The sequence below is a fragment of the uncultured Deefgea sp. genome, from assembly GCF_947072475.1.
Taxonomy (GTDB): domain Bacteria; phylum Pseudomonadota; class Gammaproteobacteria; order Burkholderiales; family Chitinibacteraceae; genus Deefgea.
The window spans coordinates 1-57,671 of sequence record NZ_CAMTIA010000003.1; the positions used below are offsets into that span (position 1 = coordinate 1).

A 57,671-nucleotide genomic window follows, 5' to 3' on the forward strand; every position below is an offset into this window, starting at 1 on the left:
GCTGTTTTTGTTGGTGTCGCTAAGATATACCCTGAATAAACAGACTAAAATCGGCCATCGACCCAAAGTGGAAGGTGTATTCCGACGAAGCAGAGTAGGTAAGATTAGCGCAGCGTAATCGTACGCATGATGCTGTTCCCTCCGATTTCGCTACGCTCTATCGGAGCTACGCTGCTGCGGATGTCCGCCGAGTTAAATCTGCCGTAGGGCGACAATGAGCGCAGCGAATTGCGCCGCATTAGCCGTAAATAAACATCGCAACGGCGCGATTCGCGTAGCTTTCAGCACCCTACAGTATTGCGCCGTACGTGGTGAGGCACGAAGCCCAACAATCGCGGTAAACGTTGGGCTGCATTTCATTTAGCCCAACCTACGCACTACTCAGTTACGCACTTGAAACGAATTTCTGTTTTTGGAAAATTGCCAAATATGTATGGTGGCTTCGCATCGATTGTTTCAATAACTTCGACGGCCTTTCCTGTCTTCTGGCATTGATTAAATGCCTCCTTCATTGCCGTAGCTTTGAGGGTTCCCATTCCAGTAAATCCCGTTGCTGCTTGGCGGGATACCATGTAAGTGTTACTTCCCATCTGTACGATTCCAGAGTTTGAGGCACATCCGGCGAGGGCTGCAATGACAAGTAGAAAAATCGGTTTCATAGCTTCTCTTTCATATATTGGTGGGGAGATTTGAGAGTTTTAACGATTACGCTAAGGGGCCGCGGAACGCGGTCCCAGCGAACGAAGTGAGAGCTTTGTTAGCCATTAACTCCGTTGCTCCCTCTTGCTGGCTGGCATACGTGATACTGCCGTACGAAGCGTGGGTTTGAAGCCATGATTTCCTCGCACAATTGGCTCGCCAGCTTTGCTTTTCACAATAAACGTTTCTTTGATTATATTTTTGTAACCATCGTTGACTTCGTAATCGAACGACAAGCTATCTGATTTGTGTGCCCATTGCTGAGATCCAAGAGAAAGGAAGCTATATTTCTCTCCACCGATGGTCAAGACGTGCGAGTGTAGAGCTTTTGTATTTCCGCCGCGGCTCGGTGGACGGGAATTTTCTTTAAGAAATTTCTCATATTTCTCGAACTGGACATTTTCTATTTTTCCGTCAGACATCCTTTCTCCTATGGTTAGCTATTAAGTGCGTAGATACTGTTATTCCAAGTCAAGTACGTAGGTTAGGCTAAATGAAATGCAGCCCAACGTTTACCGCGATTGTTGGGCTTAGCAAGCTCAGCGCCAAGCTTCAAAGGCCTTCCGTTCAAGGCCGACAACGGCCACTGATAGCCAGTTTAACTTGCCCACCAAAATCACACGACTTAGCTGTATGTATCGTTGCATTAACCATCGTTTGTCGTAATGAGCGGAAAAAAAATAGAAGTCATTGCCTAATGACAATGACTTCGTTAATGGCAAGGGTGTAGCTTCATCGCTCAGCCCAATATCCACCTTGATATTGGGTGAGCGTGAACGCATTATGCTGCGGTGATTATTTTGCTTTCGCGTGGTACGAGGTAGACGGTTTCGGCGACTTGCCAAGCGCCTTCGAGTTGTCGCTCGCGGGTGAGCTCGACTTCAACCACTTCCTTATCGGCCACTTCAACTTCGAGTCGTACCGTCGCACCGAGTAAGCGAATATGGGTGATGGTGCCTTCAATCGCATGCAGGCTGGCAACACGGCTCAAATCAATTTCGTGCGGACGCACATACACGGTGGCGTGCTCGCCCGGCTCGGCGGCAAATTGACCGCTGCCTACCTTGGCCCACCCCTCGTGAACGCGGGAATGAAATAAATTCACATCGCCCAAAAATTGATACACAAACGGGCTGGCTGGCGTGTCGTAAACTTGGCTTGGCGTACCAATTTGCTCAATTTTTCCTTGATTCATCACCACCACGCGATCGGCTACTTCTAGCGCTTCTTCTTGATCGTGGGTTACAAACACCGAGGTGACATTGATTTCATCGTGCAGGCGGCGCAACCAACGGCGTAGCTCTTTACGCACCTTGGTATCGAGCGCGCCAAATGGCTCATCGAGCAGCAAGACTTTAGGTTCAACCGCCAAAGCCCGCGCTAATGCAATGCGCTGTCTTTGCCCGCCAGAGAGTTGCGCAGGATAACGATCAGCCAACCAATCGAGTTGCACCAGATTGAGTAATTCATGCACTTTGCGTTTGATTTCCGCATCACTCGGTCGAGTCGATTTCGGGCGAACGCGTAGGCCAAATGCCACGTTTTCAAATACCGTCATATGGCGAAACAGGGCATAGTGCTGAAAGACAAAGCCCACTTGGCGTTCACGCACATGCCTATCGGTAGTATCTTCACCGTGAAATAAAATTTGCCCAGAGTCTGGCGTTTCTAGCCCAGCAATCACCCGCAGCAAAGACGTTTTGCCGCAACCAGATGGGCCAAGTAGTGCAATTAATTCTCCGGATTCAACATTCAAGCTCAAGTCATTGAGCGCTTTAAAGTCGCCAAATGTTTTAACGATATTGCGAATTTCGATGCTCATGGTTTATTCCTCGTGCCACCGTATCAGGGTGAGATGTTAAGACCACAAATACGGTGACTGATCTATGCGGTTCTGATCGATTGCTGCGTCGCCGTGCCGCCGTTTTCAATTGGGTTCAATTGAGCTCAATTGGGCGACACGGTGCTGCATTTAGGCTTGCGTTGCCGAACGACGATCGGCGATTGCTTGCTGCTCGGTACGCCACTCGATATAGCTTTTGATTGCCAGAGTCAGTAGCGCCAACAAAGCCAGAATCGACGCGCAAGCAAAAGCACCGACAAAATTGTATTCGTTGTACAAAATCTCAACGTGCAAGGGCACCGTATTGGTCATGCCGCGAATATGCCCCGACACCACCGACACTGCGCCAAACTCCCCCATCGCTCGGGCATTGGCCAAAATCACGCCGTACAGCAAACCCCATTTAATATTGGGTAAAGTGACATACCAAAACGTTTGCCAACCTGTTGCACCGAGCACCAATGCCGCTTGTTCTTCATCTGAGCCTTGCGCCTGCATCAGTGGAATCAACTCACGCGCCACAAACGGAAACGTCACAAACACCGTTGCCAACACGATGCCGGGAACGGCAAAAATAACCTTAATATTGTGTTCGGCCAGCCACTCGCCCCACCAGCCCTGCGCGCCAAACAGCAGCACATAAATCAAACCTGCCACCACTGGCGACACCGCAAACGGCAAGTCAATTAAGGTAATCAATAGGCTTTTACCTTTAAATTCAAACTTGGCAATCGCCCAAGCCGCAGCCACGCCAAAGGTTAAATTTAACGGCAGCGCAATTGCCGCCACAATCAAGGTGAGTTGAATCGCCGCCAGCGCATCGCTTTCAACCAAGGCCGCTTGATACAAGCCCCAGCCTTGATGCAAAGCCTCAAAAAACACCGAAAACAAGGGGATAATCAGCATGAAACTGATCAATACCAAGGCCAAACCGGTCAGCGTATAACGCACCCACGGCGCTTCAGTGGTCACTACTTTGTGTGCAATCTGTGTTGCCATTTTATTCTCCTAGCGACGATGCCGCGTCATCCACCACTGCAAGCCATTAATCATGAGTAATAATGCAAATGAAACCACCAGCATCACCACCGCAATCGCCGACGCGCCCAAATAATCGTATTGCTCTAATTTAGAGATAATCATCAAAGGCGTGATTTCGGATTTAAACGGCATATTGCCAGCAATAAAAATCACCGAACCAAACTCACCAATTGCGCGGGCAAAAGCCAGCGTAAAACCAGTCAGCAGCGCCGGAAAAATCGTTGGTAAAATCACTCTGTAAAAAATCTGCCAGCGGGTCGCCCCTAGGCTGGATGCCGCTTCTTCCAGCTCTTTTTCCATGTCCTCTAACACCGGCTGCACCGTGCGCACCACAAACGGCAAGGTGATAAAGGTCAGCGCCAAGACAATACCGGCCGGGGTAAACGCAATTTTGATGCCGAGCCGATCTAAAGGCGCACCCAACAAACCATTGGGCGCATACAGCGTGGCCAAAGCAATCCCTGCCACGGCCGTTGGCAAAGCAAATGGCAAATCCACCAAGGCGTCGATAAAGCGTTTACCGGGAAAAGAATAACGCACCAACACCCACGCAATCAGCAAGCCGACAAATAGATTAATCAGCGCCGCGATCAATGAAGCGCCAAAAGTCACCTTATAACTGGCCACCACCCGAGGCTCGGTCACAATCGCCCAAAACGACGCCCAATCCAAACCCATTGATTTACTAATCAAAGCGGCCAATGGCAGCAAGACAATCAACGATAAATACAGCACGCTATACCCGAGCGCTAAATTAAACCCGGGTAAAACGCTACTTTGTTTCCATTTCATAGCGATTCCTTATGGCAATGTGCAGATGAGGTGCTGATGGTCAGCTTCGCGGCATTCCCTCTCCCTTGATGGGAGAGGGCGTAGGGTGAGGGTGATACTACGGCGTATATTTTAAGCTCAACACCCCCATCCCAACCTTCCCCCGTCGAGGGGGAAGGGGCTGCAGTCGATCTGCTCAAGCGCTTGTGATGTAAGCATCAACATCAAATCTGAATATCACCTGCTTATGGGTATATCTATCTGATCAATGACTAGCAAAGGCTAGACCGATATACCCAAGTTTTCCATCGACCTGCATTAACGTTTTTTGGCGATTTCTGCCGAGATTTGGTCGTAAATGGCACCGTCGTCAAAGAATTTTTTCTGCGCGGCTTTCATGCCACCAAACTCAGCGACACCAAATAATTTAATCGGTGGAAACTGCTTGGCATATTTGGCAGCCACGGCGGCATTGCGCGGGCGTAGATAGTTTTGCGCTGCAACTTCTTGCCCTTCTGGGCTCCACAGATAGCGCAAATATTCATCCGCCACTTTGCGCGTTCCGCGTTTATCGACCACTTTATCTACCACTGCGACCGGCAAATCAGCGTCAATCGACACCGATGGGTACACCACTTCAAAATTGCCTCGGCCAAACTCACGCGCAATCATTTCGGCTTCGTTTTCAAACGTCACCAATACATCGCCCATCTGGCGCTGCATAAACGTCGTCGTTGCTGCGCGCCCACCGGCATCAAGCAACGGCACATTGGCAAAGACCGCGCGAGTAAATTCACGCGCTTTAGCTTCGTTGCCGCCATTTTGCTTCAGTGCTGCGCCCCACGCGGCCAAAAAGGTGTAGCGACCATTGCCACTGGTTTTTGGATTGGGCACCACCACTTGCACATTCGGTTTAATTAAATCCGCCCAATCTTTAATGCCTTTAGGATTGCCTTTACGCACAATTAAAACTTGCATACTGGAAAAAGGCGCAGCTTCATCAGCGTATTTCTTTTCCCAACCCAGATTAATTTGGCGGCCTTTTTCAACAATGGCATCAATATCGGTGCTTTGATTCATCGTAACCACGTCGGCTTCTAAGCCATCAATGACTGAGCGCGCTTGTTTACTTGAACCACCGTGCGATTGCTGAATGCTTAATTTATCTTTGTATTTCGCTTCGTAATATTTTTGAAAAACCGGGTTATAGTCTTTATAAAAATCACGCATCACGTCATACGACACATTTAATAAAGTGGTATCGGCCCAGCTGAATGCGCTAAAACCACTGAGCGAAATCGCCAATACGATTTGTTTAAATTTGGACATGATGCGCTTCCTTAATTTGAATACGGGCGACTGTAACAACTCGGCAATAGCGCGACAAAGAATATAAATCTATTTCTATATTCTATTTATTTTAATTTAATTTTAATTTGAATAAAAACAACGACTTGTTCAATATTGCGCGTTTCACTCCGCCGCAATGGCTGGCTTATTACATCGCCAAAACACTACACCTCGACTGCAAATCAGTTGATTCATTGCGCAAGGCCTACGTGAACATGCCGTGGTGACTAGCACAAAACTGACAACAAACAAAAGCAATCCGTCTTACTCGTGAAACACATTGTCATTATTCTGCTGGTTTTCACGTCAAACGAGCCGATGAATCATGCTATCCACCGTTAATCAATTCAGTATCATCTACTGCAAAACGGCGGCGGGTGAGCATGAAATTGCAACGCGCCAGCACGGATTATTCAGTAAACAAAGACAGGCCTTGATTCTCATCGACGGCAAAAAAAACCATGCGCAACTCAGCCAATTACTCGCAACGACGGAGCTGGATCGATTAATTAGCGAATTACTCAAATTAGGTTTAATTGGCCAAGTCAGCGCCACCCCTTTATTGATTCAGCCAATCCCCGTGCCTGATGATGTCATTTGCATCGCCGCCAATCCCCCTCAACCGGTAGTAATGGCTTTAGATATCGAGCGCTTAAATGCGATTAAGCAATTGATGATTGATAGCTCAAAAATATTATTGGGTATTTTCGCCAATACTTTGATCGAAAAAATTAATGCTATAGAAGATGCAGGGCAACTGAGCCCTGCGATTGCGCAGTGGAATTTAAGCCTGCGTGAATCAAAAAATGGCCAAATGCAGGCCGAACAATACTTAAAAGCCATTAAAACTCTGATGAAATAGCCTAATGAGCAGCACGGCGATATACTAAGAATCTATCTTTTTTTACTAGGTTCGCTCTAATGCTTGCTCGATTTAGCTCATCATTATTTGCCGCAATGACCGCACTTAGTTTTACTGTGGTGCCACCGGCAATGGCCGACCAAGGCGAAAAACAAGCCATTTTATGGAAAGTTGAAAAAGCCAATACACCACCGTCATGGATATTAGCCACCATCCAAACTACCGATGGTCAAACTGCCGAATTTACCCCATCCACCATGGCGGCACTCGGTGGTGCTAAATATATTGGTACTGAATTTCATAACGACATTAATTCAGTGGTCGATATGGCGCGCGCCATGCTCGATGAAAAACCCAGCCTAGCGCAAACTTTAGGCGCTGCTGATTATGCTAAATTATTACCGCTGATTGAAAGCCGTGGTTATCCGGCCACCGTAACGGCTAAATTAAAACCGTGGGCAGCGATTATGATGTTGCTCTCGCCCCGCCCAGCTAAAGATTTAATTCCAATGGATGATCGTTTACTCAAGTTTTCAATGGAAAATGGCCGTAAATACTTTGGCATTGAAAGTGTTGAGCAGCAATTAGCCCCTTACCAAGCGATCCCTGCGGCAAAGCAATTGCCATTACTCAAAGCGCTGATTAAAAACGAAGCCAAATTAGAAAAAAATTATCAGCAAATTATTGCGGCTTATTTAAAGCCAGATTTAAATCAAATCCAAAAACTATTGCAAATCGAAGCATTAGCGCTACCCGAGGCAGATCGTGCTTGGTATCGCCAATGGCGCACCGATACCTTCAATCAGCGTAATAAAATCATTGTTGAGCGTTTAAAAGTACCGTTTGAAAAAGGCGATTCTTTTGTCGGCATTAGCGCGGTTCAATTGCCGGGCAAAGACGGTTTAATCGCCAAATTACGCACCGCAGGTTATAGCGTGAGCGCTTTTTCGGCAGCGAAATAAATCCTATGCAGATGAAAACTTTACCCGGCACGGATTTAACCGTGTCGAGCCTATGTTTAGGCACGATGACGTTTGGTGAGCAAAATACCGAAAGCCAGGCGCATGCCCAGCTGGATTTTGCGTGCTCGCACGGGATTAATTTTATTGATACCGCCGAAATGTATCCGGTGCCGGCCAACGCCCAAACCCAAGGCTTAACTGAGTCGTATGTGGGCAGCTGGCTTAAACAGCAGCGCCGCGATCAGTTGATTGTTGCCACCAAAGTATCAGGCCCCAATCGCGGGATGGAATGGATACGCGGCGGCCCGCAACTCACTAGGGGGCATATCCTTGCAGCCTGTGATGCTAGCTTGCTGCGGCTCAATACCGACTATATCGACCTGTATCAATTGCACTGGCCAGCGCGGCATGTGCCGATGTTTGGGCAAAGCTATTACGAGCCCAGCCAAGAATATGCCGATGCACCTGAATTGCACGCGCAATTAGCCGCGCTCAAAGAATTGGTCGATCAGGGCAAGGTTCGTTATGTCGGCGTTTCTAATGAAACGCCATGGGGCGTGATGGCCTTCACGCGCCTAGCCGAGCAATATCAATTGCCACGGATTGCGACGATTCAGAATGTTTACAATCTAATCAACCGCACGTATGACTATGGTTTGGCTGAGGTTTGCCATCGTGAACAAGTGAGTTTGTTGGCGTATAGCCCACTGGCTTTTGGTTTACTCAGTGGCAAATATCTGCACGACGCTAAGGCTGATGGCCGCATGACGCGCTTTGCCAATTTTGGTCAGCGCTATTTAAAGCCACAAGTGCCCGCCGCGATTGCCGCCTTTACCGCTTTGGCCGAGCGCCATCAAATTAGTCCCGCGCAGATGGCCTTGGCTTGGCTGCAAAGCCGTTGGTATGTGGCCAGCACCATTATTGGTGCCACCACGCTGGCGCAGCTCGCTGAAAATATTGCCAGCAGTGAGCTCATATTAAGCGATAGCTTGCTGGCCGAAATTGAAGCCATTCATCGCCAATCACCGAGCCCGGCGCAGTAATTTTTTTAAACCGTTATCAACGGCATTAGGCATAAAAAAACCCGCAATCTACATTGCGGGTTTTTTGTTTTACTGCGCTTAACGATGGCGTTTAAATGCCAAGCCTTCGGCATCAAACAACATGCTGTGTTGCTCTGGGAACACAATGCGTACGGTATCGCCAAACTTCAAACCGGTCATATTGGCGGGTAATTTCATGCAAATGATTTCATTCACCCCTGGGATTTCTACATAAGCCAATACGGTGTCGCCCAAATGTTCAACCAAATCCACTTTAGCGGGGATTGCACCAGCAACGCTTTCGTCGACCAATTGGATGTGCTCAGGACGAATCCCCAAAGTCACTTTATCGCCCACTTTGGCGCTACCTGGATTGACTGCTGCGCGGGCGGTAATGCCTTTTGGCAAGCGAACTACGGCGGCATTTTGCTCAACGCCAACCAATTGCGCTTCAAACAAGTTCATTTTTGGTGAACCCAAGAAACTAGCAACGAATAAGTTCGATGGGTTTTCATACATTTCAAGCGGGCTACCCACTTGCTGGATGATACCGGCATTAAACACCACAATACGATCCGCCAAAGTCATCGCTTCCACTTGATCATGCGTTACATACAGCATGGTGGTTTTGAGTTCTTGGTGCAGTTTTGACAATTCAACACGCATATTCAAACGCAGTGAAGCATCCAAGTTCGACAATGGCTCATCCAACAAGAATACTTTTGGATTACGCACAATTGCGCGACCAATTGCTACCCGCTGACGCTGACCACCAGACAAAGCTTTCGGTTTACGTTCTAGCAAATGCGACATTTGCAAAATGTCAGCGGCTTTTTTAACGCGTTGATCAATTTCTGGTTTCGGTGTGCCAGCCAATTTCAAAGCAAAAGCCATATTGTCATACACGCTCATGTGCGGATACAAAGCGTAAGACTGGAACACCATCGCGATACCGCGTTTTGAGGCGTGCAAGTCATTGGACAAGGTGTCGCCAATATAAAGCTCACCAGCGGTGATGTCTTCCAAACCCGCAATCATGCGCATCAAGGTCGATTTACCGCAGCCTGATGGACCAACAAACACGACGAACTCGCCGTCTTTAATCTCTAAATCAACACCTTTGATCACACAAACGTCTTTGGTGTAGTTCTTTTTAATATTTTTAAGGGTAATGCTAGCCATTTTTAATATTCCTTAATTCTGAATTGGGTATTTTGTAAAGCGCCAATACAAGAGCATCTTATTTAACCGCGCCATCCATACCAGAGATAAAGTAGCGCTGAGTAAAGGAGAAGAAAATCAATACTGGAATAACAGTCAATACAATGGCCGCCATCAGTGTGTTTTGTGAGCCTGACAATGGGCCGGTCAAATCGTTAAAGACCCCGACGGCCAAAGGCTGCATTTCTTTCGAGCGCATGATAATCGATGGCCACAAGAAGTCATTCCACGCATTCACCAAAGTAAAGATACTCAAAGCGGCAATCGAAGGCGTTGTCACTGGCAACATGATGCGCCATAAGATTTGCATTTCAGTCGCGCCGTCAACACGGGCAGCATCAATCAAATCTTGTGGCACGGCTTCAAACGCTTGCTTCATCAAGAAAATACCAAAAGCGCCGGCTAGACTTGGGGCAATCGCCGCAAAGTAGCTATTAATGCCGACAAAACGACGCCAAGTTTCTGCATCACTGCCGAGCATGGCTTGCAATGAATTAGCCCAACGACCTAACGTTGTTACCGTGATGTAGTTCGGCACCAAGCTGGCTTCTGATGGCAACATCATCGTCGCGATAATGGCGATAAAGATGAAATTACGCCCAAAGAACCTCATCCGTGACAATGGATACGCCGCTAAGACCGAAATCAACACCGTTCCCAACACCGACGCCGTCGACATAATCATCGAGTTTTTAAAGTAGGTCGAGAATGGAATCTCAACAAAAACCCGCTCAAACCAGCTGAATGTCGCGCCGATATTGTAATTACCTTCACCATCGGCAATATGCGGGATAAAACCTTGCGGGAAGAAATAGGCGGTTGAGCCATCGGTCGACAAACCAAACGACAAAGCCCAAAGCAGCGGAAAAGTCGTAAACAAGGCAAATAAAATCAAGCTGGCGTACTGACTGCCCATGACCAGAGCACGAGTCAGTGTTTTACTTTTAAACATAACAATTCTCCTCGATATTCTTATTGTTTTTCGCCAAAGAAGCGAAATTGAGCCATGGCCAGAAGCATACAAAAGAATGTTACGACTAGACCCGCTGCAGCAGAAACACCAAAGTTGTATTGTTTAAACGCTTGATCGTAAACATAAAACAGCGCGGTATACGTGTCAGCCTTACCACCGGTTAACACCACCACTTCTTGGAACACTTTCAATGCACCAATCGTTGACAACATGGTACATAGCAAAATCGTTGGTTTAACCATCGGTACGGTGATCTTCCAGAAACGATCCCAAACGGTAGCGCCATCCAAAATCGCCGCTTCTTCTACTTCAGCTGGGATTGCTTGCAAACCGGCGAGATACAGCACCATGTAATAGCCGATCCCTTTCCAGAAGGTAAAGACCATAATTGAATACATGGCATATTTTGGATCGCCAAGCCAATCGATTTCTACCATTTTGGTTTCTGGCATTAAATGCAAGAAATGACCCACACTAGAAAGAATGGCGTTCAGCATACCGGCATAATTAAATACAAATGACCACACCACACCGGCAATGGAAATTGCAGTAATTACAGGAATGTAGTAAACCGCACGAAAGAAAGTCATGCCAACTAATTTATTATTGACTAACTTAGCAATCAATAAAGATGCCAATTGAATTACTGGCACTACAATCAAAAATAATAATGAATTTTTAACTGCGGAATGAAATAGTGGTTCTTCCCAAATATATTTAAAATTCTCAAAGTTATTCCACTCTGTTGCACCACCTGCAATTTCGTAGGTATGAAAAGCCAAATAGGTGTTAAAACCCACCGGCCAAAAAACAAATACACCCATAAAAATCAAGGCAGGTGCCAAGAAGAAATAGGCTAACAAATTGGAGTTTTTCACGTTTCGACTCTTCAGTGCGTTACAGACAAGATAGATAATAACTCAATCCACACATTTTGTGACTTGATATTAACCAAACCCATGTGATATTCAGAGCAGAGATTATAACTTAAGCAATGCTATTTTTGCACATTTGCAGTGTGTTTTTTAAACAAGTCAATTGTAACTAGAAAATCTAAAGTACAAACCACAAAAAATAGACGTCGCAACAACAATCCTATTTTTGATAATTGCGCAACATTTTGCTGCACGTTTATTTACTCCATTAGTAAAGACTAATTAAGCGCTGCAATTGCATTTTTGCAGCGCACAAAAAAGCGGTAATGCATAATGCATTACCGCTTTTTTTAATTAACTAAATATTATTTAGCGAATTGAACGTTCCAAGCAGCAACAGCTTCATCCAAAGCTTGCTTAACTGGGATACGACCTTGGATCGCAGCATCGATCTTGTCGTTCATTACTTTACCCAAAGCAGCTTCGTCAGCACCAGCTGGCAAATCTTTCAACATGAAGTGGCGAGTTTTGCTAATTACAGAACCACCCATTTTGAATGCTTTTTTACCTGGATCTTTGTCATCGTTCATTGCAACGTCTTTAGCAACGATTGCATTGGCGTTTTTAGTCGATGCAAAAGTGTAAGACGCTTTAGAGAACATGGCTTGTGCTTCTTCGCCAGTGATGAACTGAGCTACTTTAGCAACAGAAGCCAAGTCTTTCTGACCTTTTGGCACAACGTACATCGTAGTCCAGCCACCGAATGCAAACTTGCCATTGTCACCCAATGGGAAAGTCGTTACATCCGCTGCAGCGTAGGCTGCTGGGTTGGCATCTTTAATTTTCTTAACTGCATGGCCGCCTTCAGCGAACATGGCGAAGCTACCGTTAGCAAAGCCAGCGATTTGCTTGTCAAAGTCAAGGTTCACATCTTTAACGATGGTGCCTTCTTTGTATGCATCAGCAAATTTTTGAACTAAAGCCACGTGTTTTGGGCCGTTAAATACCGCTTTGCCACCAGAAACGATAGGCAAACCTTCAAACATGAACCAGCCTTGGAAACCGTCTTGAAGCTTAGAAGCCCAGCCTGGTTTGCCAGTTTTTGCTTTGATTTGTTTCGATGCGTTAAATACATCATCCAAAGACTTGAATTCTGGTTTCACGCCAGCTTTAGCCAACATGTCTTTGTTGTAAACCATCACGGCAGTCACTTGGTACGATGGGAAACCGTAGATTTGACCGTCAACAGTGGCATTAGCCAAAGCTGCATCAGTGTATTGACCTTTGAATGGAGCAATGATTTTAGTCACTGGAGTCAATAGCTTAGGCGCCATTTCGTTCATCCAGTCAGTCGGAACCAATGCCAAGCCTGGTACGTTACCTTCAGCAACCGCAGCAACGATCGCTGGCTTCATTGCGCCCCAACCAAGGTCTTTCCAAGTTAAGTCGATTTCTTTTTGTGAACTGTTGAATTTAGCCACAAGGTCTTTGTGGTATGCATCGTAAGTTGGAGCCAAAGAGTGAGACCAGAACTCAACTTTAGTCGCAGCTTGAGCTGATACAACAGAGGCAGCAAACAGGGCAGCACCAACAAGAACGGAACGTTTAAAGTTCATAACAACTCCTAACATTTAACATTGAATACGAGCAACACAAGGTCGCAGGAAAAAGGCGCAAATCAACAACAACGTAAACCAGAACAAATTTCAGAGTAATCCCACGCCAAGCCGAACTAATGAATTTCTTTTCACAGATTGCAATCTACTGAATGCGATCCATACTTTTAATTTCATCAAACCGCCTTGATCACTCGGTAGCTAACATTTTTTTCGTAAGCCACTGGGTTCACACTACGGAATCTAGATTACCGTAATTCACCAGATGAGAGAACCTTGTCACCAAGTGCCCCCTAGCGCTGGCGCTGACGCTGTCGCCTGAGCTCTCGCTACCCGCCCAATATCCGAGATCAACTCAATAAGAAAAATCTGTAGGCAAAAGCCCTAATGCTTTTTAAAAACTACATTTAAGCGATTTGCATTTTAAAAAAAAGCACTACAAAACAAGGAAATATCGCGTAAGCAAAGCCTAAAAAATGTAGGAAATCCCTTATGTTTTTGGCATTTTTATACAAAAAAATACATTCTTACTGACAAATAGATCGCAAAATTAGCAAATCCTGTTCAATTTTTGCGCGCAAATTACACTGCATGGGTAAAGTTACCAATGTGTTTTTTTGTATCATCCTTGCAACACCCTGCAATAAAAATGGCGTATCGACTTTCGCCGTACGCCATAAAAAACCCGAAACCACTGCTTTTTAGCGATATAACTCCACGACAAAATCGTAATAATCGCTACGAAACCACGAATGCGTGAGTTCAATCGCCGTGCCATCTTCTAAATAACCCACTCGCGTGAGATGCAACATCGCCGTACCGGCTGGCACACCAGTCAGTTGCGCCATTTCTTCTGATGCATTGACTGCGCCAATATTTTGAATCGCCCGCACGACGGTCAAATTGGCGTCTCGCATGTATTCATATAAAGACTCACCGATTTTTTCTGGTTCCGGCACGTAGTGATAGGGCAAAGCGGTGTATTCCACCGCCATCACCACCTCATTGGCAAAACGTAAGCGCTCCAAATGCACTACCCGGCTATTGGGCGTGAGATTTAGCCTTAGCAATTCTTCTGATCCAGCTAAAGCCAGCTCACGCTTGAGCCATTTGGACGATGGCCGAAAGCCACGCTGTTTGAGCATTTCAGATAAATTAGTCAGCCGTGTGAGTGGCTGCTCTAATTTTGGCGTGATATAGGTGCCAGAACCTTGGCGACGAATAATCAAACCTTGCTCAAGTAATAAATCGAGCGCTTTACGGGCGGTGACGCGTGAAATGCCCAGTACATCGCAAAAGGTGCGCTCTGATGGCAGGGGATCATCCGCTTTCCAAAATCCAGCATGAATCGCGGCGGCAAGCTTATGCCCAAACTGCAAATACAATGGTGTAGCACTATCACTATCGGGCTTGAGCACCAAAAGCTTGTTCTGATTTTGCATCCCCTACTCCTGAATTACTTAAATTCACGCGCAATTAAGATTAAAGCACCGGCGCACGAATCTTTTTGCGCGCGTGATGTGCTAGCTAAAAACTCACTCGGCATATACGGGCGCAATGCCTCGGATAAACCACCACCACAAATCGCAATCGGTAAGTCAGGTGCGCTGGCACGTAAAGCGAGAGCGATATGTTCAATTTCGCGGCCGGCATCCAATACAAATGCTTTAGCAACGTCATCGCTATCGGCAAATTCCAGCACGATTGGCGACAAAGATGCGCATTCGCTTTGCTTCATGGTGCCCATCCAGGCGAATACTTGTTCACGCGTATCACCGGTAATCGACAACAGTTTTTGGCCGAATGCCGTCATCGGGCGACGACCATCCATTAGTCGTTGCACATGGTTAATGGCTTTTAAACCCAAATAAGCGCCAGAACCTTCGTCTGAAGTTGGAAAACCCCAGCCGCCGACTTCTAAACGGGTACCATCGCTCAGCCAAGCTTCACCAATCGAGCCGGTTCCAATCGCAATAATGCCGCCATGCTGGCCATTATGTGCCCCCAATAGCGTTGAAAAACCATCGGTTTCAATCACCACTTTGGCAAAGCCGGGGTTTTGACTGGCAAACGCGTCGGCCCATGCTTTAACGGTAACCCCTGACAAACCAAAACCAACCGCGCATTGCGCAAAATCCGGCTCATTCACGCCGATGGCTTTAAAGCCGTCCAAAATCGCCTGTGTAATATTTTGCCAAGCTTTTTCTATGCCCTGCCCTAGCGCAGAAGGGCCCGCTTGAGCGCGCACTTTTTCCACACCATCCAAACCTGCGATACAAATTCGTGTTCCGGTACCACCGCCATCCACGCCGATTAAGTATTGAATAGAGCTCATTTTTTTTATCCTATATGCGTTGAAATAACGAAGCCGCCCTCCCCAAAAGAGCGAATTAGCTTAGAACTTGCAGACCACTTGATATTATTTTCAATTAAACCCGTTCAGCACATCAATTAAATTGCGCTTTTAAGATTACATTTAATTTACAGCACGCCGAAATAAGCATACCAATTTAGTGAGACCCGCCTAACTTGTCAATTACACCAGACAAGAAAAACGCCCAATCACTCGGGCGTTTGTTTACAAACAAATCAGTTAGCCAGTAAAAATTTAAGCGTTACGACTATCGACTGATCAGCAGATTGATCTGCAAGGCGTTATTTAAGCAGACTCACGGCGCTGTCTTTCACGTGCAAACCGCATTCTTTATGTTCTGGATTTTCCCACCACCAGCGTCCAGCGCGAACATCTTCACCCATTGCAATCGGCCGGGTACAGGGCGCACAGCCAATGGAAGGCACGTGCTGATCGTGTAGCGCGTTATAGGGAATTTGATTGTCGCGAATAAAAGCCCAAACTTCTTTTTCAGTCCATTCGAGCAAAGGATTAAATTTCTCCAATCCATTACCTGCATCAAACTCTTGCTGGGCTAAATCGGTACGTGTTGGTGATTGCTCGCGGCGTAAACCGGTAATCCAGGCTTTTTTGCCTTGCAAAGCGCGTTGCAACGGCTCAATTTTACGAATATGGCAGCAGGACTTTCTTAATTCAACTGAGTTATAAAATGCATTGATGCCATTGCTATTGACGTATTGCTCAACCGCCGCCGTTTGCGGGAAATACACCGTAATGGGATGCGATGGATATTGCTCGGCGACTTTTTGCATCAAGGTATACGTTTCGCTAGGTAAACGGCCGGTATCGAGACTAAAGATACTCACAGCGATTTTTTGTTTAGCTAATAAATGCGTAATTACCATATCTTCTGCGCCAAAAGAATTGGCAAATGTCGCTGGACTATATTGCGCTGCAATCCGTTCTAATAGCGCGATGGTCTCAGCTAATTTTTGCGAAAAATCCATAATAAACCCCAAAATTAAAATATCAGTTTGTAGCCAATGAATACCAGCATGCTGGCCAAGCAAGGCCGCAACACACGATCAGAAATAACGCCAGATAAATGACTGCCAAAATAAATACCCGGCAAAGAGCCCATTAATAAATACGCTAATAAACTCCAATCTATATTGCCCATGCTGGCGTGCCCTAGACCTGCGACTAAAGTCAGCGGTACCGCGTGCGCGATTTCGGTGCCGACTAAGCGCTTGGTGGTCATCAAGGGATACAATAAAAATAACGCCACCGTGCCTAATGCCCCAGCGCCAATCGAGGTTAACGTCACAATCACCCCGAGTAAAACGCCGGTGAGTACCGTGAAGGCATTTAAACGCCTAACGCTTATTTTAAAGCGATCACCGGCATGCTGGCTGGCAAAAGCGATGATTTGCTGTTTAAACACAATTGCCACTGCGGTAAACAATAAGGCCACGCCCAAACCATGCTTAATCAGCGCATTTAAGGTTTGAGTATCGGTATGTAGATAATGCAGCACCAGCAGGGTCAAAGCTGCTGCGGGCACACTACCTAAAGATAAATAGCCGGTAATTGACCAATCAATATTGTTATTTTTTTGATGCACATATACACCACCGGCCTTGGTAATGGATGCGTAGAGTAAGTCGGTGCCGACTGCGGCGGCCGGCGGAATCCCAAACCAGAGCAAGATCGGCGTCATTAAAGAGCCACCGCCAACACCAGTCATGCCCACAATAAAACCGACGACTAAGCCTGCAATCACAAAGCCTAAAATTCCAACGTCCATCTTACATCCTCAGGCCAACTGGCTTTGCTGTTTTGGTCAGCCTTGCATCATAGCAATTATACTTATAACACCTTAGACAAATATGTTAGGATTTTAGAACTAAAAATTCTCAGTCAACTCTTTCACGAGACCACGCTATGAAATTACAACAACTCCGTTATTTGGTCGAAGTCGCGAAGCAAGGGCTCAATGTTTCAGAAGCGGCGGAGAAACTACATACCTCGCAACCGGGGATTTCCAAGCAAATCCGTTTACTTGAAGACGAGCTTGGCGTGCAGATTTTTATTCGCAACGGCAAACGCGTGGTCGATATCACCGCACCGGGGCGTGAAATTTTGCGGATTGCTGAGCGTATTTTGATGCAATCGCGCAATCTAAAACGCATTGGCGAAGAATTTGTAAACGTTGAAGGTGGCAGCTTAATTATTGCCACCACGCACACCCAAGCGCGTTATGTGCTGCCCAAGACTATTCAAGCCTTTATGCAGCGCTACCCCAAAGTGCGCCTCTCACTCAAGCAAGGTAATCCAACGCAAATCTCAGAAATGGTGGTCGATGGCAGTGCCGATATCGCGATTGCCACCGAAGGCATCGATCATTATCCAGAGCTGGCTACGCTCGATTGCTATTCGTGGAATCGGATTGTGGTCGTGCCCAATGACCATCCTTTAGCGACACTGCAGCGACTGATCACGCTGGAGGACATTGCCGCTTGGCCTTTAATCACGTATGACTTTGCTTTTGCGGGGCGCTCCAAAATTAACCGCGCATTTGAGTTAAAGCACCTGATTCCAAATATTGTGCTGACCGCGATTGATTCGGATGTGATTAAAACCTATGTGGCTTTAGGCTTGGGTATCGGCATATTGGCCAGCATGGCGTATGAGCCCGAGCGCGATACCCAGCTTACATCGATCGATGTGAGCCATTTATTTGAGCCCTCCACCACCCATATTGGCGTGCGCAAAGACGCTTATTTACGCGGTTATGGCTACGATTTCATCGAGCTGTTTGCCCCGCACCTGAACCGCCAAGTGGTGCAAGCGGCATTGCTGTGTGAGGCCGAAGAGAATTAAACGACAAAGATGCTCATCGTGGATTGGTCGTTCAATCCACGAGTCTTTTTGCCAGCGCTCACACCGATACCGGCAAATATTGCGCCACGATCTGCTGCAGTTTAACTAAATTGAGTGGCTTGGCCAAAAAGCCATCCATGCCGGCCGCCAGACATTCGTTTTCACTGTGCTCAAAGGCATTGGCAGTTAGGGCGATAATCGGCAAGGCGCGAGTATGCGCTTGGCTGCGTAAAATCCGTGTCGCTGCCAAGCCGTCCATTTCTGGCATTTGCCAATCCATGAAGACCAAATCAAAGATTTCGGCATCGGCGGCCAGCAGTGCTTCGCGGCCATTTTCTGCCACCACCACCTGACAACCCAATTTGCTTAAAAAAGCCTGTACCACGCGCTGATTAATTTTATTGTCTTCTGCCACCAATATTTTACCGACGTATTGCACTGTAGACAGCGTATTTATTGGGCTAGCGGTAGATACCTTTACACAATGCAATAACTCGGCCACTGTTCGCAATACCGTGTGCTCGGCCAACGCCACTTTGCATAAAAAAGCCTGCTGCGGGCGTAGCGGCACATCGGGCATTTGCCAGCCCAGTAATAAACTCGGTAACTCAGGCCACAACGACAGCAATTGCGCCTCTTCAACCATCAATAAATCAACACCATCGATTGAGTCTGGCGGCGTAGTGAGTAATCGAACGCCCGCGCGAGCCAAACACGGCAAGACGGTGCGCGCAATGCCGTCGGCTTTGCCCAGCCACAGCACGGTTTTGCCTTGCAAATGATAATCGGCAAACTCACGCGGTTGCGCCAAATGCTGCTGTGGCAAGCTAACGATAAATTCAGAGCCCTGCCCCAACACCGAGCGCAACTGTATATCGCCATCCATCAAGGCCAGCAACGATTTAGAAATCGCCAATCCCAAACCCGTGCCGCTAAAGCGCCGCGTTGAGCCCGATTCGGCTTGGTAAAAACGCTGAAATAATTGATTGGCACTGGCGGTATCGATGCCAATGCCGCTGTCTTGCACCGCGATGCAAATCTGTTGCTGTTGTTGATCGCAATACGCCGCAATGCGCACAAAGCCATGCTCGGTGAATTTAATTGCATTGGAGATTAAATTAATCAACACCTGCTTTAAGCGTAAAGCATCGCCAAAATACCAAGCGGGCAACTGCGGATCGATATCGAGCAGCACATCGAGTCGCGCCTCAACCGCGCGCGACGCTAACACGGCTGCGGCCTCTTCGATCACTTGCGCCAATTCAAACGGCGCTTTGATCAGCTCAAGTTTACCGGCTTCAATTTTAGAAAAATCGAGTAAATCATTCACCAACAACACCAATGAATCACCGGATTTATGCACATTGGCGACGTATTCAGCCTGCTCGGCATTCAGTGCGGTATCTCCGAGTAATTGTATAAAACCCAAAATCCCATTCAGCGGCGTGCGAATTTCATGACTCATCGTCGCCAAAAAATTCGACTTCGCCCGATTGGCCGCTTCGGCCGCATCGCGCGCCACGGCCAAAGAATCACTTTGCAATAACAGTCGCTCATTGGCTTGGCGTAATTGTTCTTGTACTTGTTTGGCGCGAATCAATTGCGACACAATCGCCGCAAACAGCTTCATTACTTCGCGCTGATACGGCATCAAGCTGCGGCGATGCAAAAAATTATCCGCCGCGATCCAACCGAGTAAAGTGTTGTCGGCATACAGCGCCACTAAAGAATTCCAGCCACGGCCAACGACGACTTTATTGTAATAAATCGCCGCGTCTTCTTTCACCATCACCTCGCCCGGCTGCGCTAAAGCATCACGAAAAATCTGATGCTTGGGCGTTGGGCTGCGATACCACGCTTCATGACTTAACTCACCATTGTTATCGGTGCCATAAGTGCCGCACATTTCATCGGCGTGCAAATCGGCAGTAAATAACGCTGCTCGATCAATCCCCAAATCCCCGATGGCAGCGAGCACCACCTGCCGATACAAATCATCTAAATCCGTAGTTTGAGTCAGCCGCAAGGTGACTTGATGCAGGTTTTGCAATAACTCACGATATTCTTCGGCGCGTTGCAAGCTTTGCTGCAGGCGGCGCGTCATTTCATCGCGTTCTAAATTGTGTCCATACAATAACGCCGCCACCCGCTCTTGCAGCATTTCGGCCAAAGCCTCGCATTCAATGCGAAATGCGGCGGTATCTAAATACGCTTGTAAGCGCACCACATCGCTTAACTCAACGTAAAGCAACGCTTGCAATCCTTTACCCGCCAGCAACGGTAAAATTAAGCGCGATAAAGCAATTTGCTCTTCATCGGGCACATCCCAGATTTCTTGCATTTGATAGCTAACCGGCCGAATCGACACCGCCGGTTCGCGAATTTGCCAAGTCAGCTCATCGACTGGCACACCAAAAAATCCGTTTGCCTGCTGTGGCTCGGCAAACGCCAAAGGCCGCTGGCCGATGACGGACTCAGCATAAATCGCCACGTTGCTGCACGACTCATTGGGCAAAATCAAATACACCCTTTTGGCCGAAAATGAATCTCGCACCGCACCAACCAGCGTCGCGGCAAATTGATCCCAAGTGTCAGCTTCTAATAAAGCCGTTAAATTTAGTACTGATTCGAGTTGCGTCAATTGCATTGCCAACCTAGATTTTTAGCAAAAATCACGCTGAGTATGACTCAGCACCAAGCGCAGCATCGACTGCGTTATACTGCGGGGCTATTTATTTGAAGTTAGTTTGTTCATGAATCCATCTGCACCCAAAACCAATCCCATTGCCACGGTTGAATCGTTAGACCATGAAGGGCATGGCGTCGCACGCTATCAAGGCAAAACCATTTTTATTGATGGTGGTTTACCTTTTGAAACGATTTCATTTCTGAGCTATCGCAAAAAACCCAGCTTTGAAAACGCCCATGCGGTGACCATTCATAATGACAGCTTTATGCGCGTCAAGCCCAAATGCCCACACTTTGGCGTTTGCGGTGGGTGTTCGATGCAACACATGGAATTTGGCGCGCAAGTGGCCAGTAAACAACGCATTCTGGAAGACAATCTGCGGCGGATTGGCAAGGTTCGCGCCGAAACCATACTGCCCGCCATTTATGGCCAAGCTTGGGCTTATCGCTCGCGCGGTCGACTCTCGGCGCGCTATATCGCCAAAAAAGAACAGGTCTTGGTCGGCTTTCACGAGCGCCGCTCTGGCTTTATCGTCGATATGAGCGAGTGCCATGTTTTACCACTCGCCATATCAGACCAACTAGTGCCGCTGCGTGAATTAATCAGCGCGCTATCGATTGCCCACGACATGCCGCAAATCGAGCTGGCCGTCGGCGAGAATGTCACCGTGCTGGTGTTTCGCATCATGACGGAGATTAACGACGCGGATTTGGCCTTATTTAAAGCCTATGCCGATCGCTGGCAAGTACAAATCTGGCTGCAACCACAAGGCCCCGATTCAGCCTACCCGCTCTACCCGCTCGATGCCCCGGCACTAACGTATTCGCTGCCTGAATTTGGCATCGAAATGCCATTCAAACCGACTGAATTTACCCAAGTCAATTATGAAATCAATCGCGTGATGGTGGCGCGCGCGATGAATTTACTCGATCCGCAACCGGGTGAAATCATTGCCGATATGTTCTGTGGTTTGGGCAATTTCACACTACCGATTGCGCGCAGCGGTGCCAAAGTGCTGGGTATGGAAGGCAGTAAGCAATTGGTCGAACGAGCCCTCGAAGGCGCGATCCACAATCAGCTCGATCACCTCACTAGCTATGAAATCGCCAACTTATTTGAAATGACCGAAAAATGGCTCGATCAACTCGGTCGTTTTGACAAAATGCTGATCGATCCGCCGCGCGATGGCGCGATGGCTTTGTGCCAATCGATCAGTGTTGAGCACGGCCCCAAGCGCATTGTTTATGTTTCATGCAGCCCGGCAACGCTGGCACGCGACGCCGATATTTTGGTCAACACCAAAGGCTACACACTCAAAAGCTGCGGCGTGATTAATATGTTCCCCCATACGGCACATGTGGAAAGCATTGCTTGGTTTGAAAAAGAATAAGCCCAGCCGCAAGCCCAAATACAGTTCACTTAACGACAAACCCTGAAAACCTGACGCAGAGGCGCAGAGGCGCGGAGGAAAATCAGGGTTTTTCGATTGATTTTCTCTGTACCTTTGCGTCAAAAGCGACAACTGCAATGAAATCGAGGAAAAAAATGCCGCTCACTTGGCCTAAGTGAACGGCATTAAGCCGCAAGCCCAATATTTAAGCCATAAAAAATGCCGTTCAATCGCAAGATGAACGGCATTTTTTTCGGCGTTAAGCTGCTATCGATTCACGACGAGCAAGCAAACAACGTTACAGCAAAGCCAATAGCAACACGGCAGCACGCGCTGGCAAGCGGGCATTATCGGCCACCAACCACATTTGCACTGAACGACCATCCGCCGCCACTTGCAATTGATTGAGCCAGATTTTATCGCCACCAATCGCGTCTTGCGGCGTTGCAATGCCTGCTGCGCCGTCGGCCTTGAGGTAATACAGCGCTGGCGAAGCTTGAATGGCCGCCTCGATTTGCTCGAGCGTCACCCCATCGTGCATTAACACATTCAAACTCACCGCATGGCCAAAAAACATCGGTACACGGCTCACGGTAATGCAATTGAGCGGCGTACCGACGGCCGTCAACTCGGTGGCGATGCGCTGCTCTTCGCCGCAATCGGCGGTCGGCAATAAATTAAACGCCAAACGCTTAGGGTAACCGGCCAGCTCAACTTCTTGCTGCGCAAACAATTGCCGCGTTTGCATCGACAATGCTTCAATCGCCGCTTGGCCATCTTCGGACACCGACAACATCGCCGTGGCACCGGCAAAATCAATCGCGCCCAAAGCGTGCAACGCCGCCAATGGCGCAGAAATCATCGACGTCAATACATGCGGTAAACCGACGATATGGCCGCGTTGCGGCTTACCAGATTGGCTGGCCGTAGCCCCGGTTAAATCAATCACCGCCGCACCGGCATCGCACGCCGCTTGGGCGTAACGCTTAGCCAATTCCGGCGCGCCAACAAACACCACTGCGTCGGCTTTTTTCCAATCAAAACTGGCAACGTCAATCATCGGCAAACTTTGATGGCGCAATTCAACCGAGACAGCTTCTTCGTCATCCGACAAAGGATACAGTGCGGTCAAAGCCAATGGCATTTCACCCAATACATCTAAAAATGCTTGAGATGCAGGGGTATCAGCCCCAACAAGAGCAACTGCAATAGCTTCAGACATAGACCCACTCCAAGTATCAAAAAAACAACCGCCACATATCAATCAGAGTATGGGCGGTGAAGGCCGCATTTTACTCGGTCTGGCCCGATAAAACGAGTAAAGATCACCGAGGGTTGGTTGACGTTTGGTTTTCTGCTGCTGCTTACGCGATTTTCGCGACGAATCAAGGCGTAATCAGCGATGCATCGTCATTTTATGTCAGCTTGCGACAACATACGATGCACCGCGCAAAGTGCGAAGCGCTGTCAAAAATTTTGCCGCTGGCGCAGCTTATTCGCTAAGCTCTTACCCGTATTGACCTAGCCCAAGCTGGCAATCGCTGACAAAATAAGCTAAACCCAAAAGGTAATTCAGCACCGAAAACTAGCCAGCACCAGCAATACGCAAGTCAAGCCATCCAATTAGGTATCTAGCTTTAAACACTACAAATAAACGCATAGCGAGGTATACCCATGAAATTTTCCACTAAAAAATACGGACTCCTCGGTTTGGGGCTCCTGTTTGTTGCCGGTCTAGCCAGCGCCAGCAGCAGCACCGAGCCCACCCAATTGGCCAAAGACCATCATGGCTGCGTTGGTGAAGAAGGCTATTCGTGGTGCGTAAAACAACAGCAATGCGTGCGCCCCAGCAAAGTGCTCATCGACAATGATCTGGAGCTGACCGCAGAAAACTTCCATAGTTTTTGCGAAAACAATCGTTAAACTTCAGCGCAATCGGCATGCGTATGCAAGGCATGCCTTTTTCGCCGCCGCCAACAAGAATCCATCACGATGAATAAATCCCTACTGATCGCCCTGCTGTTAGCTTGCGCCAACCTTTTCGCGCACAGCGACACCCCACTGCAAGCCGAACACGGCGGCATGGTGAAAGAATCCGCCGCTGGGCATCAACTGGAACTCAGTTACCGCCCGGATACACTCACGCTATACCTCAAAGATCACGACGGCCGACCCATCAAAACCAGCGGCGCTAGTGCGGTGGTGATTTTGCAAAACCAGCAACAACAACGCCGCGTGACACTCACCCCCAGCGGCAGCAATCAACTCAGTAGCCAAGGCGACTTTGCGGCGCTCGCAGGCAGCGTGGCGATTATTCAATACACCCTTGCCGGGCAAAAATTAGAACAAGCGCGGCTAACGCTGCAATAAACTCGAATCCAGCGTAGTGATGCGGCCCGACCGTGGCCCCCCGCGCGGCAACCACTTTGGCCTATGCACCGATATAGCTTGGGTTTTCCTGCCGCCCCAATCCGCGTGGCCGCCACGGGATTAATTTAAATCGGGCCTGTTACCAGCGCAAAAATAGGGGTTTAAACCCTAAATCTTACACATGCCCCAGCAGCGTGTAACTCTGTGTACGGCGCTACGCAGAATCCCCTATTTTTAAGTTACAATCACCGTCTTGATTAGAAACCCAGAACTTAGGCAGGAGAGCATCGATGTCAATGGCAGATCGCGACGGCGTTATTTGGTATGACGGCAAAATGGTACCTTGGCGCGAAGCCACGACCCATGTATTGACCCACACTTTGCATTACGGCATGGGCGTTTTTGAAGGCGTTCGCGCTTACGAAACCAGTACCGGCCCTGCGATCTTCCGCCTGCAAGATCACACCAATCGCCTATTTAATTCGGCCAAAATTCTAAATATGACTTTGCCGTTTACCCGCGAAGAAATTAACGCTGCACACATCGCGGTAATTAAAGAAAACGGCCTAAAATCGGGCTATATGCGCCCAATGGCGTTTTACGGTTCAGAAAAACTCGGCATCGCGCCACCGAAAAAAGACGTGCACATCATCGTTGCCGCTTGGCCTTGGGGTGCGTATTTGGGTGAAGAAGGTTTGGCCAAAGGCATTCGTGTGAAAACCTCGAGCTTTTCGCGCCACCATGTCAACGTCACCATGTGCAAAGCCAAAGCCAACGGCAATTACATGAATTCGATCATGGCGCACGATGAAGCTGCGGCTGATGGTTACGACGAAGCGCTACTGCTGGACGTGGATGGTTTTGTGGCGGAAGGCTCGGGCGAAAATATTTTCGTCGTACGTGGCGGCAAGCTCTACACCCCAGATTTGACTTCGTGCTTAGACGGGATTACCCGCAATACGATTTTCCAAATCGCCTCTGAAATGGGCGTCCAAGTGATCGAAAAACGCATCACTCGCGATGAAGTGTATATCTGTGACGAAGCGTTCTTTACCGGCACCGCCGCCGAAGTCACGCCGATTCGCGAGCTCGACAACCGCACCATCGGTTGCGGTAGCCGTGGCCCGATGACCACTGAAATCCAAAAGCGGTATTTTGACATCGTTCAAGGCCGTGACAGCCACCATGCTGCTTGGCTCACTGCCTGCTAATGCGCGTAAGTCGGGGGAGCCAAAGGCGTAACCCGACCACCACGGATCGTGGTTACGCTGCGCTACACCCAACAACATCCTCATTCGGAGCACCCCATGAGCGTTAAAGAATCGCAAACAGACATCGAAGTATTGGCCAAAGACTTGCCACTACATTGCCCAATGCCAGACATGAGCAGCTGGAATTCGCATCCTCGGGTGTTTCTCGACGTGAGCAAAACCGGTGCCGCCCAATGCCCATACTGTGGCACGACGTATCGCCTTAAAGCTGGCGAAGTGGTTAAGGGTCATTGATATACCCACCTGTTTGGCGAAACCCACGGTAGCAGAACAGGCCACAGGCAGCGCTAAAGCTAAAACAGCGCTGCGCGCTGCAGGCCTAAATCGCCAACGGCAGTCGCCCGCAAGCAGATTGATTAATAAAGCGGCTTAATACGCCGCTTTTGTCGTTAATCCGGCGTAATCCATCGTAAAATAGGGCTTTGCCACGCTGCGGCGACCCGCGTGAACGCTTTGCTAGCGCAGTCATTAGGAAAATTAATTTTGAAACGAATTCTCATCGTCGCTCCCGCTTGGGTGGGCGATGCCATTATGGCGCAGCCCCTGTATGCCCGAATCAAAGCGCGCCACCCTGATGCGCTGATCGACGTGCTCGCGCCCGCATGGACGCGACCGCTGCATGCGCGGATGGCCGAAATTAACGATTTGATCGACGCGCCATTTACCCATGGCGAACTCAAATTACGTGAGCGCTGGGCGCTAGCCCGGCAAATCAAAGCGCGCGGCTACCATCAAGCGATTGTGCTACCCAATTCACTCAAATCGGCCTTAGTGCCGTTTTTGGCTGGCATTGCTAAGCGCACCGGTTGGTTGGGTGAAATGCGCTATGGCTTACTCAATGATGCCCGCGAGCTAGACCCGATTTTGCTACCGCAAATGGCGCAGCGCTTTTACGCCCTCGGTGCCGATGCCGGCGTGCCGCTCACCGAAGCGATGCCGTTTCCGGTGCTTACCATCAACGCCGACGCGCGCGATGCCACGGTGCGTAAACTCGGTTTGAGCATCGACACACCCATCGTCGCGATTTGCCCCGGCGCAGAGTACGGCCCAGCCAAACGCTGGCCTGCGGTTCACGCCGCAGCGCTCGCTAATCGTTTGATCGCCGAAGGTCAGCAAGTTTGGCTATTGGGATCAAATAAAGACCAAGAAATTTGCCACGAAATTCGCCAGCTTGCGCCGCATGTGCTCGATTTAGCCGGCAAAACCAGTCTGGCTGAAGCAATTGATTTAATGTCGCTCGCCAGCAGTGTGGTGTGTAATGACTCGGGTTTAATGCATGTGGCCGCAGCATTACAGCGCCCATTAGTAGCGGTATTTGGTTCGAGTTCACCGAGCTTTACCCCACCGCTGGCAATTAAGGCCAAGATTGTTACCCTCGATTTAGAATGCAGCCCCTGCTTTGCCCGCGTTTGCCCGCTGGGGCATATGAACTGCCTCAATCAACTTGAAGCTGATCTGGTGTATACCGCGCTCAATAAATTAAAAGCATAAGTCAGTCGGCAAAAGTGCCCGTGCATGGTTGCTTCACCTTGCGCAAAAACTTTTGGCCAGTGACTTAGTCTGCAGCACAGCCAACGCCGCTGTTGACGCGCAATAGCGGTGCACCGAGCCAGTCTAAATCGATGATTCAGCGACAGCTCATCTGCATTGATTGAGCTCGCAGGCCGATCGATCACTGCGCTGCCCATTTAACACCGTGTTATTTTTAGGAAACCATGATGGAATTTCTGGATCTTGCCCCGATTGCGGGCGTGAATGGCAGCGTTGCCCTGCCTGGCTCAAAAAGCATTTCAAATCGCACCTTGTTACTGGCGGCACTGTGCCAAGGCAGCACCCGTGTCTTGGGTTTGCTGGCCTCGGATGACACCGAACGCATGCTCGAAGCCCTTGCTGCGCTTGGCATCCAGATCGAGCAATGCGGCAACAGCCGTGATTTTATCGTGCATGGCTGTGGCGGTGAATTCCCGGTTAAACAAGCGGATTTATTCCTCGGCAACGCCGGAACAGCGTTCCGTCCATTGACTGCGGCGCTAGCGTTTGCTGGCGGCGATTACCGTCTGTCTGGCGTGCCGCGCATGCACGAGCGCCCAATTGGCGACTTGGTAACTGGCTTACAGCAAGCGGGCTGCAATATCGAATACTTGGGCAATGCAGGCTTCCCGCCGCTACAAATTCGCCCGGGCAGCGTGACGTGCGATCGCATTGCAGTCAAGGGTAATGTCTCCAGCCAGTTTCTGACTGGGCTGTTGATGGCCATACCCCTCACCCAGCGCGATATGACGATTGATGTGGTCGGCGAATTAATCTCAAAACCGTATATCGAAATCACGCTGAATTTAATGGCCAAATTTGGCCTGAAAGTCGAGCGTAAAAGCTGGAACGAGTTTTTCATCCCCGGCGGCCAAAGCTATACCAGCCCCGGCGAAATCCACGTTGAAGGCGACGCGTCCAGCGCGTCTTACTTCCTCGCTGCCGGTGCCATCGGTGGCGGCGTGGTGCGCGTAGAAGGTGTGGGATCTGACAGCATTCAAGGCGACAAACGTTTTGCCGATACGTTGGCAGAAATGGGCGCGGTGATTACTTGGGGGCCCAACTGGATTGAAGCGGCACCACCAGCGAGCGGCCAGCTCACTGCGATTGACGTTGATCTCAACCACATCCCCGACGCCGCGATGACCATCGCCATTGCCGCGCTGTACGCCAAAGGCACAACGACCATCCGCAATATCGAAAGCTGGCGCGTCAAAGAAACCGACCGCCTTTCGGCCATGGCGACCGAGCTGCGCAAAGTCGGCGCCACCGTGGTTGAAGGCCAAGATTGGATCTCAGTGACGCCACCTGAAGCGCTCACCGCCAACGCCGAAATCGACACCTACGACGATCACCGCATCGCGATGTGCTTCTCACTCGTTGCAATCAAAGGCGTACCGGTCCGGATTAACGACCCAAAATGCACCGCCAAAACCTTCCCAACCTATTTTGAAGAATTAGCGCGGATCGCAAATTAACCCCGCCAAAACCCAAGAAAAAGCCGCACTATTTAGTGCGGCTTTTTTGATGACAACATTAAGGTATTGCCATGTAGGCTATTAATTTAAAAGGCCATAATCAAATACATCCCTACTTGGCCTCAAAATCCAGCGCCACCGAATTAATACAATACCGCTCGCCGGTAGGGGCCGGGCCGTCGGGGAAGACGTGGCCTAAGTGCGCGTCGCATTGTGTGCAGCGCACTTCAACGCGCTCCATGCCGTGACTACGATCGACAATGCGTGTGACGCCAGATTCGTCGGCCGCCAGCGAAAAACTCGGCCAGCCGCAACCAGCGTCAAATTGGCTGGCTGAATCAAACAACAGCGCGCCACAGCAGATGCAATGGTATTGCCCTGCGGCACGATTTTTTTCGTATTGGCCGCTAAATGGGCGCTCGGTGCCACTTTGCCGCGTAACGTAATACGCGGCGGGGCTGAGCTGAGCCTGCCATTGCTCATCGGTTTTGCTGACTTTTTCCATTCAAATCTCCTTAGATTATCTACAGCCTACGGTGAAACTGCTAACATCAAACTTAAATGTTTCTTATGAGCCTACCATTATGTTTTATGCCCGTCGAAATGCCCAAGGTGAAATCATTACTCTTTCAGTCGAAGCTTCGGCTGAAAACCAAGAAAAGCTCGATAGCAATCACCCCGATGTGGTCAATTTTTTGGTGAAATCGGATGAAATATTTTACTCGCTCGACACCGATTTAATTCGCGTTATCGAAGATTTGGTCGATGTATTGATTGATAAAAACGTCCTGCGGTTGACTGATTTGCCACTGCCAGCGCAAACCAAATTACTCTCGCGTAAAAAAGTGCGTAACACCTTAAAAAATTCGCTGAATATTTTAGTCGACAACGACGACGGCTTAATCTAAACCGCGCACCTGCAGGGCCTAGGTGCCGGACAAAAAAAGGGCGCGAACCGGCCGCGCCCTCAGTAAAACGACCGTATTTACGCCGGTTTTAACTGCAATGTCGCGCAAGGATCTGGGCGCTGGGCAGGACGAATTACGTTCACTTCATCAAAATAATTTTCTTGTTCTGATTCAACAAATCCCACCGAATACGCTTGCGGTAGCCATTGGCCTACGCCGATATCGCGGCGGGTATGTCCGTTACCGGCAATCAGCACAACGCCTTGCGACAAATACGGTGCCATAACCTGCGCCATTAATCGGTCTCGCGCAATTTGCGCGCGGGCCATGGGCTCTTCCATCGCCAGCGGTAATTGCCCGCAATGCCCCGCTTGTACCGCTTGGCGCTGCCCAGCTAAAACAGCGGGCGCAATTTCTGCGTTTAAATCCATTCCCGCCAAACTGGCTAAACTCGCTTGCGGGTTTTTCATCAAGATGGCGGCGTCTTGGCGCGATAAATTGGCCGCCAGCAAGGGCAAATCATATTGCAGTGCCAGCTGAATCACCGGCCGATATAAAGGCCAATCCCAGCGCGCGCCACCGGCTTTTTTAATTAGAAAATCGACGTCTTTGGGCCGCTTGGCGCGCGCCTGATCTATGTCGGCTTGCCGCTCAACGTCAAATTGCTCCATCGCAATTGCCGGCCGCCAGCCGGCTTTTATTTTGGCTTTGAGCCATGCATAGCGCTGCTGATGGCCCAGCGCATTGTCGTGCACTTCGCCTAATAACACCACCGGCTGAGCCGTCGGCGCTGCTGAAGTCAAAGTCGTAGGCGACTGACAGGCTGCCAGTAAGCTCAGTAATAACAAGGGATAGATTCGTTTCATTCGTGAGTTGCAGCCATTAGTGAGAGGCGTTAATTCTAGGGGTAAAGATTACAACTTGCAAATGAGAATAAATATCATTAACATGCACCACACAAATTGATAACGATTCTTATTTACTTTTGGTTTGGCCACTGCTGATTTGCAAGCGCTTGATTCGCGCTGCACGGCGAGCCGCTATAGGACAAAAAATGAAAGCCACGGTTTTGACTTTGACGCTAATTTCTGCCGCGATGCAGCACGCGTTTGCCGCCGCAGAGCCGGTATTTCCGGCGCTTGACCCTATCGTGGTGATTGGCACCCGTACCGAAAAAGAGCTCAGCGAGCTGCCGCCATCGATTACCACCACCAGCAGAGCGGTGCTCGATGACGAGATGATTGACGATTTTCGCGATTTTTCGCGTGCCGAACCGGGGGTGAATATTCGTCAAAATGGCCGTTACGGTTTGTCGAGCGTCAATATCCGCGGCTTAGACAGTAACCGCGTCTTGATGATGGTCGATGGCATTCGCCTACCGGATACCTTCTCTTTTGGCTCTTACCTCAATAGCGGCCGCGACCAAGTTGATTTTTCACAGCTGTCGTCGATTGAAGTCTTACGCGGCCCTGCATCCACCTTATATGGCTCCGATGCCTTAGGCGGCGTGGTCGGTATGCGCACCACCAATCCAGCCGATTTATTACAAGGCCAAGGCGATGTGGGCGGCCAAGTGAAAGCCGATTATGCCAGCGCCGATCGTAGCTATGGCGCGCAAGCGGCAGTGGCGTTTGCTGCTGGTGAAAACACCTTGGGTTTAGTGCAAGTGGCTGGCCGCCGTGGTCATGAATTGGCGACCATGGGTACAGTTGATACGCAAAAATATGGCCGCACCACCGCCAATCCACAAGACACCGAACAACGCAGCGCCTTAGTCAAATTGCAGCACTATCTCGATGGAGGCCACAAGCTGGGCTTGACCGCCGAGATGAATCAAAAACGCGTCGACACCACGATGTATACCGATATCGGCGCGCCAATGATGAGCTCGGTGAAATCAAGCCGCGCCGAGGACGAACAAACGCGCCGCCGTATTTCACTGGATTATCAATACACCGCGCCCGATCAAAATGGCTGGATTGATGGCGCGCAAGCGATGGTTTACCGCCAAGACATGGCCACCACGCAAAAATCATTTCAAGTGCGCCAGCAAGGCAAAGTGCTTACGCCCAATTGGAGCCGCACTTCAACGTATGACCAAGACACCATCGGTATCAATGGCCTGATTGAAAAGAAAATCGCCGGGGATATTGGGCAACATTGGACGCTGGGCGCGGAATGGTTTCAAAGCGATTTAACTGAATTACGCGACGGCACGCCAAGTTCGAGCTCGCTCAATGTACGCGATGTGCCCAAAACCAAAACCACACAATGGGGCATTTACGCGCAAAACGAGCTGAGCTTTGCGGGCGGCCAATTCACCCTCACGCCGGGTTTGCGTTTTGATCACTACCAACTCAATCCCGACGTTGATACGCAATTTAGTTCTGGCGGCGGGCAAGCGGTGGCGCTGACCGATTCAGCGCTGTCCCCCAAGCTAGCTGCCGCGTGGCAAGTCAGTGAAATGAGCACTTTATTTGCCCAATACAGCGCGGGGTTTCGCGCGCCCAATGCAATGGAGCTGAACGGTAGTTATATCTCGCCGATGGGCTACGCCGCCATTGCCAATCCGAATCTCAAACCTGAAACCAGCCATGGCATTGAGCTCGGTGGCCGCTTTGGCAATTCAGCACTCGGCGGCAGCATCGCCGCGTTTAATAATCAGTACGACAACTTTATTGAGCAAGTCAGCTTCACTTGCCCGGGCAGCGCGCAATGTGTGCCGGGCACCGATACCACCTATCAAAACCAAAACATCAGCCAAGCGCGGATTTATGGCGCGGAAGTCAGAATGAACTGGCAAATCGGCCAAGGCTGGCATAGCTGGGCCAATGCCGCTTGGGCGGTCGGCTTAAATCAAACCAACGATAGACCGCTCGGCAGTGTCGCCCCACTAAAAGCCGTTACCGGCTTGGGCTATCAACAAGCGCAATGGGGTGGCCAGCTGTTATTTACTGCGGTGAAAGGACAAGACAAAGTCGCTGGCGAAGCCGATTTTAAAGCACCCGGTTATGGCTTGGTCGATTTAATCGCATGGTGGACGCCGCGCAAAGATCTGAAGATTACCGGTGGTGTTTTCAATTTAGGTGATCGCAAATATTGGATTGATAGCGATGTGCGTGGCCTCGCTAGCTCAAGCGCCAATATGGATAGGCTCACCCAGCCCGGTCGCAATCTGCGCTTGAGCGCCGATTGGAAATTCTAAACCACAACAATCAATGGCTCGGTCGCTCAAAAGCCACCGAGCGCCAAGGCTACGCGGCAAGTTTGCCGCCCTGCCCTCGCCATTTCACCGTAGCAAAACCACAAGGACACCCCATGAACGCGATGACTTATTCCGAACGCGCCGCCACATTGCAAGCCGCCGATCAAGCTTTACGCCAAGCCGAGCCCAAACTACGCATCCGCGATCGGGCGCTGCGCCTGCAAGTCAGTGAGGCAGAACTCATCGCCGCTGAATGCGGCGTGAGCGCGACACCGCTCAAAGGCACTGCCCAAGCGATCTTTCGTGAGCTAGCGAGCTTGGGTGAAGTGATGGTGCTCAGCCGCAATGACTGGTGCGTACATGAACGTCATGGCGAATATGAGCAAATCGAAGCTGAAAAATCCATCGGCATGGTGCTGGGTGCCGATTTAGATTTACGAATGTTTTTTAACGCTTGGCAAAGCCATTTTGCCGTGCAAGAAGGCGATCGCCTCAGTCTGCAATTTTTTGATGGCGCGGGTGTCGCCGTGCATAAAATCTTTATGACTGCCAATAGCCATATCGAGGCTTACCACGCCTTAGTCGCCCAATTTGCCGATGCCGCGCCCACTTGGCCCGAGATCGCCGCCTACCCAATTGACGCGATGCCGCGTGATGCTGCCGATCCTGCGGCGCTGCGTGCTGCGTGGTTGGCGCTGACCGATACGCATGGATTTTTTCCGATGCTGCGTAAAAATCAAGTCAGCCGTTTAGGCGCTTTGCGTGCTGCGGGCGCGGATTTGGCGCAATCGGTAGCGATTAATGCGGTGGAAACCATGCTGCAACAAGCGGCTGATTCTGGCTTGGCGATTATGTGTTTTGTGGGCAATCGCGGCATGGTGCAGATTCATTCTGGGCCAGTGAAAAAACTGCTGCGCACCGGGCCTTGGTTCAATATTTTGGATGAAAAATTTAATCTGCATCTCAATACCGACGCCATTGCCTCGTGCTGGGTCGTCAATAAACCCACCGTCGATGGCTGGGTTACTTCGCTAGAAGTGTATAGCCAGAGCGAAGAATTAATCGTGCAGTTCTTTGGTGTGCGCAAACCCGGCGTGCCTGAGCTGGCGGCTTGGCGCACTTTGCTAGAAAACTTATGCAGCACGCCATTGGCGCAATAAACCGGTCAGCCCGCCAGCGTTTGCATCATCACGCCAAGGCGGGCTAAGCCCATAGCTTGTTTTACTGCTGGATACATCATGCGTATTTACTACTCTTTGACGACGATTTTACTGCTGTTTTTTATTACTGTTTTCAGCACGCTGGCGCTGGCAAGTGCGCCGCGCGTGGTCAGCCTTGGCGGCCCGCTGACTGAAATTATTTACGCACTCAACGCCGAGCAGCATTTGGTGGCCGTCGATCAATCCAGTGTGTATCCAGCGGCGGCCAATCAACTGCCCAAAGTCGGTTATTACCGGCAATTTTCGCTCGAAGGCGTGTTAGCCAGCAAGGCCGATATCGTGTTGGCGACCGATCAAGCCGGTCCACCACAAGCCTTAGCGCAGCTAAGAAAAATGGGCATCAAAGTGATTGTTTTACCCGGCCAAGCCAATCTGTCGGCCTTATCGCAACGCATTCGCGGGGTCGCTGCGGCACTCAATTTGCCGCAACAAGGCGAGCAAATGGTCAAACAAATCAGTCAAGACGTCAAAGCATTGCAGCCTGCTACCAGCACCAGCACCAGCACCAGCACCAGCACCGCATTAATGTTGATGAGCCGCAGTGGCGAGCCAGAAGGCGCCGGCAAAAACACCAGTGCCGATGCGATGATGCAATTGGCTGGTTTACGCAATGTGTTAGCGCAGCAACAAGGCTATAAACCGCTGTCGCGCGAAGGCATGGCGGCGCTGCGCCCCGACGTGATTATCACCACAACCAGCACCTTAAGCAGCATGGGCGGGATGGCGGCACTTTTGGCGCGGCCCGGCTTGGCGCAATCGCCAGCGGCCAAAAATAAGCGCGTGATTGTGATGGATGATTTATTACTGCTTGGCTTTGGTCCGCGCCTGCCAGAAGCATTGCGTCAACTGATGAGTGCGGCCAAATAATCATGTGCTGTCGATTGCTTATTCCCAATTGGCTGGCTGGCTTACTTGCCACTGGCGTCTTGCTGATCCTGCTGGTGTTCACCGCCAGCCATGGCGCAGTGCAAATTCCCCTGTCGGCCATTCCCGACTTATTGCTAATGAACGCGCCGTTATTGAGCGATGAGCAACAATTTTGGCGTGATGTCTTGCTCGAAATCCGCCTACCTCGCGTGCTGTTCGCCGCTTTAGCCGGTGGCGTATTGGCACTGGCTGGCGCGACGATGCAAGCTTTGTTTCGCAATCCATTAGCCGAGCCGGGCCTGATAGGTATATCGTCGGGCGCGTCTCTGGGTGCGGTCTCTGCGATTGTACTGGGGGGGGGTAGTTTTGCTATTTTAGCGCCTGCGGCTTTTTTAGGTAGTATTTTAGCCACCGCTTTGGCGTATCACCTTGGGCGACGTTATGCCGGCATGGCCGGTTTATTACTCGCGGGCATTGCAATTAACGCCATTTGCGGCAGTTTAATGGGCCTATTTACTTATTTGGCCGATGACAATCAACTACGCAGCCTAACTTTTTGGAATATGGGTAGTTTAGCGGGCGCCACGTGGCAGCGTTTAGCGCTGCTTGGGCCGTTTTTATTGCTGATTTCGATCTGGATTATGCGCTACTGGCGTGCCATGAATGCGCTGCTACTTGGTGAGCGCGAAGCCTTGCATCTGGGTTTTGCGATTAAAGGCTTACGCCGAAAACTGATTGTTTTAGTGGCGCTATTAATTGGTCCTTTAGTCGCCGCCACCGGTGGGATTGGCTTTGTCGGTTTGGTGGTGCCGCATTGCGCACGCATGCTGTTGGGCGCCGATCATCGGCGCTTATTACCCGCCTCATTTTTACTCGGCGCCATCGCTTTAGTGCTGGCCGATTATATTGCGCGCATCGCCGTAGTCCCTGCCGAACTGCCGATTGGCGTTGTTACCAGCTTAATTGGCGGACCGTTTTTTCTTTGGCTATTACTTAGCCGCAAGTCTTAAGTTGATTTATGTTATCTCTCGATCACGTTTCTTTTTCGCGCTGCCATCGGCCGATTTTAAATCAGGTGTCACTGGCGATTCCTGCTGGCGAATTTACCGCCATTCTAGGGGCCAATGGCGCAGGGAAATCCACACTATTGTCTTTACTCGCTGGCGAGCTCACGCCCCAGCACGGCCATGTGCGCTGGGCTGGGCAAGATTTGCGTGAATTAGCGAATTCGCAATTGGCGCGTGTTCGCGCCGTGTTGCCGCAAAATCCCGGGCTGGGGTTTAATTTATCGGTCGATGAAGTGATTGCCATGGGCGCATACCCGTTTGCCGAATTGTCGCCATCGGCCGTTGCCGAGGTGATTCAGGCGGCGCAGCAATGGGCCGATGTTAGCCACCTCACTGGGCGGCGCTACCCGACTTTATCGGGCGGCGAGCAGCAGCGCGTGCAATTTGCCCGTGTGTTGGTGCAAGCCTTGGCAGCGCAACAAGCGGGGGAATATCGCTGTGTGTTGCTGGATGAACCCACGTCGAGTTTGGATCCGCTGCATCAACATGGCTTATTGGCTGCGGCGCAAAAACTGGCGCAAGAAGCCGGCATTGCGGTGGTTGCGGTCTTGCATGATGTGAATTTGGCTGCGCGATATTGCAGCCGTATTACCATGCTCGCCAAGGGCAGCATTATCGCCAGCGGTATACCCTGCGATGTTTTAACTCCGGATCATTTACAGCAAACGTATCAACTGGCCGCCACCGTGATTGCCCATCCACAAGACCCGAAGCGGCCTTTGGTGTTATTTGACTGCTAGTTAGGCGCAATCAGCGCGTTACCACTCAGCGTTGCAAGCATTGGTTGGATACAAGCTGCAGACGACAAACAGCGCAGCGATACGCTCGCACCCGTGCGCCACACGAATTGGCTGAACGCCAAAACCCGGCACCAAAATCCAAGTGCCGCAGTGCCAGCAAGCTGGTTCAGCGCTTTGGTTTAGCCTCGATCGAATTTGAATTGATTTAAATCAAAAATTTTAACTCAATTCAAATGATAATGAATATCATTAATATTTAGAAAATACCCATGACTCTCGCCCTACACCACCCAAACGACGTACTCCCCGATGCATTTAAAGAGCGCAAAGCACTGATGCCGATGTGGGGCGCTAATCCGATTGCTGCTGAACAATGGCCGCAGATGCAAGCCACACTGACGCAAGCGGCTATTAGCGACGGCGCTTTGGCTTATTTTCATATTCCGTTTTGCGCCAATCACTGCGTTTTTTGCGGTTTTTATCGCAATGCATGGCAAGAAAAACACGGCGCGCCCTATGTCGATCGACTGATTGCCGAGCTCGCTCAAGATGCCAGCAGCCGCCCTGCTGGTGGCCGTATTCAAGCTGTGTATTTTGGCGGCGGCACGCCAACGGCACTCTCTGCCAACGATTTAACGCGACTATTAAGCGCAGCTCGGCAGTATTTACCGCTGACTGACGATTGCGAAATCACCATTGAAGGGCGGATTTCGCATTTTGACCGCGATAAAGTCAACGCTTGCCTCGCAGCAGGTGCCAACCGAATCTCGATTGGCGTGCAAAGTTTTGATAGCCAACTGCGCCGCCGCCTAGGCCGCCACCATAGCGGCGAAGCCGCTGCTGATTATTTGCGCGCTTTATGCCAAGACTGCGATGCGGTCATCGTGGCCGATTTAATGCTCGGCCTGCCCGGGCAAGACGATGAAAAATGGGCACACGATCTGGATGTGGCTTTGTCATTAGGCCTATCAGGGCTAGATATTTATGCGTTTAACGCTTTTCCTTCTTTGCCAATCAATCGAATGATAGAAAAAGGCGCGCTCAAACCCTTGCCTGATTTGGCCACACAAGCGCGTCAATACGCCTACGCCGTGCATAAAATGCAGGCCGCCGGTTGGGTACAAGTGAGCAATAGTCATTTTGCCAATCCGCAAAAAAACGAGCGCAATCGCTATAACAGCGCGATTAAAACCGGCCACGATTGCCTCGCCTTTGGTTCGGGCGCTGGCGGCTGCCACTCTGGTTTGAGCTATCAAGTGCAGGGCGAATTAGCGGCTTATTTGGCCAGCACCAGCAAGCCTTTGAGCTATATCGCTGGCGTGAGCGATAAAAAACGTATTTTTGGCCAAATTCAGGGTGAACTTGATCGCGGCAGCTTGTCACTCGAACGACTCGCCGCCTACCCCGCTGCGCTGGAAAAAATCAATGAGTGGCAAACCGCAGGTTTACTCAACATCGATGGTCAACACGCTGCATTGAGTATTGCTGGCCGATTCTGGTCACCCACCCTCACCCGCGAACTTGCTGTATTACTTTAATGCTGTCTGGAGCCACCATGAACCCCACTTTAAATCCCGAACAAATGACCGCCCTACAAAGCCGCCTAGCCAAAAACCCAGGCGTAGTGCTCGAGCAATTGGCGACGAGCTTAGATTGCCCATTACAAACGGTGATTGAATGCCTACCCAATACCCTGTGGCAAAAAATCGCTGGCAGCCAGTTTGTCCCGCTATTGGACCTGATGCATGCTTGGCACAGCAGCGTGACGGTGATTAGCAATAGCAATGACGCCATTTTAGAATTTACCGGCCCCCTGCCCTACGGCGAAGTCAGCCACGGTTTTTACAATTGGCAAGGCAGTACCGGCTTACATGGCCATTTGCGCTTTAGCCAATGCAGTGCCATTTATTGGCTTGAGCGCCCGTTTATGAATAAACCAACGGCTTGCCTGATTTTTTGCAATTTAAGTGGCAATCCGATGTTTAAAATCTTTGTTGGCCGTGATGAAGCTGGCGAGTTGCGCCAAGATCAACTCGATGCATTACGCCAATTTTCTGCGCAGCAGAGCGAGGCGTAATGAAGCAACACGATCTATTGATTTTTGGCGGCGCAGCCAATACTGGCTGGCATTTAGTGCAGCACGCCCGCCATCAAGGTTTGCGCGTCGCGTGCATGGTGCGAGCGGGTCGCGATACCTCGGCACTGACGGCTGCCGGCGTGACCATTTTGCAAGGCGATGCGTTTAATTTGATTGATTGCCAAAATGCCATTGCCGCCGCCGCCGCGCCATTATTAATCAGCCTACTGGGTGGCAAAAACGCCGAAGGTCGCCGAGTGGACGACATTGGCAATCTCAACGCCATTGATGCCGCGCAGCAAAGTCATCCATGTCGGTTTGTTTTGCTGACGTCTTTGGGCTGCGATGAACAATGGTCTCGTTTGTCGCCAGCAGCGCAAGCGGCATTAGGCCAAGCGCTGCAAGCGAAAACCCGCGCCGAACAGCATTTACGCCGCAGCCAGTTAGATTGGCTGATTGTTCGCCCGGGCGGGCTCACGCATCAAGCGGCCACAGGCCAGTATGTGATTGAGGACGACACCACAGCAGCGCAAGACAGTTGCGACTATTTACCCCGCGCCGACGCGGCGCAGGCCTTGCTAGCGCTGGCTTTGTGCTCAAACAACAGCCGAAAAATCATTACCGTATTAGGCAAAAAATAATCCATCTAACGGACGGCAGATAACAGTAGATTAAGCTGGCAGCTTTGATCTTAAAAATTAAAAAAGGGTGCAGTTCATCAAGAACTACACCCTTTTATTCTAGAAATACTGCAGGCACTAAACTTACTGCGCTCGCGTGCTGTATTGATAACGATCATGCACCAAGGGCTCATTTAAATGCGTATCGGTGAGCATAATGCCTTGCTTAGCGGCTCTAGCTTTCACGTCGTTGCGACAGGTCTCATCAATCGGCGCTGAAGCGGCGTAGAGCACCTTGCCACATTCACCGAGCACCGCACTAAATTGCGCAGGATCGATATTTAATAATGGATTTTGATATTTTGGATCAACCGAATTGGCGTCAACTTGCGTCGTAGCAGGCTGATCACCACAAGCGATCAAACCTAAACACAGCAAACTCGCTAGCACTAGATTATTCTTTTTCACTGTCTCATCCTTATTCTTGATTTAATCGTAATGTACCTGATTTAAACCCAGCTGACAGCGTAGCGAGATTGAATTAGCACCTAGCGTCGCAAAAAATCATCAAATTGTAAGATATGTCTTGCGAGTACACGGCTTGAGTTGACTGGATTGGGTCGTATTGATTTGATAGGCAAAGCGGGCAAAAGACATCGATTAACCATGTCTAACAGCGAAATCATCGCATAGCCAAAGTGACAGGCAATAAAAAACGACTTAGCTTGCGCTTAAGTCGTTATTTATTCGAATTTTGGCGTTCCCACGGGGAATCGAACCCCGGCCGCCGCCGTGAAAGGGCAGTGTTCTAACCGCTAAACTATGGGAACTGTGTAGATCTAATACAGTAAGAAATTGGTGCGCCTGGAGCGATTCGAACGCCCGACCCTCTGGTTCGTAGCCAGATACTCTATCCAACTGAGCTACAAGCGCACTGTGTTTCATTACTTTTAAAAACAACCAACTCGACAGTTGGCGTCTCCACGGGGATTCGAACCCCGGTCGCCGCCGTGAAAGGGCAGTGTCCTAGGCCTCTAGACGATGGAGACTTTGTAAAACGCTTTAAGTGTTGGTGCGCCTGGAGCGATTCGAACGCCCGACCCTCTGGTTCGTAGCCAGATACTCTATCCAACTGAGCTACAAGCGCACTGTACAACTTAAAGTTCCTGGCGGAGACGGAGGGATTCGAACCCTCGATACAGGTTACCCCGTATGTCGCCTTAGCAGGGCGGTGATTTCAGCCACTCATCCACATCTCCGTTCAGGGAGACCGAATAATATACACACTATCGGCCTCCGTCAACACTTCTAATTGAATATTTCTGATGAAATGTCGATTAACTACGTAAGCTACTGATTTTACAACAAGTGTATTTATTAGCCTGAAACGACATTTTTAAATGCGGCCGCTCAAAGCAACACTTTATCAGCGCTTAAATTACAGCGTACGGTCTAAACCAAACGCTTTATGCAATACACGCACGGCTAATTCCAAGTATTTCTCGTCTAAAACGACAGAAATTTTGATTTCAGACGTCGAAATCATTTGAATATTGATGCCTTCTTCCGCCAAGGTGCGAAACATCGTTGACGCAACGCCAACGTGCGAGCGCATGCCCACGCCAACAATCGAGACTTTACAAATTTTGTCGTCACCCGAAACCGATTGACCACCGATATGGCTTTGCACGCCTTCCAGCACCTTAATCGTGCGCGCGAGCTCACCTTTAGGCACTGTGAACGAGAAATCGGTGGTGCCGTCTTGACCAACATTTTGGATAATCATGTCGACATCAATATTGGCATCGGCCACTGGGCCCAAAATTTGGTAAGCGATACCGGGCTTATCAGGAACACCAATAACGTTGACACGGGCTTCGTCGCGATTAAAGGCGATGCCGGAGATGACTGGTTTTTCCACGGTAGAGTCTTCCTCGAAGGTAATCAGCGTGCCCTCGCCTTCTTCTTGGAAGGAAGACAACACGCGCAATTTCACATTATATTTACCAGCAAATTCAACGGAGCGAATTTGCAATACTTTTGAACCTAAGCTGGCCATTTCCAGCATTTCTTCAAAAGTAATCGTTGTTAGCTTTTTGGCTTCTGGCACCACGCGTGGGTCGGTGGTGTAAACCCCATCCACGTCAGTATAGATTTGGCACTCATCGGCTTTTAATGCTGCCGCTAAAGCCACACCGGTGGTGTCTGAACCGCCACGACCCAAAGTCGTGATGTTGCCATCTGGATCAACACCTTGAAAGCCTGCGACCACGACCACTTTACCGGCACTTAAATCAGCACGCATATTGGCATCATCAATATGCTGAATACGTGCTTTGGTGTGCGCGCTATCGGTCAAGATTTTCACTTGAGCGCCAGTGTATGAAATCGCATCGATGCCGATGTCTTTCAAAGCCATAACCAGCAAGCCAATGGTGACCTGCTCACCGGTCGAGACAATGACGTCAAGCTCACGCGGATCAGGATTGACTTGCATTTCTTTAGCGAGGCCAATCAAACGATTGGTTTCACCAGACATAGCAGACAGCACGACAACAATATCGTGACCTTGTGCTTTATGTTTGGCGACGCGGCGAGCCACATTTTTAATTCGGTCGGTGGTACCCACCGATGTGCCACCGTATTTCTGGACGATCAATGCCATGATTCAACCTGCAGGGCGGGATTAAAAGAAACAGACTAATTGTAAAGGAAGCCCCTCTACTTGGGGAGTGGCAATTGAATTGATTTATGAAGAATTTATTTAGGCCAAGAATCAACAGCACGAATAAAACAAAAAAATGATTTAATTACAACACTGATGATAAAAATAATGCAAAAAAATTAAATACCCGATAGCCGCAATTTTCTATAGCACTTTTCGGCCTGAGCTAATGCATTTAATTGTTAATGCCATCATTGATCGTTCGATATAAAAACGCCCCGGCTTAAGGCGAGTAAAACGTGAACGCCAAATAAGATATCGGCCCGCTTTTATAATGTATAAACAGGAACTCGCGCAGCGATCGCGCACATTAACTCATAACTTAAAGTCCCCGCAGCGCTGGCCACCTCATCAATCGGCAAATGCGCCCCCCACAGCTCAACTGGACTACCGACATCGAGTTCGGGCCATGGCGTTAAATCAATGCACAGCATATCCATAGACACACGCCCGAGTAGACGCGTTCTTTGCCCAGCAACCCACACCGGCGTCCCTGTCGGCGCATGCCGTGGATAACCATCGGCATAACCACACGCCACAATCCCGATCTTCATCGGCACAGGCGCAATAAAGCTCGCCCCATAACCCACCGACTCGCCGACCGCGACGTCTTGGGTGGCGATCACTTCAGAGCACAGCGCCATCACCGTCTGCAAACCTAAGCTCGCCGCTGTTTGATCACTAAACGGCGATGCGCCATACAGCGCCAGACCCGGCCGCACCCACGTACCATGCGTTTGCGGATACGCAAATATCGCCGCCGAATTGGCCGACGAGGTGGGTAATGCCAAAGATTGTGTCGCAGCAATAAATCGCTGCCACTGGGTATCAATCCCTTTGCTTGGCTCATCGGCGCACGCAAAGTGCGTCATTACCGTCACGCTGGTGACATTTTGGCAGCGCGCCAAGCGTTCCGCCCAAGCTGGCGCAGACTCGGCAGGAAATCCCAAGCGATTCATGCCGGTATTGAGCTTGAGAAAAACCGCAATCGGCCGACTTAATTGGGCCTGCTCTAACCATTCAATATGCACCGGTAAATGCAATGCAATGGCTAAATCAAATTCGGCACACGCCGTTAATTCAGCCGCACTAAACACCCCTTCCAACAGCAAAATAGGCTGCTGAACACCGAGACGGCGTAATTCAATCGCCGCATTGATTTCTAAAATGGCAAAACCATCGGCATCGGGTAATGCATCGACCACTCGCTGCACACCATGCCCATAGGCATTGGCCTTAATCACCGCAAAAACGCGCGCCGTCGGCGCGCTTTGCTGAATTATTTGATAATTGTGTGCTAAGGCGAGTGAATTAAAGCGAGCTTGGATCGGGCGCGACATATTGGCTTCAAGATTAGAAATTCAGAAATAAGTACTCGTACAAAAGCTTGATGACAAGACAAGGCGGCAAAAAGCTTTTGTTGAACGACTTCGAATTACTTGGGTTTACGACAATGACGGAAATACCACACCGCGACAATCACCGCAACAATCGCGACCAATACCATAATCGCTGACTGACCTCGACCTAGCCATTTAATTAACCACTCATGATTGGACGCACCGTAATACCCCAAGTACACCCAGATCGGTACGCTAATTAAGGCGGCTAATCCATCGAGCAGTAAAAAGCGGAAATAAGAAATACGCCCCGACATCCCCGCAGTGAGATAAATCGGCGTACGTAGTCCCGGCAAAAAGCGCGCCACAAACAACACGCGATTGCCATAACGCTCAAATTTATCTTGTACCGCCGCATATCGCTCGGGGGTCATCATGCGCGCAAAGTAGCGGTGTTGTAATAAGCGCGCGCCAAAATAACGCCCAGCTAAAAACATACAACTATCACCGATCAATACCCCCAGCATGCCCACGGCAAACATGGTGTGCACATGGGCGTAACCCAGCCCCGAAATCACGCCGCCGGCAACCAAAGACACGTCTTCTGGAATAGGTACGCCAAAACCACAGATTAATAACACCGTAAATACAGCCAGATAGCCGTAATCGGTAAAAATCGTAACCAAAAACTGCAGGATATCCATTGCAGCGTCCAAGCTTTTCAATTGTGACGCCTGCGATCATACCACGCAAAACAGCGGACTTTAATCTTACACCACCGTCAGAGGCGGTAGTTTTGTCATATTTTGCTGATATAAATTCACAATCATCCATCAGCACAGTGCAAGGTTTAAATAATGCAAGCCGGATTTTATAAAATCTTAGCCGCACAGTTTTTCTCCGCCCTGGCCGATAACGCGCTGTTTTTTGCCGCCTTGGCCTTACTCAAATCACAACAAGCCCCTGAGTGGCACCTCTCGATGTTGCTGTGGGGCTTTACCGTTTCTTATGTGCTGATTGCGCCTTATGCCGGCGCACTAGCTGACGCCAGACCCAAAAATCAAGTGATGATGATTTGCAATGGCATCAAATTATTCGCTTGCCTACTCATGGGCTTGGGAGCGTCTCCTTTATGGGCTTATGCCTTGGTTGGTTTGGGTGCGGCGGCTTACTCGCCCGCTAAATACGGCTTAATCACCGAAAGCCTAGCGCCAGCGCAATTGGTTGCCGCCAATGGCTGGCTAGAAAGCTCAACCGTATTTGCCATTATTCTCGGCACTTTGCTTGGTGGGTATTTATCTGGATCGTTTGTTAGCCAATGGCTAGCAGGCAATACCCTGGGTCACTACCTTAACGGCATCGAGTTTTCTATTCTCATCATCAGCGTGCTCTACAGCATTGCCGCAGCAATTAATGCCGCGATTGCCCGCCCTACTACCGCCCTCAAGCCGCTCTACCTTAGCCCTCGCTATCAAATCGCCGTCTTTTACGACTGCTTCTGGCGGCTATGGCGTGATCCGCAAGGACAAGTATCAATGGCCATCACCACCTTATTTTGGGGCGCAGGCGCCACCATGCGCTTGGTGGTGCTCAATTGGGCGCTGTTGTGGCTGGCCATTGATTTAGAATCTGCCACTCGCTTAATCGCCGTCGTTGCGGTGGGTATTGCCATTGGTGCCTTATTAGCAGGGAGATACGTGTCATTACCCCATGCGTTTCGCGTGATGCCCGCCGGTCTGTTGATGGGGGGATTACTCATTTGCTTGTTGTGGGTCAACCAAATTGCCGTCGCTGCGTTATTGCTACTGCTGATTGGGATTTTATCGGGATTTTTTGTTGTGCCATTAAATGCCGTTTTACAACACCGTGGGCAGCAGCTCATGGGCGCTGGGCATTCGATTGCAGTGCAAAACTTTAATGAAAATTTGGGCATTTTAATCATGGTCGGTCTGCATGCTTTAATGATTAAATACCTCAGCCTGCCGCTGGCACCGAACAGTAGCGCGCTACTGCAAGTACAATACGCCACGCATGGCGTGCCCCCGATGCAAATGATACTAATTAGCTTTGGCCTACTGGTCATCATCACGATGAGCGCGATTATGGCGCATCACCATCGACAAGCATTGACCCGTCGTCGTTAGAGTCTGTTAACGTTTGGCTTGCCCGCAGCGGGACGCCAAACAGCAACAGCCCCGAGCAAACGACGCTTTAAACCATTGAATTGAGCGAGTTAAATGAATAGATTCAACCTCGCAGCATTGAGTTGCTGTTGTTTATTAGCATTGAGTGCTTGCGAGAAAGCGCCGGACAATAAAAATGGCGCCAAGCGCCCAGTGAATATTATTAGTACGCAAGTCAAACAGGGCGCGCTGCCGCATCAGATTAGCGCCGTTGGCCACGCCGAAGCGGTGCAAACGGTTGAAGTACGCCCGCAAGTGAATGCACAAATTGCAAAAATTCATTTTAAAGAAGGCGATATTGTCAAAGCCGGACAATTGCTATTTACGCTCGATTCGCGCGGCGTGCAAAGCCAAATGGTGCGCAGCAAAGCGCTTACCGAAAAAAGCAAAGCTGAGTTTGCCGAGGCCGAACGCAACCTAAAGCGCAGCGAAGAACTGGCTCAAGCCGGATTTTTATCACCATCGGCGGTCGATACCGCACGCGCTAAAATGGGCAGTTTGCAAGCCCAAGTGGCTGCAGCCCAAGCCGATGAGCGCGCCAATGCCGTGGATTTGTCTTACACCCAAATTCATGCACCAATTACTGGGCGAACTGGCGCCATCGCCTTAAAACAAGGCAGCTTAGCGCAATCAAATGCCGCGCAAGCCTTGGTGACGATCTCACAAACTGACCCAATTCAAATCAGTTTTAATATTAATCAAAGCGATTTACCGGCCCTACTTGCGGCGCAAAGCCAAGGCAAAGTATCGGTGCAAACGCAACTACCGAACGGGCAAACCCGCCTTGGCGAATTGGTATTTCTGGATAATGCCGTCGACAAAGCCAGCGGCACCATATTGGCTAAAGCGCAATTTGCTAACGCTGATTTGCAATTGTGGCCGGGCCTCAGTAGCACCGTCACCATCGAATTGGCCGAACAAAAAGGTTTAATTGTGCCGATTCAAGCGATTCAAACCGGCCCTGAACAGCGCTTTGTGTATATCATCGACCAAAATAAACAAGCGCAAGTCAAGCCAATTCAAGTCATCCGTAGCGTTGGTAATCAAGCGCTGATTGAAGGCATTGCCGCTGAAACTAAAATCATCAAAGAAGGCGGCCAAAATGTGCGCCCTGGTGGTCAAGTGATTGAAGCGAGTCGTCCGGCCTTAGCAGCCAGCAGCACCGCTTCAGTGCAAGGGTCAAAATAATGAGTCACGGAATTTCTTGGTGGGCGATTCATCGCCCAGTGGCCACGCTGTTGCTGTGGATTGCCGTGATGGTCGCCGGCACGATTGCTTGGTTTCATTTACCGATTGCCGCACTGCCGACTTACGATACGCCAACGATTAGCGTGTCAGCCAGCTTAACGGGCGCCTCGCCCGAAACCATGGCCAATGCGGTGGCAACGCCACTGGAAAAGCAATTTTCAACCATCCCAGGCTTGGCGACGATGACATCGACCAGCAAGCTGGGTAGCACCAATATCACCTTGGAATTTGCCCCTTCTCGGGACATTGAATCAGCGGCGGTCGACGTACAAGCGGCGCTGTATCGCGCCAATCGCAGCTTGCCTAGCGATATGAAAAGCCCGCCGAGCTATCGCAAAGTCAATCCATCGGACGCGCCGATTTTGATGTTGAGTATTAACTCGCCTTCGCTATCGCTGGCGCAACTGAATGATTACTCCGACAATCTGATTGCCCCAGCGCTCTCCACCATTGATGGCGTAGCGCAAGTCACGGTGTATGGGCAAAAGCGCTTTGCGGTCCGCGTGGCGGTTGATCCGGACTTACTGGCGGCGCGTGATTTATCTTTGCCTGAATTAGCCAGTGCGCTTAAGGCCGCCAATGCCAACTCACCGGTCGGTCAGCTTGAGGGCGAGCGGCAAACCTTAATGCTGGAAGCCAATGCGCAGCTCAAAAATGCCGCTGAATTTAGCCGCCTCGTTATCGCCACCAAAAATGGCTTACCGGTTCGGCTAAGCGATGTGGCCACCGTGGAAGACAGCGTTGAAAACATCAAATCGGGCAGCTGGATTGATGGTCAGCGCTCGATTATTCTGGCCATTTTACGCCAACCGGGCGCCAATACCGTCGCCACCGTAGATGCCATTAACGCCATGTTGCCGCGACTCACGTCGCAAATGCCCGCCTCGGTTGAAGTTAAAAAACTCAATGATCGCTCGACCTCGATTCGTGAGTCGATTCATGACGTGAGTTTGACCTTGCTACTCACCATGGGCTTGGTGGTGTTGTCGGTGCTGCTATTTTTGCGCCGCGCTGCCGCCACGTTAATTCCATCGGTATCGCTCCCGATCTCAATGCTGGCAACGTTTGCATTGATGTACTGGCTGGGGTATAGCCTAGATAATATTTCTTTAATGGGCCTCACTGTAGCGCTGGGCTTGGTGGTCGACGATGCCATTGTGGTGCTCGAAAACATCGTTCGCCATATCGAAGAAGGCATGGCGCCATTTGAGGCGGCGATTACTGGCGCGGGTGAAGTTGGCTTTACCGTGGTTTCGATTTCGATTTCGCTGATTGCGGTGTTTATTCCGATCTTTTTTATGCCCGGCACCATCGGCTTGTTATTTCATGAATTTGCCGTCGTCGTGTCGTTAGCGGTATTGGTTTCAATGGCCGTGTCGCTCACTTTAATTCCACTGTTTGCCGCGCGCTTTTTAAAAGCGCACGACGAAGAAAAAATCGAGCCGGCGTGGAGTCGCTATTTTGAAGCCGGATTTAATCGCTTACTGGCGGGGTATCAGCGCAGCTTAGCCGTCGCTTTACGCCATCAACGTTGGATGCTGTTACTGACCTTTGCCACTTTTGCTGCCACCGCCGCGCTGTATATCCAAGCGCCTAAAGGATTTTTCCCACAAGAAGACATCGGCCAAGTGCAAGCGAGCATGGATGCGTCGCCCGATATTAGTTATCCAGCGCTGTTGGTACTGCAGCAAAAAGCGGCACAAGCCTTACTCGACAATCCCAATGTCGCCACCGTCGCCTCAAGCCTCGGTAGCAGCGGCAGCGGCGGGCGTTTCTTTATCACGCTCAAACCGCGCCAAGATCGTCAAAACATGGCTAAAACGCTGGATAGCTTACGTAAATCAACGGGTAAAATTGCCGGTATTAGTATGTTTTATCGCCCGACTCAAAACTTGCAAATTGGTGGGCGCAGCGGCAAAAGTAGCTATCAATATACTTTACAAGCCGTGAGCTCGGATCAGCTGGAATCGTGGGCCGATCAGCTTAAAAACACACTGGCCACTAACCCGACGTTTCGCGATGTGACCTCTGATTCGGAGCAAAAAACGCTACAAGCCAAAATCAATATCAATCGCGATCGCGCCAGCGAATTAGGCATTGATATGCAAAGCTTGCGCGATACGCTGTATGGCGCGTATGGCGAGCGCGAAGTGGCGACCATTTATGCGCCGCAAGACAGCTACTCGGTGCTGATGCAACTGAAAGACAGCGCGCGCCAAGATGAAAACGCACTTAATTTACTTAAAGTGCGTAGTAAATCGGGCGCTTTAGTGCCATTAAGCAGCTTTGCTAGCATCGAAAGAACGGCGGTAACGACGGCAATCAATCACCAAGGCCAGCTGCCGGCAATTACGATTTCGTTTAACTTGGCCGAAGGTGCGTCGCTGTCGGATGCTGCACGCGAAATTAAAGCCAGCGAAAGCCAAATCGGCCTACCCGGTTCGATCTTTGGTGCATTTGCGGGTGATGCCGCACTGTATCAACAAACGCAATCGAGCCAACTTTGGCTGATTTTAATCGCCGTTGCCGTCATTTATGTGGTGTTGGGGGTGTTATACGAAAGCTGGATTCACCCGCTCACCATTTTGGCGGGGATTCCATCGGCGGCCATTGGCGCGCTACTCGCGCTGCAAATCACCGGGCTAGAACTCACTTTTATTGCGATGATTGGAATTTTGCTATTGGTCGGGATTGTCAAAAAGAACGCCATTATGATGATCGACTTTGCCCTTGAAACGCAGCGCAAAAACGCCCTATGCCCGATTGATGCCATCACCGAGGCCAGCGCCAAACGTTTTCGGCCGATTATGATGACCACGCTCGCGGCACTGATGGGTGCGCTACCCCTCGCGCTGGGCTTGGGTGCTGGCGCCGAACTACGTCAACCCTTGGGAGTGAGTATTGTCGGTGGACTGATTTTCTCGCAATTGATCACGCTCTACATCACCCCTGTTTTATATCTCACCTTAGAAAAGATTGGCAAACCACGGGGTATATAGCAGCAGCAAATATAAAATAGACTATAGGTGGCAATACCCATGCTACCTATAGTCTAAAGCTGCGCAATAATAGACCTATAGCGAGAATGTCCATCGCCCGCGAACAAGCATTCATGCCATTTGCTGGTCAGCTTTACAATCAATGCGCATGACGAACTTGATTGCGGCCCAAATCTTTGGCCGCATACAAGGCTTTATCAGCATTCATCAATAATTGAGTGTGTTGAATGCGACAGCTTGGCGTTGAAGTCGCCACGCCAATACTCACCGTCACGCAACGGGTCACCGCACTATTTAAATGTGGAATTTGCAAAGCCTCAATACTGCTACGAATTCGCTCGGCAATTTGGATCGCCAACTCCTGATCTGAGTTTTCCAGCACACAACAAAACTCTTCTCCACCATATCGCGCCGCCACATCCGTCACAGAGCGTAATGAAGATTGAATCACCCCAGCCACGCGCTGCAAGCAAACATCGCCCGCAATATGACCATATAAATCGTTATATTGTTTAAACGAATCCACATCAATTAACAAAATCGACAAAGGCTGAGCAAGCCGCAATGAGCGATCTTGCACCTGATCAAGTAATTCAAATAATCGCCGGCGATTGGCCATTCCGGTTAATACATCGGTTTGTGATAACACCCGCAATAAGTCTTTAGTCCGCTTTAATTCCAAATGATTATGCACTCGAGCACGAACAATTGAGGCATTAAATGGCTTAATAATATAATCAACAGCCCCCGCCTCTAAACCCCGAGTTTCTTGCTCAGGGGACGACAAAGAGCTAATAAAAATAATTGGAATATCCCTAGTTTCTAACCGGGACTTTAGAATTTCACAAAATTTAAACCCATCGACGTCAGGCATCATAATATCAAGCAAAATAAGTTCAGGTAATTGCCGCTCAATATGACTTAATGCCTGCTCAGCACTCAAAGCAAAATGTACATCTAGCTCATCACCCAAGACCTCACCCAGCGTCTCTATCGTATTCATTTGATCATCAACCACTAAAATAAAAGCCTCATCCATTAATAATCACCTCTTCCATTGCCATGGGGATGCGTTGATTCAATGCGGCTAGTGCGGCAGGATAGTCCAATTTTTCTAAGGCATCCGTCACGTCGACCAACAAATTAAATTTAGATTCGGGTAATTCTTTCTGTAAAGCCAAGAGTAATTTTCTAGCGCGTAAACTATTATTTTTCAAAGCCGTCTGCAGCCCTAAAGCAGCGGTTAAACTATTTTTGGGTAACAAACCTTCCGCTTGAATCAAGGTGCTGGACATCGACTCAACTTCAATTAACGGCAGTATTTTATTTTTCGCCCGTAGCCATGCTTGTTCTAATTCATAAAAATCAGGCATATTTTTTAGCGTTTCTTTTTGCTGCAAAAATAAGGCTTGCTCTAATTCACTCGCCGTTCGATAAAAGTCCATCAAGCCTAATGTCCCTGACACACCACGCATTGCATGAATTTTTTCAATATAATCATCTAAATGAGCGATATCTTTAAACTGATTAATGGCGGTAAAAAACTCTTGATTTTCAGTGAAAAAATGCAATAGCCAACGCTGATAACGAGATAAATTGCCATTCAATCGATCCAATGCCTCATCAACAGCAACACCTAAGTCAGCCAATTGATCTATCCATTGCAGGGCTGACGCTGATAGTGATTTTTTTAAACTTGTAATATCTTGATCAGCCGTTTTTTTCATTGGTGGCAATTCAATACCGCGCTGCAATTGATAATGAATGGCTTGACTTAATGCTTGATGCAAACCACGAGAAGAAACCGGCTTGGTTAAATAATCATTCATGCCAATCGCCATTCCCTCACTTTGCTCTTTTGCTGTAGCATTAGCGGTTAAAGCGACAATATAAACATCCGGATCTTTAATCCGATATTGTAAATTACCCCCCTCACGAATCAAACGTGTCGCCGTCATGCCATCCATAATTGGCATTCGCCAATCCATCAAAACGACATCAAAATTCATTTCAGACAAAGCCCGTAATGCTTCTTCACCATTGTCCACCACACTCAATGAAAGATTCATTTCTTCAAGTAGTGCACGCACAATCAATTGGTTGGTTTCAACGTCTTCGGCATATAAAACTTTTATTTTATAATTTAAAGACTGCAATGGGCATTCATATTTTGAGAGTTCCGCAGGAACTTCTGCGATAGGTAATGGCACTTCAACTCTAAAATGACTACCTTCATTGGGCGCACTGGTTACTCCCAAAGAGCCATCCATTAAATCAATTAAGCCACGACAAATTGATAATCCTAAGCCAGTACCGCCATATTTACGCGTTGTTGAAGTATCCGCTTGTTCAAATTTTTGAAATAAACGACCAATCGTTACTTCATCCATACCAATACCGGTATCACTAATCAAGATCTTAACTTGCTCATGATCACGATAAGCGGTGATTGTGACTGAACCCTGCTCGGTAAATTTAATTGAATTACCAATTAAATTAAATAATATTTGCCGTAGCCGAGTGGGGTCGCCCAAGCAACCCGCAGGACTAAATCGAGCAATATTTAATATAAATGTGATGCCTTTTTCTTCTGCGCGCGCAGTAAAAAAATCGACCACTTGGTGTAATAATTTGATCAAATCAAATGGAATAGATTCAATCGATAGTTTGCCTGACTCGATCTTTGATGCATCCAGAATATCATTGATAATTTCCAATAATAATTCTGCATTCTCTAAACCCATTCGAACTTGAGTACGCGTAGCTGGACGTAATTCTTTTTGCCCGCCCGCCAAACGTAGCATACCAATAACCCCCGACAATGGGGTTCTAATTTCATGACTAATTAATGCTAGAAAATCACTTTTTGCCTGATTAATCGCAATTAAGGTATTTTTTTCTGCCAGATGCTCTGCTTGCTGCCGAATACTCTCATTTAGGATGTTTTGTTTTTGTTGCTCTGATTTTAATAATTTCAAGCGCATTTCCATACGCGATATCTTGCGCATCGTGCTACTTTCTATTTGGGTAAAAGTTCGTTCTTTGGCTAATTTAATCGCCAATTCAGTATGGCGTTCATACAAAGTTAGCGCTAATTCAAACTGGCCCAGATGCTCATAGACTGCCGATTGAATCCGACTCGCTTTCATTTCTTGATGCTGTGAACCGCCTTGATAAGCGGCATCCAGTGCATGTTGCGATTCAACCAAAGCCACTTGCATATCGCCTTGCAATAAGGCGACCTCAGCAATCCCTAGCTGCCCCATTACCGTAGACCATGCATAATGATGGCGTTGTGACAAAGTAATCGTTTGTAAAAAGCATTGTCTTGCTTCGTTGTATCGCCCCAAACCCAGTTGCGAAAAACCAGCATACATAATAGCTTCACTCATCATCGCAGCATCATTGGTTTGCGGATAAAGCGCGCGACAGAATGCAAAATGCTGCAAGGCTAATTCATGCTGTGCTAATCGCAGATAATCTTGCCCTAGCCATAAATGCAACATCATTAGTAATTGATCATCATTTAATTCTTGCACATAATCATAAGCAATTTTATGGTGCCGCAATGACTCTTCAGCCATATCAAAATAAAGATACACCCCACCAATACCAGCATATGCCTTGATGTAATGCACAATAGAATGCTGATCAAGAGCTAACTCAAGACACTGCCCCCAAGTACTTAATGCGGTATTTAAATCACCTAAAATATAATAAACTTTACCTAAACACTCATAAATATCTAACAACAATGCATCTAAATTCAACTTAGCAGCAATTTTTAGTGCCAACTCTAATATTTTTTTAGCGGAGATATAATCTCCTGTTTTTTCAAATGCCTCACCGTGTAAGAACAATGCCTGAGCTAATATAGTTTCACTATCCATTTCTTGGGCTTGCTCGATCAATTGTGCTGACAATAGCAATGCTTGCTGAAAATTATGCCTTCTAAACTGTTTTTGCTGTAATAGTAAATTGGCCAGTTGCTCAGGCATGTTCCAGTTCCTTCTTCAATAAAACATCAACCTGTCTAAGCATGGTTTCATTGGCAAGCTGTAGTTTAAATTTAACTTTTATTTCATCTTTTCCATATCGATCCCACGGCAGAGCCTCAATCGCCAAGGCTAAAGATTGAGCAAAATCCATTAAAATAAATTTCGATTCTTTTGGATAGACAATATAACGATAGGGCGGCACAAAAACCCATAAATCACTCAAAGCACAGTAATCATTGAGTAATATTGAAATTCTCTGTTCAACAACAGAATCAATCAATACATCAAATGTAAGCTCGATAACTCGATCGCTAAAATCGGCGGACTCACATCGCAAACGAAACTGTCTTAAATGTTGTAATGAAACGCCAGGAACAACCCAGCCAGCTAATTTTTCAAATTTAATATGCGTTCTAATTAATAAACTACGCGCCTTATCTAAGCGATTTAAATTTAATCTGAATCCTTTCTCGCCGATTTCATCCGTAATATGTCGAATGGTTTGCCGCTCATAAGCGCGTAATACACTTAAGGCTGCAGCATAATCACAATTTTCACGATACGCTTGATAAAGTAAATAATTTAATCTAGCGTCTAAATCATTGTGATTAATCTCTTTTAATATTTTTTTTGCTCTCAATAAAATAGGGAAAATATCAGCCAATTGATTCGTGCCTTGCAAACCTTCTCCATAGTTAATGGCGGTAATACAATAACCCCACATCATTTTATAATGTTTGGCGATTGACAAAGCGGATTCATAGTAAAAAATGGCTAACTCATTATTAGCTTTTTTCCAGTATGAAATGGCATAACCATTACAAATCTGAACCAGCCACGTCATATCACCATGGGCCAATGCATACGGCTCAATTCGAGTCAGTAAAACCAAAGCGGCATCATACCGTTCCGCCAGTAACAAGCCCTCCATCAAAAATATTCCGCTTTTAGCAATTAATTTATTACTATGAATTGACTCAGCCAACTTCAATCCATTTCGCATTAAAATATCTGCGTTTTCATATTGACCCAAATGATAATAAACCATCGAGGCATTTAAATACGCCTCGACACCATACTCTAATTGAGTTAATTCTAATGCCGAATCAATTGTTTTAACCCACGTCTCAATAGCCAGTATGTATTTACTATTTTTCTCCAATGCAACCCCTAACCACAACATAGAAAATGGTAGATGTTCGATATCTTTATTTTTTTCAACTGACTTGTACCCTTTTTTCAGTATTGTTAATGCTTTCATATTTTCATCAAATGCCAATAAAATCCGACCATAGAGTGCATAGGCATATCCCAACCAAGGATGGGCTTCATACTTACAGCGCAGTAGCAAATCTTCACATAAATTACGACTATCCGATCCTGCATCCCAATATGCGTTCTCTACCTCAAAAAATTGAGACTCAATGGTCTGAGTAAAGGCTGATTTATTTTTTTCATTAGATAAGTAATTCAATTTTCTGACCTCCCTCTTCCAAAGGTGAAAGCAATTCAATTGCAGACTGAAGTGGAATTAATTGTATTTTTACTTCCGGTGGGTTTAATCCATGCCAGCGCCATGGAAAGCCATCGATTATTTTCACCAATTGATTCAATGCCATCATTGGACTGGCATAGGTTTGATCAGGAATAATTAGGTAGGAAAAATTAGGTAGTTTGGTCCACGTTGATTCAGCCAAGCAATACTCACGCAATAATGCATTCATTTTTTGTAAGTACAGACCTGTAACATACAACAAGCCAAGTAATTGAATATGAATTATTTCAATCGAGCAAGTCGAACTTAAACATTTTAATTTAAATTGCTGATAACGGATTCTAGATTCTCCAGGAGAGATCAAATCCAGCATATGCTCGAAATTTTGCCTAGTTTTAATTATTTTTTTTCTTGATCGATCTAATCTTGATAGATTTAACGCACTTCCTTTTAAATCATGGAGTAAGTGATTAGATAATAATGACTCAGAAAGTTGTTTATATTTTTTTATTTCACATAATGCTGACTTAAAATCACCAATGTGTTTATATGCATTAAGTAGCAACTTAGCACTTTTCTGCCTAGCATTGCCATAATCAAATTGATTAATACCTTCAACTGCAACTTTTAAACAAGCGATGGCTTCTTCAAAACGATTTTGATGCGTTAAAAATTCACCATATTTCAACATGGTTAATGACTTTGCCCAAAGCGCATGATTAAAATTTGAAATGGCTAGCATTGATTCAAAATACACCTCTGCTAATTCATTCTCATTCATTCCGGCATATGCAGAAGCAATATTAATCCCCGCCTCAACCACCCATGTCATATCGCCATATTGCAATGCACTGGATTCTATTTGATTAAGGATATAAAGTGCACTAGCATGATCGCCAGATTCATTTAAATAGTTAGATAAAAAAATGCCACTTTTGGTGATTTGCTTATGATCATTAAGTAAAACAGCTAAGCGATAGCCAATCACTAATATTTCTTTTGAAGCATCATATTGCTCCGCAAAATAATAAATCTGACTAATATTGACATAAGATTCAATCGCAATACTAATTTGAGAATACTCTAATGCTAATTCTACGGCATAGGTAAAATCTTCAACGGCAATAACATGACGCTTCAAATTAAGATTACATTGTCCACGCCATAAATAGGCTTCCGCTTTTAATTCAAATAACGAATTATTCTGAATTTTTTTTAGTGTCTGTGTTATTGCATATAGCGCCGCATGATATTGCCCCTTGCCCCATAACATTTTGCTGTGCAGTAGCTGCATTTTGGTTAACTGAAGTGCTGATAGTTCCATTTGCTTACAACGTGCTAATAAGGCACAACTTGCCACATAAGCTTGCTCAATATCGAATAAAAATAACTCTTCAAGCTGCTGAAAAAAAAATGGCAGCTGATCATTACTCGCCGATGAAAAATCCTGCAAAGCTCACTCCTTGGCACCCAGCCTACATCTACATGACTACAATCAGATTAGTTGCTTAATTTTAAAATTGCGAGAATTGTCACAATTCAATTCATAAAATTAATTGCAAAGAAATATTGAAGAAAGTATTTGCTTTGGTTTTATATTTAAAACCAAAGCCGACGCGCTTTAGAATCAACTAAGCCGCTTGGATCAAGGATGTATCGCTAGATTGAGTTTGCACTTCAACCGTACTGAGCCTTATTTCCGTTTGGGTGAGCAAAAGTGAGGGGGGATAATAGAAGGGTCGAACGTTTGTGGGCGGCT

49 protein-coding genes and 5 tRNA genes are annotated in these 57,671 nt (G+C 48.5%); 23 read left to right on the plus strand and 31 right to left on the minus strand.

The window, feature by feature from the left end:
* Positions 1–377: 377 nt before the first annotated feature.
* The 6 genes from Q0V82_RS01840 to Q0V82_RS01865 all read right to left on the minus strand — a co-directional run bounded on the left by Q0V82_RS01840 (position 378) and on the right by Q0V82_RS01865 (position 5,683).
* Positions 378–659 carry a hypothetical protein gene (locus Q0V82_RS01840; protein WP_297572167.1) on the minus strand — a complete coding sequence of 94 codons (282 nt, stop codon included), beginning with the start codon at positions 657–659 and terminating at the stop codon, positions 378–380.
* A gap of 105 nt (positions 660–764) precedes the next feature.
* Positions 765–1,121, minus strand: coding sequence for a hypothetical protein (locus tag Q0V82_RS01845; protein WP_297572169.1), 357 nt, complete (start codon positions 1,119–1,121; stop codon positions 765–767).
* Between the two features lie 359 nt (positions 1,122–1,480).
* Complete coding sequence (locus Q0V82_RS01850) at positions 1,481–2,521, minus strand: sulfate/molybdate ABC transporter ATP-binding protein (protein ID WP_297572170.1); 1,041 nt, start codon at positions 2,519–2,521, stop codon at positions 1,481–1,483.
* 150 nt (positions 2,522–2,671) lie between these two features.
* Complete coding sequence (gene cysW / locus Q0V82_RS01855; RefSeq protein ID WP_297572172.1) at positions 2,672–3,541, minus strand: sulfate ABC transporter permease subunit CysW; 870 nt, start codon at positions 3,539–3,541, stop codon at positions 2,672–2,674.
* Between the two features lie 9 nt (positions 3,542–3,550).
* Positions 3,551–4,375, minus strand: coding sequence for a sulfate ABC transporter permease subunit CysT (gene cysT, locus Q0V82_RS01860; protein WP_297572173.1), 825 nt, complete (start codon positions 4,373–4,375; stop codon positions 3,551–3,553).
* 297 nt (positions 4,376–4,672) lie between these two features.
* A complete protein-coding gene (locus Q0V82_RS01865) occupies positions 4,673–5,683 on the minus strand; it encodes a sulfate ABC transporter substrate-binding protein (RefSeq protein WP_297572174.1) in 1,011 nt (336 codons plus the stop codon).
* A 346-nt stretch (positions 5,684–6,029) separates the two neighbouring features.
* Between Q0V82_RS01865 and Q0V82_RS01870 the strand changes: the two genes are divergently transcribed.
* The 3 genes from Q0V82_RS01870 to Q0V82_RS01880 are packed head-to-tail and all read left to right on the plus strand — an operon-like array spanning position 6,030 to position 8,571.
* Positions 6,030–6,566 carry a hypothetical protein gene (locus Q0V82_RS01870; protein WP_297572175.1) on the plus strand — a complete coding sequence of 179 codons (537 nt, stop codon included), beginning with the start codon at positions 6,030–6,032 and terminating at the stop codon, positions 6,564–6,566.
* A gap of 59 nt (positions 6,567–6,625) precedes the next feature.
* Positions 6,626–7,528 (plus strand): TraB/GumN family protein, encoded by a 903-nt coding sequence (locus Q0V82_RS01875; RefSeq protein WP_297572176.1) that lies wholly within the window; start codon positions 6,626–6,628, stop codon positions 7,526–7,528.
* A gap of 5 nt (positions 7,529–7,533) precedes the next feature.
* Complete coding sequence (locus Q0V82_RS01880) at positions 7,534–8,571, plus strand: NADP(H)-dependent aldo-keto reductase (protein WP_297572177.1); 1,038 nt, start codon at positions 7,534–7,536, stop codon at positions 8,569–8,571.
* A gap of 78 nt (positions 8,572–8,649) precedes the next feature.
* Here Q0V82_RS01880 and Q0V82_RS01885 read toward each other — a convergent pair whose 3' ends face one another.
* The 8 genes from Q0V82_RS01885 to Q0V82_RS01920 form a co-directional block, all read right to left on the minus strand.
* Positions 8,650–9,753, minus strand: coding sequence for an ABC transporter ATP-binding protein (locus Q0V82_RS01885; protein ID WP_297572178.1), 1,104 nt, complete (start codon positions 9,751–9,753; stop codon positions 8,650–8,652).
* A gap of 58 nt (positions 9,754–9,811) precedes the next feature.
* On the minus strand, positions 9,812–10,744 hold the full coding sequence (locus Q0V82_RS01890) for a carbohydrate ABC transporter permease (RefSeq protein ID WP_297572179.1): 933 nt from the start codon (positions 10,742–10,744) through the stop codon (positions 9,812–9,814).
* A gap of 20 nt (positions 10,745–10,764) precedes the next feature.
* Positions 10,765–11,643, minus strand: coding sequence for a carbohydrate ABC transporter permease (locus tag Q0V82_RS01895; protein ID WP_297572180.1), 879 nt, complete (start codon positions 11,641–11,643; stop codon positions 10,765–10,767).
* Positions 11,644–12,005: 362 nt separating this feature from the next.
* Positions 12,006–13,256, minus strand: a complete 1,251-nt coding sequence (locus Q0V82_RS01900) for an ABC transporter substrate-binding protein (protein WP_297572181.1) — start codon at positions 13,254–13,256, stop codon at positions 12,006–12,008.
* Positions 13,257–13,957: 701 nt separating this feature from the next.
* A complete protein-coding gene (locus tag Q0V82_RS01905) occupies positions 13,958–14,698 on the minus strand; it encodes a GntR family transcriptional regulator (RefSeq protein WP_297572182.1) in 741 nt (246 codons plus the stop codon).
* A gap of 14 nt (positions 14,699–14,712) precedes the next feature.
* Positions 14,713–15,591 (minus strand): BadF/BadG/BcrA/BcrD ATPase family protein, encoded by an 879-nt coding sequence (locus tag Q0V82_RS01910; RefSeq protein WP_297572183.1) that lies wholly within the window; start codon positions 15,589–15,591, stop codon positions 14,713–14,715.
* Between the two features lie 320 nt (positions 15,592–15,911).
* Positions 15,912–16,616, minus strand: a complete 705-nt coding sequence (locus Q0V82_RS01915; protein ID WP_297572184.1) for a phosphoadenylyl-sulfate reductase — start codon at positions 16,614–16,616, stop codon at positions 15,912–15,914.
* Positions 16,617–16,630: 14 nt separating this feature from the next.
* Positions 16,631–17,416, minus strand: a complete 786-nt coding sequence (locus Q0V82_RS01920) for a sulfite exporter TauE/SafE family protein (protein WP_297572186.1) — start codon at positions 17,414–17,416, stop codon at positions 16,631–16,633.
* 137 nt (positions 17,417–17,553) lie between these two features.
* Between Q0V82_RS01920 and cysB the strand changes: the two genes are divergently transcribed.
* Positions 17,554–18,492, plus strand: a complete 939-nt coding sequence (gene cysB, locus Q0V82_RS01925) for an HTH-type transcriptional regulator CysB (protein WP_297572188.1) — start codon at positions 17,554–17,556, stop codon at positions 18,490–18,492.
* 58 nt (positions 18,493–18,550) lie between these two features.
* Here cysB and Q0V82_RS01930 read toward each other — a convergent pair whose 3' ends face one another.
* Positions 18,551–21,139, minus strand: coding sequence for an ATP-binding protein (locus Q0V82_RS01930; protein ID WP_297572190.1), 2,589 nt, complete (start codon positions 21,137–21,139; stop codon positions 18,551–18,553).
* 106 nt (positions 21,140–21,245) lie between these two features.
* On the opposite strand from Q0V82_RS01930, the gene rlmD reads away from it, so the two are divergent.
* Positions 21,246–22,571 (plus strand): 23S rRNA (uracil(1939)-C(5))-methyltransferase RlmD, encoded by a 1,326-nt coding sequence (rlmD, locus tag Q0V82_RS01935; protein ID WP_297572191.1) that lies wholly within the window; start codon positions 21,246–21,248, stop codon positions 22,569–22,571.
* Positions 22,572–22,869: 298 nt separating this feature from the next.
* Here the strand turns inward: rlmD and Q0V82_RS01940 are convergent, their stop codons facing one another.
* The gene (locus tag Q0V82_RS01940; RefSeq protein ID WP_297572192.1) at positions 22,870–23,793 is read right to left on the minus strand and encodes an Asd/ArgC dimerization domain-containing protein; all 924 of its coding nucleotides are present in this window, start codon (positions 23,791–23,793) and stop codon (positions 22,870–22,872) included.
* A 452-nt stretch (positions 23,794–24,245) separates the two neighbouring features.
* Between Q0V82_RS01940 and Q0V82_RS01945 the strand changes: the two genes are divergently transcribed.
* From Q0V82_RS01945 to aroA, 6 genes are all read left to right on the plus strand, one after another.
* The gene (locus Q0V82_RS01945) at positions 24,246–24,494 is read left to right on the plus strand and encodes a hypothetical protein (protein ID WP_297572194.1); all 249 of its coding nucleotides are present in this window, start codon (positions 24,246–24,248) and stop codon (positions 24,492–24,494) included.
* Between the two features lie 69 nt (positions 24,495–24,563).
* Entirely contained in the window at positions 24,564–24,941 is a 378-nt protein-coding gene (locus tag Q0V82_RS01950; protein ID WP_297572195.1) for a hypothetical protein, read from the plus strand.
* A 290-nt stretch (positions 24,942–25,231) separates the two neighbouring features.
* The gene (locus tag Q0V82_RS01955; RefSeq protein WP_297572196.1) at positions 25,232–26,152 is read left to right on the plus strand and encodes a branched-chain amino acid transaminase; all 921 of its coding nucleotides are present in this window, start codon (positions 25,232–25,234) and stop codon (positions 26,150–26,152) included.
* A 96-nt stretch (positions 26,153–26,248) separates the two neighbouring features.
* The gene (locus tag Q0V82_RS01960; RefSeq protein ID WP_297572197.1) at positions 26,249–26,446 is read left to right on the plus strand and encodes a zinc-finger domain-containing protein; all 198 of its coding nucleotides are present in this window, start codon (positions 26,249–26,251) and stop codon (positions 26,444–26,446) included.
* Positions 26,447–26,695: 249 nt separating this feature from the next.
* Positions 26,696–27,703, plus strand: coding sequence for a lipopolysaccharide heptosyltransferase II (gene waaF, locus Q0V82_RS01965; RefSeq protein WP_308445210.1), 1,008 nt, complete (start codon positions 26,696–26,698; stop codon positions 27,701–27,703).
* Positions 27,704–27,930: 227 nt separating this feature from the next.
* Positions 27,931–29,220 carry a 3-phosphoshikimate 1-carboxyvinyltransferase gene (aroA, locus tag Q0V82_RS01970; protein ID WP_297572305.1) on the plus strand — a complete coding sequence of 430 codons (1,290 nt, stop codon included), beginning with the start codon at positions 27,931–27,933 and terminating at the stop codon, positions 29,218–29,220.
* 112 nt (positions 29,221–29,332) lie between these two features.
* Here aroA and msrB read toward each other — a convergent pair whose 3' ends face one another.
* Positions 29,333–29,725, minus strand: coding sequence for a peptide-methionine (R)-S-oxide reductase MsrB (gene msrB / locus Q0V82_RS01975; RefSeq protein ID WP_297572198.1), 393 nt, complete (start codon positions 29,723–29,725; stop codon positions 29,333–29,335).
* 79 nt (positions 29,726–29,804) lie between these two features.
* On the opposite strand from msrB, the gene Q0V82_RS01980 reads away from it, so the two are divergent.
* The gene (locus Q0V82_RS01980) at positions 29,805–30,128 is read left to right on the plus strand and encodes a hypothetical protein (RefSeq protein WP_297572199.1); all 324 of its coding nucleotides are present in this window, start codon (positions 29,805–29,807) and stop codon (positions 30,126–30,128) included.
* Between the two features lie 77 nt (positions 30,129–30,205).
* Here the strand turns inward: Q0V82_RS01980 and Q0V82_RS01985 are convergent, their stop codons facing one another.
* Positions 30,206–30,994, minus strand: a complete 789-nt coding sequence (locus Q0V82_RS01985) for a ChaN family lipoprotein (RefSeq protein WP_297572200.1) — start codon at positions 30,992–30,994, stop codon at positions 30,206–30,208.
* Positions 30,995–31,182: 188 nt separating this feature from the next.
* On the opposite strand from Q0V82_RS01985, the gene Q0V82_RS01990 reads away from it, so the two are divergent.
* The 8 genes from Q0V82_RS01990 to Q0V82_RS02020 all read left to right on the plus strand — a co-directional run bounded on the left by Q0V82_RS01990 (position 31,183) and on the right by Q0V82_RS02020 (position 39,945).
* Positions 31,183–33,333 carry a TonB-dependent hemoglobin/transferrin/lactoferrin family receptor gene (locus tag Q0V82_RS01990; RefSeq protein WP_297572201.1) on the plus strand — a complete coding sequence of 717 codons (2,151 nt, stop codon included), beginning with the start codon at positions 31,183–31,185 and terminating at the stop codon, positions 33,331–33,333.
* 113 nt (positions 33,334–33,446) lie between these two features.
* The gene (locus tag Q0V82_RS01995) at positions 33,447–34,493 is read left to right on the plus strand and encodes a hemin-degrading factor (protein WP_297572203.1); all 1,047 of its coding nucleotides are present in this window, start codon (positions 33,447–33,449) and stop codon (positions 34,491–34,493) included.
* A 78-nt stretch (positions 34,494–34,571) separates the two neighbouring features.
* Positions 34,572–35,420, plus strand: a complete 849-nt coding sequence (locus Q0V82_RS02000; RefSeq protein ID WP_297572205.1) for a hemin ABC transporter substrate-binding protein — start codon at positions 34,572–34,574, stop codon at positions 35,418–35,420.
* A gap of 14 nt (positions 35,421–35,434) precedes the next feature.
* Entirely contained in the window at positions 35,435–36,430 is a 996-nt protein-coding gene (locus Q0V82_RS02005; protein WP_255588070.1) for an iron ABC transporter permease, read from the plus strand.
* An 8-nt stretch (positions 36,431–36,438) separates the two neighbouring features.
* Positions 36,439–37,227: a heme ABC transporter ATP-binding protein gene (locus tag Q0V82_RS02010; protein ID WP_297572209.1), complete on the plus strand. Its 789-nt coding sequence runs from the start codon at positions 36,439–36,441 to the stop codon at positions 37,225–37,227.
* A gap of 269 nt (positions 37,228–37,496) precedes the next feature.
* Complete coding sequence (gene hutW / locus Q0V82_RS02015) at positions 37,497–38,765, plus strand: heme anaerobic degradation radical SAM methyltransferase ChuW/HutW (protein WP_308445211.1); 1,269 nt, start codon at positions 37,497–37,499, stop codon at positions 38,763–38,765.
* A 17-nt stretch (positions 38,766–38,782) separates the two neighbouring features.
* The gene (hutX, locus tag Q0V82_RS16525; RefSeq protein WP_308445212.1) at positions 38,783–39,304 is read left to right on the plus strand and encodes a heme utilization cystosolic carrier protein HutX; all 522 of its coding nucleotides are present in this window, start codon (positions 38,783–38,785) and stop codon (positions 39,302–39,304) included.
* Positions 39,304–39,945: an NAD(P)H-binding protein gene (locus Q0V82_RS02020; protein WP_297572211.1), complete on the plus strand. Its 642-nt coding sequence runs from the start codon at positions 39,304–39,306 to the stop codon at positions 39,943–39,945. Before hutX ends, Q0V82_RS02020 begins: the two co-directional genes overlap by 1 nt.
* Before the next feature lie 123 nt (positions 39,946–40,068).
* Here Q0V82_RS02020 and Q0V82_RS02025 read toward each other — a convergent pair whose 3' ends face one another.
* The 9 genes from Q0V82_RS02025 to Q0V82_RS02065 all read right to left on the minus strand — a co-directional run bounded on the left by Q0V82_RS02025 (position 40,069) and on the right by Q0V82_RS02065 (position 44,693).
* Positions 40,069–40,392: a hypothetical protein gene (locus Q0V82_RS02025; protein WP_297572213.1), complete on the minus strand. Its 324-nt coding sequence runs from the start codon at positions 40,390–40,392 to the stop codon at positions 40,069–40,071.
* 287 nt (positions 40,393–40,679) lie between these two features.
* Positions 40,680–40,754 (minus strand) — tRNA-Glu (locus Q0V82_RS02030).
* Positions 40,755–40,780: 26 nt separating this feature from the next.
* A tRNA-Arg gene (locus Q0V82_RS02035) sits at positions 40,781–40,857 on the minus strand.
* A gap of 40 nt (positions 40,858–40,897) precedes the next feature.
* Positions 40,898–40,973, minus strand: a tRNA-Glu gene (locus Q0V82_RS02040).
* Between the two features lie 21 nt (positions 40,974–40,994).
* A tRNA-Arg gene (locus Q0V82_RS02045) sits at positions 40,995–41,071 on the minus strand.
* A 20-nt stretch (positions 41,072–41,091) separates the two neighbouring features.
* Positions 41,092–41,183, minus strand: a tRNA-Ser gene (locus tag Q0V82_RS02050).
* Positions 41,184–41,362: 179 nt separating this feature from the next.
* Complete coding sequence (locus tag Q0V82_RS02055) at positions 41,363–42,589, minus strand: aspartate kinase (protein ID WP_226763421.1); 1,227 nt, start codon at positions 42,587–42,589, stop codon at positions 41,363–41,365.
* Positions 42,590–42,918: 329 nt separating this feature from the next.
* On the minus strand, positions 42,919–43,989 hold the full coding sequence (alr, locus tag Q0V82_RS02060; RefSeq protein ID WP_297572216.1) for an alanine racemase: 1,071 nt from the start codon (positions 43,987–43,989) through the stop codon (positions 42,919–42,921).
* Positions 43,990–44,084: 95 nt separating this feature from the next.
* Positions 44,085–44,693 (minus strand): DedA family protein, encoded by a 609-nt coding sequence (locus Q0V82_RS02065; RefSeq protein WP_297572218.1) that lies wholly within the window; start codon positions 44,691–44,693, stop codon positions 44,085–44,087.
* 153 nt (positions 44,694–44,846) lie between these two features.
* On the opposite strand from Q0V82_RS02065, the gene lplT reads away from it, so the two are divergent.
* From lplT to Q0V82_RS02080, 3 genes are all read left to right on the plus strand, one after another.
* On the plus strand, positions 44,847–46,133 hold the full coding sequence (gene lplT / locus Q0V82_RS02070) for a lysophospholipid transporter LplT (RefSeq protein WP_297572220.1): 1,287 nt from the start codon (positions 44,847–44,849) through the stop codon (positions 46,131–46,133).
* 93 nt (positions 46,134–46,226) lie between these two features.
* Positions 46,227–47,360, plus strand: a complete 1,134-nt coding sequence (locus tag Q0V82_RS02075; RefSeq protein WP_297572222.1) for an efflux RND transporter periplasmic adaptor subunit — start codon at positions 46,227–46,229, stop codon at positions 47,358–47,360.
* A complete protein-coding gene (locus tag Q0V82_RS02080; RefSeq protein WP_297572224.1) occupies positions 47,360–50,419 on the plus strand; it encodes an efflux RND transporter permease subunit in 3,060 nt (1,019 codons plus the stop codon). The genes Q0V82_RS02075 and Q0V82_RS02080 overlap by 1 nt, the downstream gene beginning before the upstream one ends.
* A 139-nt stretch (positions 50,420–50,558) precedes the next feature.
* Here the strand turns inward: Q0V82_RS02080 and Q0V82_RS02085 are convergent, their stop codons facing one another.
* Genes Q0V82_RS02085 through Q0V82_RS02100 form a run of 4 tightly spaced genes read right to left on the minus strand, consistent with a single transcriptional unit; the run spans position 50,559 to position 57,365 of the window.
* Positions 50,559–51,458, minus strand: coding sequence for a diguanylate cyclase (locus Q0V82_RS02085; protein WP_297572226.1), 900 nt, complete (start codon positions 51,456–51,458; stop codon positions 50,559–50,561).
* The gene (locus Q0V82_RS02090) at positions 51,451–54,417 is read right to left on the minus strand and encodes an ATP-binding protein (protein ID WP_297572228.1); all 2,967 of its coding nucleotides are present in this window, start codon (positions 54,415–54,417) and stop codon (positions 51,451–51,453) included. The genes Q0V82_RS02085 and Q0V82_RS02090 overlap by 8 nt, the downstream gene beginning before the upstream one ends.
* On the minus strand, positions 54,410–55,891 hold the full coding sequence (locus Q0V82_RS02095; RefSeq protein ID WP_297572230.1) for a lipopolysaccharide assembly protein LapB: 1,482 nt from the start codon (positions 55,889–55,891) through the stop codon (positions 54,410–54,412). Before Q0V82_RS02095 ends, Q0V82_RS02090 begins: the two co-directional genes overlap by 8 nt.
* Positions 55,875–57,365, minus strand: coding sequence for a hypothetical protein (locus Q0V82_RS02100; RefSeq protein WP_297572232.1), 1,491 nt, complete (start codon positions 57,363–57,365; stop codon positions 55,875–55,877). The genes Q0V82_RS02095 and Q0V82_RS02100 overlap by 17 nt, the downstream gene beginning before the upstream one ends.
* Positions 57,366–57,671 lie beyond the last annotated feature (306 nt).

What these genes read in the sequence shown, in the direction of transcription:
- Q0V82_RS01840 (WP_297572167.1), bottom strand. Translation starts at nt 659, where the DNA reads ATGAAACCGATTTTTCTACTTGTCATTGCAGCCCTCGCCGGATGTGCC.
- Q0V82_RS01845 (WP_297572169.1), bottom strand. Translation starts at nt 1,121, where the DNA reads ATGTCTGACGGAAAAATAGAAAATGTCCAGTTCGAGAAATATGAGAAA.
- Q0V82_RS01850 (WP_297572170.1), bottom strand. Translation starts at nt 2,521, where the DNA reads ATGAGCATCGAAATTCGCAATATCGTTAAAACATTTGGCGACTTTAAA.
- cysW (WP_297572172.1), bottom strand. Translation starts at nt 3,541, where the DNA reads ATGGCAACACAGATTGCACACAAAGTAGTGACCACTGAAGCGCCGTGG.
- cysT (WP_297572173.1), bottom strand. Translation starts at nt 4,375, where the DNA reads ATGAAATGGAAACAAAGTAGCGTTTTACCCGGGTTTAATTTAGCGCTC.
- Q0V82_RS01865 (WP_297572174.1), bottom strand. Translation starts at nt 5,683, where the DNA reads ATGTCCAAATTTAAACAAATCGTATTGGCGATTTCGCTCAGTGGTTTT.
- Q0V82_RS01870 (WP_297572175.1), top strand. Translation starts at nt 6,030, where the DNA reads ATGCTATCCACCGTTAATCAATTCAGTATCATCTACTGCAAAACGGCG.
- Q0V82_RS01875 (WP_297572176.1), top strand. Translation starts at nt 6,626, where the DNA reads ATGCTTGCTCGATTTAGCTCATCATTATTTGCCGCAATGACCGCACTT.
- Q0V82_RS01880 (WP_297572177.1), top strand. Translation starts at nt 7,534, where the DNA reads ATGCAGATGAAAACTTTACCCGGCACGGATTTAACCGTGTCGAGCCTA.
- Q0V82_RS01885 (WP_297572178.1), bottom strand. Translation starts at nt 9,753, where the DNA reads ATGGCTAGCATTACCCTTAAAAATATTAAAAAGAACTACACCAAAGAC.
- Q0V82_RS01890 (WP_297572179.1), bottom strand. Translation starts at nt 10,744, where the DNA reads ATGTTTAAAAGTAAAACACTGACTCGTGCTCTGGTCATGGGCAGTCAG.
- Q0V82_RS01900 (WP_297572181.1), bottom strand. Translation starts at nt 13,256, where the DNA reads ATGAACTTTAAACGTTCCGTTCTTGTTGGTGCTGCCCTGTTTGCTGCC.
- Q0V82_RS01905 (WP_297572182.1), bottom strand. Translation starts at nt 14,698, where the DNA reads ATGCAAAATCAGAACAAGCTTTTGGTGCTCAAGCCCGATAGTGATAGT.
- Q0V82_RS01910 (WP_297572183.1), bottom strand. Translation starts at nt 15,591, where the DNA reads ATGAGCTCTATTCAATACTTAATCGGCGTGGATGGCGGTGGTACCGGA.
- Q0V82_RS01915 (WP_297572184.1), bottom strand. Translation starts at nt 16,616, where the DNA reads ATGGATTTTTCGCAAAAATTAGCTGAGACCATCGCGCTATTAGAACGG.
- Q0V82_RS01920 (WP_297572186.1), bottom strand. Translation starts at nt 17,416, where the DNA reads ATGGACGTTGGAATTTTAGGCTTTGTGATTGCAGGCTTAGTCGTCGGT.
- cysB (WP_297572188.1), top strand. Translation starts at nt 17,554, where the DNA reads ATGAAATTACAACAACTCCGTTATTTGGTCGAAGTCGCGAAGCAAGGG.
- Q0V82_RS01930 (WP_297572190.1), bottom strand. Translation starts at nt 21,139, where the DNA reads ATGCAATTGACGCAACTCGAATCAGTACTAAATTTAACGGCTTTATTA.
- rlmD (WP_297572191.1), top strand. Translation starts at nt 21,246, where the DNA reads ATGAATCCATCTGCACCCAAAACCAATCCCATTGCCACGGTTGAATCG.
- Q0V82_RS01940 (WP_297572192.1), bottom strand. Translation starts at nt 23,793, where the DNA reads ATGTCTGAAGCTATTGCAGTTGCTCTTGTTGGGGCTGATACCCCTGCA.
- Q0V82_RS01945 (WP_297572194.1), top strand. Translation starts at nt 24,246, where the DNA reads ATGAAATTTTCCACTAAAAAATACGGACTCCTCGGTTTGGGGCTCCTG.
- Q0V82_RS01950 (WP_297572195.1), top strand. Translation starts at nt 24,564, where the DNA reads ATGAATAAATCCCTACTGATCGCCCTGCTGTTAGCTTGCGCCAACCTT.
- Q0V82_RS01955 (WP_297572196.1), top strand. Translation starts at nt 25,232, where the DNA reads ATGTCAATGGCAGATCGCGACGGCGTTATTTGGTATGACGGCAAAATG.
- Q0V82_RS01960 (WP_297572197.1), top strand. Translation starts at nt 26,249, where the DNA reads ATGAGCGTTAAAGAATCGCAAACAGACATCGAAGTATTGGCCAAAGAC.
- aroA (WP_297572305.1), top strand. Translation starts at nt 27,931, where the DNA reads ATGGAATTTCTGGATCTTGCCCCGATTGCGGGCGTGAATGGCAGCGTT.
- msrB (WP_297572198.1), bottom strand. Translation starts at nt 29,725, where the DNA reads ATGGAAAAAGTCAGCAAAACCGATGAGCAATGGCAGGCTCAGCTCAGC.
- Q0V82_RS01980 (WP_297572199.1), top strand. Translation starts at nt 29,805, where the DNA reads ATGTTTTATGCCCGTCGAAATGCCCAAGGTGAAATCATTACTCTTTCA.
- Q0V82_RS01985 (WP_297572200.1), bottom strand. Translation starts at nt 30,994, where the DNA reads ATGAAACGAATCTATCCCTTGTTATTACTGAGCTTACTGGCAGCCTGT.
- Q0V82_RS01990 (WP_297572201.1), top strand. Translation starts at nt 31,183, where the DNA reads ATGAAAGCCACGGTTTTGACTTTGACGCTAATTTCTGCCGCGATGCAG.
- Q0V82_RS01995 (WP_297572203.1), top strand. Translation starts at nt 33,447, where the DNA reads ATGAACGCGATGACTTATTCCGAACGCGCCGCCACATTGCAAGCCGCC.
- Q0V82_RS02000 (WP_297572205.1), top strand. Translation starts at nt 34,572, where the DNA reads ATGCGTATTTACTACTCTTTGACGACGATTTTACTGCTGTTTTTTATT.
- Q0V82_RS02010 (WP_297572209.1), top strand. Translation starts at nt 36,439, where the DNA reads ATGTTATCTCTCGATCACGTTTCTTTTTCGCGCTGCCATCGGCCGATT.
- hutW (WP_308445211.1), top strand. Translation starts at nt 37,497, where the DNA reads ATGACTCTCGCCCTACACCACCCAAACGACGTACTCCCCGATGCATTT.
- hutX (WP_308445212.1), top strand. Translation starts at nt 38,783, where the DNA reads ATGAACCCCACTTTAAATCCCGAACAAATGACCGCCCTACAAAGCCGC.
- Q0V82_RS02020 (WP_297572211.1), top strand. Translation starts at nt 39,304, where the DNA reads ATGAAGCAACACGATCTATTGATTTTTGGCGGCGCAGCCAATACTGGC.
- Q0V82_RS02055 (WP_226763421.1), bottom strand. Translation starts at nt 42,589, where the DNA reads ATGGCATTGATCGTCCAGAAATACGGTGGCACATCGGTGGGTACCACC.
- alr (WP_297572216.1), bottom strand. Translation starts at nt 43,989, where the DNA reads ATGTCGCGCCCGATCCAAGCTCGCTTTAATTCACTCGCCTTAGCACAC.
- Q0V82_RS02065 (WP_297572218.1), bottom strand. Translation starts at nt 44,693, where the DNA reads ATGGATATCCTGCAGTTTTTGGTTACGATTTTTACCGATTACGGCTAT.
- lplT (WP_297572220.1), top strand. Translation starts at nt 44,847, where the DNA reads ATGCAAGCCGGATTTTATAAAATCTTAGCCGCACAGTTTTTCTCCGCC.
- Q0V82_RS02075 (WP_297572222.1), top strand. Translation starts at nt 46,227, where the DNA reads ATGAATAGATTCAACCTCGCAGCATTGAGTTGCTGTTGTTTATTAGCA.
- Q0V82_RS02080 (WP_297572224.1), top strand. Translation starts at nt 47,360, where the DNA reads ATGAGTCACGGAATTTCTTGGTGGGCGATTCATCGCCCAGTGGCCACG.
- Q0V82_RS02085 (WP_297572226.1), bottom strand. Translation starts at nt 51,458, where the DNA reads ATGGATGAGGCTTTTATTTTAGTGGTTGATGATCAAATGAATACGATA.
- Q0V82_RS02090 (WP_297572228.1), bottom strand. Translation starts at nt 54,417, where the DNA reads ATGCCTGAGCAACTGGCCAATTTACTATTACAGCAAAAACAGTTTAGA.